The organism is Salipiger sp. PrR002 (assembly GCF_010500775.1).
In the GTDB taxonomy this organism is placed as follows: Bacteria; Pseudomonadota; Alphaproteobacteria; order Rhodobacterales; family Rhodobacteraceae; genus Salipiger.
The window spans coordinates 55,150-110,685 of the sequence record NZ_JAAGOU010000006.1; the positions used below are offsets into that span (position 1 = coordinate 55,150).

Annotated in this window: 53 protein-coding genes and 1 pseudogene (2 of these 54 cut by a window edge); 23 read left to right on the forward strand and 31 right to left on the reverse strand. The window is 64.7% G+C overall.

All coding sequences use genetic code 11. From position 1 onward, the window contains the following. Together G0A00_RS08050 and G0A00_RS08055 are read right to left on the reverse strand one after the other, a co-directional pair. Positions 1-1,310 carry the 5' portion of an MFS transporter gene (locus G0A00_RS08050; RefSeq protein WP_164179580.1) on the reverse strand. It extends 292 nt beyond the left edge of the window, so the window shows 1,310 of its 1,602 coding nt (coding positions 1-1,310); the start codon lies at positions 1,308-1,310; the stop codon falls past the left edge of the window. Between the two features lie 125 nt (positions 1,311-1,435). Continuing rightward, complete coding sequence (locus G0A00_RS08055) at positions 1,436-1,891, reverse strand: MarR family winged helix-turn-helix transcriptional regulator (protein ID WP_164179582.1); 456 nt, start codon at positions 1,889-1,891, stop codon at positions 1,436-1,438. 466 nt (positions 1,892-2,357) lie between these two features. Here G0A00_RS08055 and rpsB point away from each other — a divergent pair, with 466 nt between their 5' ends. Together rpsB and tsf are read left to right on the forward strand one after the other, a co-directional pair. Next, positions 2,358-3,128 carry a 30S ribosomal protein S2 gene (rpsB, locus tag G0A00_RS08060; protein ID WP_066099950.1) on the forward strand — a complete coding sequence of 257 codons (771 nt, stop codon included), beginning with the start codon at positions 2,358-2,360 and terminating at the stop codon, positions 3,126-3,128. A 164-nt stretch (positions 3,129-3,292) separates the two neighbouring features. After that, positions 3,293-4,168 (forward strand): translation elongation factor Ts, encoded by an 876-nt coding sequence (tsf, locus tag G0A00_RS08065; protein ID WP_164179584.1) that lies wholly within the window; start codon positions 3,293-3,295, stop codon positions 4,166-4,168. Between the two features lie 706 nt (positions 4,169-4,874). On the opposite strand, the gene G0A00_RS08070 is transcribed toward tsf, so the two are convergent. From G0A00_RS08070 to G0A00_RS08085, 4 genes are all read right to left on the reverse strand, one after another. Next, positions 4,875-5,636: a LuxR family transcriptional regulator gene (locus G0A00_RS08070; protein ID WP_164179586.1), complete on the reverse strand. Its 762-nt coding sequence runs from the start codon at positions 5,634-5,636 to the stop codon at positions 4,875-4,877. A 7-nt stretch (positions 5,637-5,643) separates the two neighbouring features. Further along, positions 5,644-6,078, reverse strand: coding sequence for a type II 3-dehydroquinate dehydratase (gene aroQ, locus G0A00_RS08075; protein ID WP_164179588.1), 435 nt, complete (start codon positions 6,076-6,078; stop codon positions 5,644-5,646). 64 nt (positions 6,079-6,142) lie between these two features. Next, positions 6,143-6,769 carry a DedA family protein gene (locus G0A00_RS08080; protein WP_164179590.1) on the reverse strand — a complete coding sequence of 209 codons (627 nt, stop codon included), beginning with the start codon at positions 6,767-6,769 and terminating at the stop codon, positions 6,143-6,145. Further along, on the reverse strand, positions 6,766-7,092 hold the full coding sequence (locus tag G0A00_RS08085; protein WP_164179592.1) for a hypothetical protein: 327 nt from the start codon (positions 7,090-7,092) through the stop codon (positions 6,766-6,768). Before G0A00_RS08085 ends, G0A00_RS08080 begins: the two co-directional genes overlap by 4 nt. Positions 7,093-7,272: 180 nt before the next feature. Here G0A00_RS08085 and G0A00_RS08090 point away from each other — a divergent pair. Then, a pseudogene (locus G0A00_RS08090) lies at positions 7,273-8,272 on the forward strand (IS30 family transposase). A 74-nt stretch (positions 8,273-8,346) separates the two neighbouring features. Here G0A00_RS08090 and G0A00_RS08095 read toward each other — a convergent pair. Then, the gene (locus G0A00_RS08095; protein ID WP_164179594.1) at positions 8,347-9,357 is read right to left on the reverse strand and encodes an NADP-dependent oxidoreductase; all 1,011 of its coding nucleotides are present in this window, start codon (positions 9,355-9,357) and stop codon (positions 8,347-8,349) included. A 117-nt stretch (positions 9,358-9,474) separates the two neighbouring features. On the opposite strand from G0A00_RS08095, the gene G0A00_RS08100 reads away from it, so the two are divergent. From G0A00_RS08100 to G0A00_RS08110, 3 genes are all read left to right on the forward strand, one after another. Then, positions 9,475-10,368, forward strand: a complete 894-nt coding sequence (locus G0A00_RS08100; protein WP_164179596.1) for a PfkB family carbohydrate kinase — start codon at positions 9,475-9,477, stop codon at positions 10,366-10,368. Next, the gene (locus G0A00_RS08105) at positions 10,365-11,282 is read left to right on the forward strand and encodes a pseudouridine-5'-phosphate glycosidase (RefSeq protein WP_164179598.1); all 918 of its coding nucleotides are present in this window, start codon (positions 10,365-10,367) and stop codon (positions 11,280-11,282) included. The genes G0A00_RS08100 and G0A00_RS08105 overlap by 4 nt, the downstream gene beginning before the upstream one ends. Positions 11,283-11,362: 80 nt before the next feature. Further along, entirely contained in the window at positions 11,363-12,058 is a 696-nt protein-coding gene (locus G0A00_RS08110) for a DUF502 domain-containing protein (protein WP_164179600.1), read from the forward strand. Between the two features lie 3 nt (positions 12,059-12,061). On the opposite strand, the gene G0A00_RS08115 is transcribed toward G0A00_RS08110, so the two are convergent. The 3 genes from G0A00_RS08115 to G0A00_RS08125 form a co-directional block, all read right to left on the reverse strand. Beyond that, positions 12,062-13,516: a UdgX family uracil-DNA binding protein gene (locus G0A00_RS08115; RefSeq protein WP_164179602.1), complete on the reverse strand. Its 1,455-nt coding sequence runs from the start codon at positions 13,514-13,516 to the stop codon at positions 12,062-12,064. Then, complete coding sequence (locus G0A00_RS08120) at positions 13,516-14,751, reverse strand: putative DNA modification/repair radical SAM protein (protein ID WP_164179604.1); 1,236 nt, start codon at positions 14,749-14,751, stop codon at positions 13,516-13,518. The genes G0A00_RS08115 and G0A00_RS08120 overlap by 1 nt, the downstream gene beginning before the upstream one ends. A gap of 94 nt (positions 14,752-14,845) precedes the next feature. Next, positions 14,846-15,619 (reverse strand): 3-hydroxybutyrate dehydrogenase, encoded by a 774-nt coding sequence (locus tag G0A00_RS08125; RefSeq protein ID WP_164179606.1) that lies wholly within the window; start codon positions 15,617-15,619, stop codon positions 14,846-14,848. A gap of 526 nt (positions 15,620-16,145) precedes the next feature. On the opposite strand from G0A00_RS08125, the gene G0A00_RS08130 reads away from it, so the two are divergent. Further along, complete coding sequence (locus G0A00_RS08130) at positions 16,146-17,981, forward strand: extracellular solute-binding protein (protein WP_164179608.1); 1,836 nt, start codon at positions 16,146-16,148, stop codon at positions 17,979-17,981. Between the two features lie 33 nt (positions 17,982-18,014). Further along, positions 18,015-18,131, forward strand: a complete 117-nt coding sequence (locus tag G0A00_RS08135) for an entericidin EcnA/B family protein (RefSeq protein WP_066099911.1) — start codon at positions 18,015-18,017, stop codon at positions 18,129-18,131. Between the two features lie 92 nt (positions 18,132-18,223). Here the strand turns inward: G0A00_RS08135 and G0A00_RS08140 are convergent, their stop codons facing one another. Beyond that, positions 18,224-18,658, reverse strand: coding sequence for a potassium channel family protein (locus tag G0A00_RS08140; protein WP_164179609.1), 435 nt, complete (start codon positions 18,656-18,658; stop codon positions 18,224-18,226). An 18-nt stretch (positions 18,659-18,676) separates the two neighbouring features. Continuing rightward, a complete protein-coding gene (locus G0A00_RS08145; protein WP_164179611.1) occupies positions 18,677-20,248 on the reverse strand; it encodes a helicase HerA-like domain-containing protein in 1,572 nt (523 codons plus the stop codon). Positions 20,249-20,676: 428 nt separating this feature from the next. On the opposite strand from G0A00_RS08145, the gene G0A00_RS08150 reads away from it, so the two are divergent. Then, positions 20,677-21,336: an invasion associated locus B family protein gene (locus tag G0A00_RS08150; protein WP_164179613.1), complete on the forward strand. Its 660-nt coding sequence runs from the start codon at positions 20,677-20,679 to the stop codon at positions 21,334-21,336. A gap of 85 nt (positions 21,337-21,421) precedes the next feature. Here the strand turns inward: G0A00_RS08150 and lpxB are convergent, their stop codons facing one another. From lpxB to G0A00_RS08210, 13 genes are all read right to left on the reverse strand, one after another. Next, complete coding sequence (gene lpxB, locus G0A00_RS08155; RefSeq protein WP_164179615.1) at positions 21,422-22,582, reverse strand: lipid-A-disaccharide synthase; 1,161 nt, start codon at positions 22,580-22,582, stop codon at positions 21,422-21,424. Beyond that, positions 22,579-23,364: an LpxI family protein gene (locus G0A00_RS08160; RefSeq protein WP_164179617.1), complete on the reverse strand. Its 786-nt coding sequence runs from the start codon at positions 23,362-23,364 to the stop codon at positions 22,579-22,581. The genes lpxB and G0A00_RS08160 overlap by 4 nt, the downstream gene beginning before the upstream one ends. Before the next feature lie 4 nt (positions 23,365-23,368). After that, complete coding sequence (lpxA, locus tag G0A00_RS08165; protein WP_164179619.1) at positions 23,369-24,157, reverse strand: acyl-ACP--UDP-N-acetylglucosamine O-acyltransferase; 789 nt, start codon at positions 24,155-24,157, stop codon at positions 23,369-23,371. Further along, positions 24,154-24,615 carry a 3-hydroxyacyl-ACP dehydratase FabZ gene (gene fabZ / locus G0A00_RS08170; protein WP_164179621.1) on the reverse strand — a complete coding sequence of 154 codons (462 nt, stop codon included), beginning with the start codon at positions 24,613-24,615 and terminating at the stop codon, positions 24,154-24,156. Before fabZ ends, lpxA begins: the two co-directional genes overlap by 4 nt. A 129-nt stretch (positions 24,616-24,744) precedes the next feature. Beyond that, entirely contained in the window at positions 24,745-25,371 is a 627-nt protein-coding gene (locus G0A00_RS08175) for an OmpH family outer membrane protein (protein ID WP_164179623.1), read from the reverse strand. Between the two features lie 4 nt (positions 25,372-25,375). After that, positions 25,376-27,736, reverse strand: coding sequence for an outer membrane protein assembly factor BamA (bamA, locus tag G0A00_RS08180; protein ID WP_164179625.1), 2,361 nt, complete (start codon positions 27,734-27,736; stop codon positions 25,376-25,378). Between the two features lie 81 nt (positions 27,737-27,817). Then, positions 27,818-27,943 carry a hypothetical protein gene (locus G0A00_RS26710; RefSeq protein WP_255455337.1) on the reverse strand — a complete coding sequence of 42 codons (126 nt, stop codon included), beginning with the start codon at positions 27,941-27,943 and terminating at the stop codon, positions 27,818-27,820. Between the two features lie 152 nt (positions 27,944-28,095). Further along, positions 28,096-29,442, reverse strand: a complete 1,347-nt coding sequence (rseP, locus tag G0A00_RS08185; protein ID WP_164179627.1) for an RIP metalloprotease RseP — start codon at positions 29,440-29,442, stop codon at positions 28,096-28,098. A 50-nt stretch (positions 29,443-29,492) separates the two neighbouring features. Then, complete coding sequence (gene dxr, locus G0A00_RS08190) at positions 29,493-30,662, reverse strand: 1-deoxy-D-xylulose-5-phosphate reductoisomerase (RefSeq protein WP_164179629.1); 1,170 nt, start codon at positions 30,660-30,662, stop codon at positions 29,493-29,495. 10 nt (positions 30,663-30,672) lie between these two features. Continuing rightward, positions 30,673-31,464 (reverse strand): phosphatidate cytidylyltransferase, encoded by a 792-nt coding sequence (locus G0A00_RS08195; RefSeq protein WP_164179631.1) that lies wholly within the window; start codon positions 31,462-31,464, stop codon positions 30,673-30,675. Further along, positions 31,461-32,186, reverse strand: coding sequence for an isoprenyl transferase (locus tag G0A00_RS08200; protein WP_066099873.1), 726 nt, complete (start codon positions 32,184-32,186; stop codon positions 31,461-31,463). The genes G0A00_RS08195 and G0A00_RS08200 overlap by 4 nt, the downstream gene beginning before the upstream one ends. 29 nt (positions 32,187-32,215) lie before the next feature. Beyond that, entirely contained in the window at positions 32,216-32,779 is a 564-nt protein-coding gene (gene frr / locus G0A00_RS08205; RefSeq protein WP_066099870.1) for a ribosome recycling factor, read from the reverse strand. Positions 32,780-32,880: 101 nt separating this feature from the next. Continuing rightward, positions 32,881-33,291, reverse strand: coding sequence for a SufE family protein (locus tag G0A00_RS08210; RefSeq protein WP_164179633.1), 411 nt, complete (start codon positions 33,289-33,291; stop codon positions 32,881-32,883). Positions 33,292-33,495: 204 nt separating this feature from the next. Here G0A00_RS08210 and G0A00_RS08215 point away from each other — a divergent pair, with 204 nt between their 5' ends. Further along, the gene (locus tag G0A00_RS08215) at positions 33,496-33,966 is read left to right on the forward strand and encodes a hypothetical protein (protein WP_164179635.1); all 471 of its coding nucleotides are present in this window, start codon (positions 33,496-33,498) and stop codon (positions 33,964-33,966) included. Positions 33,967-34,063: 97 nt separating this feature from the next. Here G0A00_RS08215 and rnd read toward each other — a convergent pair whose 3' ends face one another. Further along, on the reverse strand, positions 34,064-35,221 hold the full coding sequence (rnd, locus tag G0A00_RS08220; protein ID WP_066099860.1) for a ribonuclease D: 1,158 nt from the start codon (positions 35,219-35,221) through the stop codon (positions 34,064-34,066). A gap of 271 nt (positions 35,222-35,492) precedes the next feature. Between rnd and G0A00_RS08225 the strand changes: the two genes are divergently transcribed. Further along, positions 35,493-35,681 carry a hypothetical protein gene (locus G0A00_RS08225; RefSeq protein WP_164179637.1) on the forward strand — a complete coding sequence of 63 codons (189 nt, stop codon included), beginning with the start codon at positions 35,493-35,495 and terminating at the stop codon, positions 35,679-35,681. Here the strand turns inward: G0A00_RS08225 and purN are convergent. Further along, positions 35,678-36,268: a phosphoribosylglycinamide formyltransferase gene (gene purN / locus G0A00_RS08230; protein ID WP_164179638.1), complete on the reverse strand. Its 591-nt coding sequence runs from the start codon at positions 36,266-36,268 to the stop codon at positions 35,678-35,680. The genes G0A00_RS08225 and purN overlap by 4 nt on opposite strands. Beyond that, positions 36,265-37,311: a phosphoribosylformylglycinamidine cyclo-ligase gene (purM, locus tag G0A00_RS08235; protein WP_164179640.1), complete on the reverse strand. Its 1,047-nt coding sequence runs from the start codon at positions 37,309-37,311 to the stop codon at positions 36,265-36,267. The genes purN and purM overlap by 4 nt, the downstream gene beginning before the upstream one ends. A gap of 358 nt (positions 37,312-37,669) precedes the next feature. Here purM and G0A00_RS08240 point away from each other — a divergent pair, with 358 nt between their 5' ends. From G0A00_RS08240 to mmsB, 7 genes are all read left to right on the forward strand, one after another. Then, on the forward strand, positions 37,670-38,719 hold the full coding sequence (locus tag G0A00_RS08240; protein WP_193789497.1) for a TRAP transporter substrate-binding protein: 1,050 nt from the start codon (positions 37,670-37,672) through the stop codon (positions 38,717-38,719). 147 nt (positions 38,720-38,866) lie between these two features. Then, complete coding sequence (locus tag G0A00_RS08245) at positions 38,867-39,655, forward strand: TRAP transporter small permease subunit (protein ID WP_164179642.1); 789 nt, start codon at positions 38,867-38,869, stop codon at positions 39,653-39,655. A 1-nt stretch (position 39,656) separates the two neighbouring features. Next, entirely contained in the window at positions 39,657-41,099 is a 1,443-nt protein-coding gene (locus tag G0A00_RS08250) for a TRAP transporter large permease subunit (RefSeq protein ID WP_164179645.1), read from the forward strand. A 90-nt stretch (positions 41,100-41,189) separates the two neighbouring features. Further along, positions 41,190-42,362 (forward strand): glycosyltransferase, encoded by a 1,173-nt coding sequence (locus tag G0A00_RS08255; RefSeq protein ID WP_164179647.1) that lies wholly within the window; start codon positions 41,190-41,192, stop codon positions 42,360-42,362. A 228-nt stretch (positions 42,363-42,590) separates the two neighbouring features. After that, entirely contained in the window at positions 42,591-43,733 is a 1,143-nt protein-coding gene (locus tag G0A00_RS08260) for an acyl-CoA dehydrogenase family protein (protein WP_164179649.1), read from the forward strand. Beyond that, on the forward strand, positions 43,730-44,791 hold the full coding sequence (locus G0A00_RS08265; RefSeq protein WP_235952935.1) for an enoyl-CoA hydratase/isomerase family protein: 1,062 nt from the start codon (positions 43,730-43,732) through the stop codon (positions 44,789-44,791). Before G0A00_RS08260 ends, G0A00_RS08265 begins: the two co-directional genes overlap by 4 nt. 39 nt (positions 44,792-44,830) lie before the next feature. Beyond that, positions 44,831-45,703, forward strand: a complete 873-nt coding sequence (mmsB, locus tag G0A00_RS08270; RefSeq protein ID WP_164179651.1) for a 3-hydroxyisobutyrate dehydrogenase — start codon at positions 44,831-44,833, stop codon at positions 45,701-45,703. A gap of 222 nt (positions 45,704-45,925) precedes the next feature. Here the strand turns inward: mmsB and G0A00_RS08275 are convergent, their stop codons facing one another. Further along, on the reverse strand, positions 45,926-47,512 hold the full coding sequence (locus G0A00_RS08275; RefSeq protein WP_164179653.1) for an arylsulfatase: 1,587 nt from the start codon (positions 47,510-47,512) through the stop codon (positions 45,926-45,928). A 397-nt stretch (positions 47,513-47,909) separates the two neighbouring features. On the opposite strand from G0A00_RS08275, the gene G0A00_RS08280 reads away from it, so the two are divergent. Then, a complete protein-coding gene (locus G0A00_RS08280; protein WP_164179655.1) occupies positions 47,910-48,542 on the forward strand; it encodes a DsbA family protein in 633 nt (210 codons plus the stop codon). Positions 48,543-48,705: 163 nt separating this feature from the next. Continuing rightward, entirely contained in the window at positions 48,706-49,941 is a 1,236-nt protein-coding gene (locus G0A00_RS08285) for a multidrug effflux MFS transporter (protein WP_164179865.1), read from the forward strand. Here G0A00_RS08285 and G0A00_RS08290 read toward each other — a convergent pair. Both G0A00_RS08290 and G0A00_RS08295 read right to left on the reverse strand, forming a co-directional pair. Continuing rightward, entirely contained in the window at positions 49,910-51,505 is a 1,596-nt protein-coding gene (locus tag G0A00_RS08290; protein ID WP_164179657.1) for a methyl-accepting chemotaxis protein, read from the reverse strand. The two genes, G0A00_RS08285 and G0A00_RS08290, sit on opposite strands and share 32 nt — an antisense overlap. Then, a complete protein-coding gene (locus tag G0A00_RS08295; RefSeq protein ID WP_164179659.1) occupies positions 51,502-51,834 on the reverse strand; it encodes a hypothetical protein in 333 nt (110 codons plus the stop codon). Before G0A00_RS08295 ends, G0A00_RS08290 begins: the two co-directional genes overlap by 4 nt. A 162-nt stretch (positions 51,835-51,996) precedes the next feature. Here G0A00_RS08295 and G0A00_RS08300 point away from each other — a divergent pair, with 162 nt between their 5' ends. The 3 genes from G0A00_RS08300 to G0A00_RS08310 form a co-directional block, all read left to right on the forward strand. Then, positions 51,997-53,214: an NADP-dependent isocitrate dehydrogenase gene (locus G0A00_RS08300; RefSeq protein ID WP_164179661.1), complete on the forward strand. Its 1,218-nt coding sequence runs from the start codon at positions 51,997-51,999 to the stop codon at positions 53,212-53,214. A gap of 143 nt (positions 53,215-53,357) precedes the next feature. Then, positions 53,358-53,975, forward strand: a complete 618-nt coding sequence (locus tag G0A00_RS08305; protein WP_164179663.1) for a YitT family protein — start codon at positions 53,358-53,360, stop codon at positions 53,973-53,975. A 164-nt stretch (positions 53,976-54,139) separates the two neighbouring features. After that, a protein-coding gene (locus tag G0A00_RS08310; protein WP_164179665.1) for a cobyric acid synthase crosses the window boundary here: on the forward strand, positions 54,140-55,536 show its 5' portion. Its footprint extends 49 nt past the window's final position; the window shows 1,397 of its 1,446 coding nt (coding positions 1-1,397); its start codon is at positions 54,140-54,142; the stop codon falls past the right edge of the window.

Here is a 55,536-nt window from a genome sequence, read left to right on the forward strand (position 1 = left end):
TCGGCGCTGGTGAGTTCCTCGCGCAGCACCTGCAGATGGAAGGCCTGCCGCTCATTGATCAGCGAGCGGAAGATGCCCGAGCCGAGGATGCCGCCAACGCTCTGGGTGACCAGAAAGACGATGACGAAAGAAAGCAGATACATCGGCCCCTTGCTCAGCGCCGCGATCAGCCCCTTCATCATCGCGGGCGCCATGAAGAGCATTGACGCGAAGGCGATCAGCGTCTGGCTCACATACATCTGCTCGGGCCGGGTCTGCAGCGTCGAGGCGCTGTCCATCCACGCGCCAAACGCGATGAGCGCCAAAGCGACGAAGTGATAGGCGGGCTCGCGTCCGGGCTTCATCCACCCCACGCAGGCCAGCGCACCCATGGCGGTGCCCGCAAGGATCATGGTGAACAGCCCGGTCATCTGCGCACTGCCCAGCCCCAGGGCCTGAAACAGCGCCGGCGCGCCGGTGCTCTGCTCTGACAGCAGCAGGCGGAACAGGAACAGCGTGAAGGCAAGGTGCAGCATCGCCGGGGTCAGCAGCCAGCGGATGTCGATCAGCGGCGCGTCGCGGTGCAATTCGAGGATCACCGCAAGCGTCAGGCACAGCACAGAGGCCGCCAGCAGCCAGCCGAGCCAGGGCAGGGCGGTCCACCAGTGGATTGGCCCCATGACAAAGCCGGTGACCAGCCCGCCCAGCCCGATCGCGATCAGCCCGAAGCTCAGGAAGTCGGCGCGCTGGATCACCTTGCTGCGCGGCATCGGTGCGATCGGCAGCAGGTAGACCAGCATCAGGCAGACCATCGACAGGCCCAGCGTGGTGAGATGGATGCCCGCCAGCCCGCCATCGCCGATCAGCCACGGCGAGACCACGCGCGCCAGCGTCGGCCCGGAGGTCAGCAGCATCAGCGCGATCGGCAACCCAAGGCGCAGCTTCCACTGTTGCGCCAGCGGCTCGAGGATATAGAGAAAGGCCAGCGTCGAGAGCGGCGCGGCGGCGATGCCCGAGAGGAACTCGATCACCACCGCAGAGCGCAGATCGGTGATCCACAGCGAGATGAAGGCCACCACCACATAGACCGCGATACCGATCTCGGCGAAGCGCCGCAGCCCGTATTGGGTGCGCAGCTTGATCAGCATGATGGTCAGCGAGGCGCGGGGGATCATATAGGCGGCCATGAGCCAGCTGGCCTGCGCCGTGGTGATCCCGAGATCGCCGGCGATCTGCGGCAGGTTGGTCGAGATGAACCCCTGTCCCAGCCCCTGCGTCACACCGATGGTGAGCGAGGCGGCGATATAGGGCAGCGCACGGCGCAGGGGCATGCCCGGCGCGGGCGGCGGCGGTGCGGCCGGTTGTGATGCGGCCGGTTGTGATGCGGCCGGTGTCGGCGTGTCGGACGGGGGCTCCTCCGCGCGCTCCGGCTTCTGGTTTTCTGTGGTTTGGTCGGTCATTCGGAAGTCAGCTTGGTTGCGTTGAGCGCGATGCGTTCCAGCACATCGCAGGCGAGGTCCTGATCTTCGGGGGAAATCCCGTCGAGAAGATCGGCGCGCACGCGCTCGAGAAAACAGGTGATGCGGCTCGATCTGGCCTTGTCGGTCAGATGCAGCGCGCGTTTGCGGGCGTCCCCGTCGAGCGCGCGGCGCTCGATGAAGCCCTGCGCCTCCAGCGCGTCGATCTGGCGCTTGAGCGCCGGGGCCTCGATGCGCAGCACGCAGGCCAGTTCCGCCTGTGTCGCGCCTTCGTGCCGTGCCAGTTCCGACACCACCCGCGCCCGAGAGAAGGTCAGCCCGAGGTCCTGCGCGCTGGCATCATAGTGGGTGCGGATCTCGCGCGTGGCGGCGAGAAGGGCTTCGAGTACGCGTGTAGACTGGGGGGCGTCGGAGGTGTCGGAGGTATCGGACATGAGGTTGGGCCGGGTTGCTGCGGTTGCTTAACAGGATTGGTACTTAACAGGGTAAGTAGTTTCCGCAAGCTGGGCTCACGCAGGCGTGACCCTGCGGCAGGCTTGGGGTGATGGGCTGCAAGAAATGGGGCTCTGCCCCGTCCGCTTGCGCGGACTCCCCGGGATATTTGTTTCTAGACGAAGGGCGCGGGGCGTGGTTCTTCGTCTAGATCAAAATATCCCCGCCGGAGGCAGGCCGGAAAGCGCCGCCAGAAGACTCGGCCAGAAACCACGACCGGGCACCGTGCTGAGAGGAATTTGCGGCTCCAGGGGTTGCGCGCTCACGGGAACGGGAGTATAGGCGCGCCCACGAGAACGCCACAGGCGGGGTCGGGCCTTTGGGGGAGACATCCCCAAGCGTCCACCGGTTGTCCCAAAAGGATGAGCCCCCGCTGAGGATTTATGAAACCGGAAAGGATATACGGACATGGCTCTCCCCGAGTTCACCATGCGCCAGCTGCTTGAAGCAGGCGTGCACTTCGGCCACCAGACGCAGCGTTGGAACCCCCGCATGGGCGAGTTCATCTACGGCGCGCGCAACGGCATCCACATCATGGACCTGACGCAGACCGTCCCGATGCTGGACGCTGCGCTGAACGCGATCCGCGAAACCGTCGCCAAAGGCGGCTCGGTGCTCTTCGTTGGCACCAAGCGTCAGGCAGCTGGCCCGATCGCCGAAGCCGCAGAGAAATGCGCACAGTTCTACATGAACCACCGCTGGCTGGGCGGCACGCTCACCAACTGGCAGACCGTTTCGCAGTCGATCCAGCGTCTGAAGACCATCGACGAGCGCATGGAAACCGGCGCTGAAGGCCTCACCAAGAAAGAGCGCCTCGGCATGGAGCGTGACCAGGCGAAGCTTCAGGCATCGCTCGGCGGCATCCGCGAAATGGGCGGCCTGCCCGACATGCTCTTCGTCATCGACGTGAAAAAAGAAGCGCTGGCCGTGGCCGAAGCCAACAAGCTGGGCATCCCGGTTGTCGCCATCGTCGACACCAACTGCTCGCCCGAAGGCGTGGACTACATCATCCCCGGCAACGATGACGCGGCACGCGCCATCTCGCTCTACTGCGACCTCGTTTCGCGCGCGGCCCTGGACGGCATGACCGGCCAGATGGAAGCGGCAGGCGTTGACCTCGGCGCTCTGGAAGACGCACCGGCAGAAGAGCTGCTCGCCGACGCGAACGCAGGCAAGTAAGCCATCCGCGCCTGCCGCGCCCCATGCGGGGCGGGCGCACCACGCTCTCGCGCGCCCCATGGGTCAGTTCCCTGGGCCTGTCGCGAAAGCGTCACGAATTCATGACAGGAGCGGGTGGCCCGGGGCAGGGCCGCCCCACCGAATTTGAGATGAGGAGAGCCGAGATGGCGATCACTGCTGCACAGGTTAAAGAACTGCGCGAGATGACCGGCGCAGGCATGATGGATGCCAAAAAAGCGCTGACCGAGACCGATGGCGACATGGAAGCCGCGGTTGACTGGCTGCGCACCAAGGGCCTCGCGAAAGCTGCGAAGAAGTCCGGCCGCACCGCGGCAGAGGGCCTCGTGGCCGTTGAGGTCGAAGGTGGCGTGGGCGTTGCCGTCGAGGTGAACGCCGAGACCGACTTCGTTGCCAAGAACGCCGAATTCCAGGGCATGGTCCGCGACATCGCCGGCGCCGCTCTGAAAGTCGACAGCGTGGAAGCGCTGGCCGACGCGGAAGTCGACGGCAAGAAGGTCTCCGAGCTGGTCACCGACAAGATTGCCAAAATCGGCGAGAACATGACCCTTCGCCGGATGGCCAAGATCGAAGGCGAAATCGTCGCCACCTACGTGCACAACGCAGCAGCGCCCGGCCTCGGCCAGATCGGCGTGCTGGTTGCCATGACCGGCGGCAGCGAAGAGTTCGGCAAGCAGGTCGCGATGCACATCGCAGCTGCCAACCCGGCCTCGCTGAACGAAGCTGAGCTCGATCCGGCGGTTGTCGAAAAAGAGCGTCAGGTTCAGATCGACATCGCCAAGGAATCCGGCAAGCCGGACGCCGTCATCGAGAAGATGATCGTTGGCCGCATGAAGAAGTTCCTCGCCGAAGTGACCCTGCTGGGTCAGCAGTTCGTGGTGAACCCCGACGTGACCGTCGAGCAGGCCGCGAAAGAAGCTGGTGCCGAGATCACCGGTTTCATCCGCCTGCAGGTCGGCGAAGGCATCGAGAAAGTCGAAGAAGACTTCGCGGCAGAAGTGGCCAAGGCCGCTCAGGGCTAAGCCCATTGCTGGGCCATCTTAGCCCCGCTGCCGAAAGAGATCGAGAGGCGTCCCGTCCGGGGCGCCTCTTTTGCTTTGGTTCATTGTGCCGTGCAGCGGGGCGCGCCGGGCCGGGGGTTGGTCTATGCCAGAGGTCCATGCAGGCATGGGGGAGCCGGGGCAGGGGCAATAGGCAGGGGCAGGAGGGGCAATGGGCCAGAACGTACGGCCCTCTGCGCGTGCTTTGTACGACGGCAAGTTTGACGGCCTAAAGAGCGCCCCTAAACAAGAACGGAGCCGCTCCTTGGAGCGACTCCGCAACCTGTGTTTCTCGGCACCCCAATACATTTGGGGATGAGGCCGGAGTGCCAAGACAGGCGTGCCAAGCCGAGCCCAAGCGGAAATTGCGAGGGACCGATCTGGCTCCGGTATAAACCGGGAGGCTGGCAGAGCCCCGAAATTGCGGGGAGTGACAGTCTCGGGTTCCTATGGCCAAAGCCACCACTCACGGAACATGAGTGAGTGTGCAACGGACTGACGCTAAGTAAAAGAGGGGTGATGGGGCCCAGGGCGTTTTAGAGCATATTCTGGGGCTTTTCCGATCTTAGTTTCCGGATTTTGAAAACTCTCTATAAGTAAACTCAAAAAGTGCAGTACGAACTGCATGCTGTGGAGGCATTGTTTCTGTGTCCGATTCGAATCTGACACTCTGTTAATTCAGATAAGCTTATATATCCAAAATGAACATTTGGTTTAGAAATGTCGCCTTTGCGACAGCTTGCGCGCTGGTTTCCACATTGAGTGTGTCTCTGGCGCGACGCAAATGCTTTTCCACGGTGGCCTGCGTAAGACCCATAATTTGTGCAATGTCCTGCGTGGTCTTTCCGTCGCCGACCCATTCCAGCGCCTCGCGCTGGCGCGGCGTCAAAGTCTGATCAGGCGGGATGTAGGGCAGGGTGAGCACGCGCAGGTGCAGAACATTGTTGCACAGCAAAATGGTCTCGCCATGGGCAGACCAGATCCGCTCGACGTCCTCCTGCGTCATGCCGGGCCGCGCGGTCAGCGCGATGGCACCCTTGGCGCGATGCGAGAGCGATTTGAAACCGATGGTGTAGCCCGCGGTGACCTGTTTGGACGCGTTGAACGCCACAACCCGCCGCGCATCTTCCGACAGCTCGCCACGCTCGAGCGCCGCGGCTGTCCGGCTCCAAGAGCGCGGGCCTTCGTTCTCCAGCGCCCAGCGGACCATGGGAGAATGACGATAGAGCCCGTTTCCGATGAACTCGCGCGTGTAATCGGGCCGATGGTTGGTCAGAACAAGGAAATCATTGGGATCGCCCAGCGAGGTCGGCGTGCGATAGCGGGTGAACCCGTAGAGCAGACGATCGAACCCATATCCGGCCATTTTCGCCACATGCATGGACCATGCGGTCTCGATGCTGGAGGCATTGGTGAGTGCCAGAAGATGGGCCCGATCATCCGGGGTCATGAGCGTGTCACTCCAAGTGGGACACCAGCGCATCCATGGCCAGCGTGTAGCCGCGCGCGCCGAAGCCGCAGATCACGCCAAGCGCGACCTTGGCGATATAGCTGGTGTGGCGAAAGCTTTCGCGGGCATGAACATTCGACAGGTGCAATTCGATCGTCGGGACTTCTGCCGAGCTGATCGCATCCATCAGAGCGACCGAAGTATGCGTGTAAGCGCCGGCGTTGAGAATGATACCATCTTTGGTGCCGCGCGCCGCATGGATCGCGTCGATCAGCGCGCCTTCGTGGTTGCTCTGTGCGAAATCCACGGTGACGCCGATCTTTTCGGCATGGGCCCGGCACATGGCCTCGACGTCGGCCAGCGTGGTGCGGCCATAGACTTCGGGCTGGCGCTGGCCAAGCAGATTGAGGTTCGGGCCGTTCAGAATGAGCAGCGAGTGCATGGGCAAGTCTCCGGTAATTCCCGCCCAGATAGCGCGCGCGTGATCGGCTTGTCCAGAAATCCCGCTAGCGGGGTCTGTCGTGCCGGTGGTGCCGGTGGCGGCGCAGCAGCAGTCCGGCGGCCAGCGCGACGGCGAGCGCGGCGAGCAGCGTGGTGACATCGCTCGACAGCTGGGCGATCTGCGGGATGAACGGTGCGAAGGCCGCGCCGAGACCCATATAGGCGCTGACCCAGACCAGTTCTCCGGCGAGATCGGCGAGCGCGAAGCGCAGCCATGGCAAGCCGCCAGCACCAGCCACAAGGTTCATCGCCGGACCGAGCGGCGCGATCAGCCAGCGCGTCAGAAACACCGCCATGGCGCCGCGCTCGGACAACAGCGCCAGCGCGCGCTCCAGCGTCGGCCCTTGGCGTGCGGCCAGCCGACCGCCAAGCAGCCGCGTGCCCAGCAGACGCCCAAGCCAGTATCCCAGCTGATCGCCAAGCAAAGCCGCGCAGAGCGCGGTGAGCGCGGTGGCGACAATGGGCAGCTCACCAGCGGCGGCCAGCGTGCCCGCAACCAGAACCATCAGCGAGCCCGGCGCCATCGGCAGTCCGAGAGAGGCCAGCATGATGGTTCCGCCAAGCACCGGCAGACCCAGCTCGGGCAGCAGCGCGAGGATCGTATCGCTGAGGCTGCCCGTGACATCGCTCATCGCTTCTCGGCCTCGATCACGGCGCCGACCTCGGCGAGAAGCTGCGCCAGTGGCTCGTTGCGCGTCGCGGCGATCTCCTCAAGGCTCAGCGGCTCGCCAGGCTGCGGCGAGAGCCCAAGCGCCGGGCCGAGGCTGTGGTGCGGCAACTGATGCGAACGCTCGAGATAGCCAAGCGTCATCCAGCCCTCGGGCGTGACATTGCGATGCGCCGGATCGGCCCAATAGAGCGCGTGGCGCACGGTACGGACGCCAACAACGACCGCTGCGGCAAGGGCAAGGGCGATAATCGCGATGAGGATGGGACGTGCAGGATTTCGGCGCATACTGGCAGAATGCGGAGATTTTCGCGCCGCGTCAAAGGGCTATATGGTCTTTCTCAGCGCCACGCATCTGCACTTTAGATACATAATACTAATTATGAGAATTACTGTAGTGGGAAAGGCACATTCTAAGCTGGCTTGCGACAAATCCCCTATCTTGCTGGAAAGCAAGGAGAACGGACAATGGCGCACAAAGAGTTGGACCTGCGTGAGCGGCGCAGGATCGAAGACCTGCTGAACGCAAAGCTGCCGGTCAACACGATTGCCGCAGAGATCGGTCGGCATCGTTCGACGGTCTACCGCGAGATCAAGCGCAATGCCTTTGCCGCAGACACTGACGAGGTCGCTTACCTCGATGGCTACTACGGCATGGTCGCGCAGCGCAAAGCCTCCGACCGTCGGGCCCGGAGGCGCAAGCTGATCCGGCTTGTGGATTTGCGCGAAGCCGTTATCGACCGTCTCAAGGCTGGCTGGTCGCCGGAGCAGATCGCCGGCCGGATGCGCTTCGAAGGTTTGCCCGTGACCGTCAGCCACGAGACCATCTACGCCCATATCTATGGCCCAGAGGGTCGTGCCGAAGAGTTGGCGCGACACCTGCCCAGCCGGCGCAAGAAACGCAGGCCCCGGTATGCGCGGCGGTCCCGCAGCCAGGTCTTTCCGCCTGAACGGTCGATCCATCAGCGCCCAGAATACGTTAAGACGCGGGAAAAATTCGGAGAATGGGAAGGCGATCTGATGATCTTCGAGCGCGCGCAAGGCTCGATGAACGTCGCAACGCTGGTCGAGAGAAAGACCCGCTTCGCGGTCCTGTTCCGCAACAACGATCGCAGCTCCACGCACTTCATGAACAGCTTGATGAACGTGATGACGCCACTGCCCCAGGCGGCACGCAAGTCGATCACCTTCGACCGTGGGTTCGAGTTTCGCGACTGGCGAAAGCTCGAGGCCGGCATCGGGACAACCGCCTGGTTCTGCGACCCACAGGCACCCTGGCAGAAAGGCTCGGTGGAAAACCTGAACGGAGGGGGCCCGCCGCGTCCTGCCCCGCGATACGTCTCTCGCATCGCTTTCGAGGCCCCAGATGAAGGCGATCAGCGAGAGACTGAATGCGACACCGCGGAAGTGCCTCGGATGGCGCACGCCAACGGAAGCCTTCAGAGAAGAAATGGTGAAACTGAGATAGCGGACCCTGTCGCAACGCCCCTTGAGTTCACAAAATCGAGGTGGGAATTTTGGTATCCCCACCTCGGATTTTGCTCAGACGCGCACCAGTTGCTTCCCCAGATTGGCGCCGCTCATCATGCGCAGGAATGCTTCGGGCATGCGCTCGAACCCCTCCAGAACGTCCTCACGGTAGCGGATATGCCCCGCAGCCTGCCATTTGCGCAGATGCCGAAACGCCTCATCGCGCTTGTGCCACCAGTCGAAGACCACCAAGCCCTCGACCCGCGCGCGCGTCACGATCAGCCGCGCGCTGGCCCTGAGGCCGATGTCCTCGCTCGCGGGCTTGTCGACCACCGCGATGCGACCGCAGATCACCACGCGCGCCCGCGTCGCCAGTTGCGCCAGCACGATGTCATGGATGGTGCCGCCGGTGTTGTCCCAGAAAACATCGACGCCCTCCGGGCACGCGTCTGCCAGCGCCTCGGCGAGCTTTGGGTCGCGGTGCGAGATCGCAACGTCGAAGCCCAACTCACGGCAATAGTTCAGTTTTTCCTCGCTGCCTGCGATCGCCACGACACGCGCACCCATCAGCTTTGCGATCTGGCCGACCAACTGTCCCACAGCGCCCGAGGCTGCCGAGACGACCACGGTTTCACCCGGCACCGGCCGCCCGATCTCGGTGAGCCCGACATAGGCGGTCAGCCCCGGCATGCCGAGCCACGACAGCGCCGCCTGCGCCGGAACCCCCTCGGGCACCCGGTTCGTGGCCTGAGCGCCCGGCAGATCCGGGCTCAGCACCGCATGGGTCTGCCAGCCAAACCCCATGCTCTCGGCCATGTCGCCGACATTCCAGCCCGGATGCGCCGAAGCGATCACCTCACCGACACCGCCGCCCTGCATCAGACCGCCGGGCGCGACACCGGCAGTGTAATTGGCCCCCGGAGCGATCCGCCCGCGCATGTAAGGATCAAGTGAAAGCCACTGGGTTTTCACAAGAATTTGGCCTGGCTCAAGCTCTGGGATTGGCGCGTCTTCGAGCCGCCAGACATCCTCGGTCGCCGCGCCCTGCGGATAGTGATCAAGCACCCATCGGCGGTTCATCATGGCTCTATTCCTCCCAAATCCAACGCTTTCACGCGTGTTTCCGCCGAAGCGCTAGCAGCCGCGCACCCGCGCATCAATGCTCTTGCCCCGGCGCGCACGCTCGGTCACAAGGACAGAATGAACAGCGCCCCCGATATCCTTTGCATCGGCTCCGTCCTGTGGGATGTGATTGGCCGATCCGCCAGCCATATGCGTCAGGGCTCGGACGTGCCCGGGCGTATCACCCGCCTGCCCGGCGGCGTCGCGATGAACATCGCGATGACCCTGACGCGCTTTGGTCTGAAGCCCGGACTGCTCAGCGCGGTCGGTCAGGACCCCAATGGGCACGAGCTTGTCGATGCCTGTGAGCGGCTTGGGTGTATCACGGAATTTCTGTATCGTTCCGAAGACTTGCCGACCGACATTTACATGGCGGTTGAAGGTGCGAACGGGCTGATCGCGGCGATTGCCGACGCGCATTCGCTGGAACAGGCCGGTGCGCGTATCCTTGCGCCGCTGATCGACGGTCCGCTTGGCCAGACCGATGCGCCTTGGAGCGGGCCGGTGGCGCTCGACGGCAATCTCACCGAGGCGCTGCTGGAGGAAATCGTCCGCCTGCCCGCCTTCCGCGCCGCCGATCTGCGCATCGCCCCGGCGAGCCCCGGCAAGGCCGAGCGTCTGACGCCCTTCCTGCGTGCGGGACGCGGCGTGCTTTATGTGAACCTCGAAGAAGCCGGCCTTCTGTGCATGCAGAGCTTTGACGATGCCAAGACCGCGGCGGCGGCGCTGATCGAGCGCGGTGCGGCGCGCGCGCTGGTCACCGATGGCGGCAAGCCCGCCGCCGATGCCACCGCCGAGGGTGTCGTGTCCGAATGTCCGCCCGAGGTGCTGGTGACCCGTGTCACCGGCGCGGGCGACACTTTCATGGCGGCGCATATCGCCGCCGAACTGCGCGGCGCTGACCGTGCCACCGCGCTGCATGAAGCGCTGGAGGCCGCCGCAACCTACGTATCCGGAGATATCGCTTCATGAGCCTCGTGCATCTGTCCACCCCCGTTGCCGACGCGCTGGAAAACGGCGCGCCCGTGGTGGCGCTGGAATCCACCATCATCACCCACGGTATGCCCTGGCCGCAGAACCTCGAGATGGCGCGCAAGGTAGAGCAGACCATCCGCGACGGCGGTGCAACCCCTGCGACCATCGCCGTGCTCGACGGCAAGCTCTGCGTCGGGCTCGACGATGCGCAGCTTGAGAAGCTGGCGCAGACCAAGCACGCGGCGAAGCTCTCGCGCGCCGATATGGCGGTTTGCATGGCGCGCGGCGGCACCGGGGCTACCACTGTTGCGGCGACGATGATCGCGGCGCGGCTCGCCGGGATCGAGGTTTTTGCCACCGGCGGCATCGGCGGCGTGCATCGCGGCGCTGAGCAGAGCTTTGACATCTCGGCCGACCTGCAGGAACTGGCGCAGACCCCGGTGACCGTGATCGCGGCCGGCGCAAAGGCGATCCTCGATCTTTCAAAGACGCTGGAAGTGCTTGAAACTCTTGGTGTTCCGGTGATCGCCTTTGGTCAGGACCAACTGCCCGCCTTCTGGTCGCGGGAGGCTGGTCTGGCGGCGCCGCTGCGGCTCGATACCCCCAAGCAGATCGCCGAGGCGATGCGGATGCGCGCGGCCTTGGGGCTTCCGGGTGGCCAGCTTATCGCCAATCCGATCCCGCCCGCGGCGGAAATCCCGCGCGACACCATGATGCCGATCATCCAGCGCGCCATGGAAGATGCCACAACGCACGGCATCCACGGCAAAGCTGTGACGCCCTATCTGCTGCAGCGCATCTTCGAGCTGACCGAGGGCCGCTCGCTGGAGAGCAACATCGAGCTGGTTCTCAACAACGCCAAGCTGGGCGCTGCGATCGCTTCGGAACTGAGCGCCCTGCCCCGAAGCTGACATCACAGGCTCGCGCGCCCATTGTGAAGCGGCGCGCGAGTGCCTAGGTTGGTGCGGTAACTTCTTTTTCCGGACCACGAATGAACACCCCCTTCGACGAAAAGCCGCGCCGTCCCGGCATCTTTGCGAGCCTCCGGGCCAGCTTCCTCACCGGGCTGGTGGTGATCGCGCCGGTCGGCCTGACGGTCTGGCTGATCTGGACCCTGTTTGGCTGGGTCGATGGCTTTGTGCTGCCGCTGGTGCCGCAGCGGTTCAATCCCGAGGAATACATCGGGATCAACCTGCGCGGCGTCGGGGTGATCTTCTTCCTTGTCTTCACCATCGTGGTGGGCTGGGTCGCCAAGGGCCTCATCGGTCGCTCGATGATCCGCTTTGCCGAAACGCTGGTGGACCGGACCCCGGTGGTCCGCTCGATCTATTCCGGCATCAAGCAGATCGCCGAAACGGTGTTTGCCCAAACCGAGCGCAGCTTTGAGAAGGCCTGCCTTGTGCAATACCCGCGCAAGGGCATCTGGGCGATCGGCTTCATCTCGACGCAGGCCAAGGGTGAGGTGCTGGAGAAATCCGACGTCACCGGAGAGCTTGTGTCGGTCTTCGTCCCGACCACGCCGAACCCCACCTCGGGCTTCTTGCTCTACTTCCCGGTCGAGGATGTGGTGGAACTGGACATGAGCCTCGAAGACGCCGCGAAACTGGTGATCTCCGCCGGGCTCGTCTATCCGCCCGATAAACCCGGCGGCAAACCCAAGGTCGAGCCGGTGCGCCGCGCGAGCTGAGGCTCAGCGCAACTCGGCGACCATCTCCGCCGCCAGCCGCAGGTCCTGCTCGAACAGGGCCTCGGCTGCCGGTCTGTCCGCCTCGGGCAGACGCAGCAGGTAGGATGGATGCAGGGTGATCAGCACCGGCGTTCCGTCTTCGGTATGCTCCACCTGTCCCCGCCGCGCCATCAGCCCCGCGCGACTTCCGGTGAGGCTCTCGGCGGCTGTGGCGCCCATGGCGAGGATCAGCTTCGGCTTCACCTGCGCGCGCTCGATGTCGAGCCACCAGCGGCAATGCATCACCTCGCCCCGGTTCGGCGCCTGATGGATCCGGCGCTTGCCACGCGGGGTGAATTTGAAATGCTTCACCGCGTTGGTCAGATAAGCCTGCGCCCGGTCGAGCCCGGCCCGCGCCGCCGCCTTGTCGAATAGCTGCCCTGCCGGGCCAACAAAGGGTCGCCCTTCGAGGTCTTCGCGATCTCCGGGCTGCTCGCCCACCACCATCAGCGCCGCATCCTTCGGCCCCTCGCCCGGTACCGGCTGCGTGGCGTCCTGCCAGAGCGGGCAGCGGCGGCAGCCCTGTAGCGCCTGCGCCAGATCGCCGGGCATCTCGGGCGCTGTTTCCGGCTCCGCGCGCAGCCGTGCGGTGATCTTCCCGGCACGCGCCGGGGCCAGCGTCGGTGCGGCCTCGGCCATCTCCTGCGCCCGCGCCTGCGCGCTGGCCAGCAGTTCGGGGATCAACTGGGTTTCGGGCATATTGTGCCAGTATTTCTTTGGCATCTCCGCCTGCATCGCCTTGGGCTTCAGCCGCGCGGGATTGAAGATATTGCGGAAATAGGTGCGCCAGAGGTCTTCTGTGGCATCCTCGGGCAGATCGGGGCGCGCGGCCCCGGCGGCGAAGCGCAGATCGCCGCCCTCGAAATGCGCCGAGATATCGGGCGTGAGAATACACCAGTCCATGTCGCCGAAACGGCTGACGAAGAAGGGCGCGGTCAGCTCGACAATATGGTGCGTCGGCTCGAACCACGCGGCAAAGCTGCGGCGGTTGGCGCCGGGTGTGCCGATCTCGCGGAAACGGACGAAGGCGGTCATCTTGTGGCGGTCGCGGCGGACCTCTTTGGCCATCCGTTCGAGCCGGTCGATGCGCGGATCGGCGCGGTCGCTCAGCAGGCGCTTGTCCGAGCGCAGCGCCCACAGCAGCGCATAGAGCCGGGCGAACCGCTCGGGATCGCTGTGGCAGATCGCCAGCCGCGCAAGATCGACAAAGCCGCGCGGCACAGAGAGCGGCACAGAGAGCGGCGCGCTGGCGGCAGGTGGCGGAGCTTCGGCGCCGGGGCCATTGGAAAAGAGGTCAGCGGCACCCTGCCCGCGCTGCCACAGCACCTCTCCGGGCGGCACCGACGCGCCGAGCAGCGCGCGCGCCTCGTCGCGCCACGCCTCGAATGTGCCGATCTCTGGCAGGCTGACGCTGTGCATCAGATCAGCTGCAACTGCTCGGGCGGCGGCGCGAAACGGGCCCGCAGGTCGGCGGCATCGCTCAGCGCGCGCGGTCGCCAGTCGAGCAGCGTGATGAAGGGTTTGGCCTGTTTGAGGTTCGCCCCCATCCGCCGCAGATCGTCATAGCGCAGCGTGCGGTGGCGCCGTGTGGCAAGGATGCGCCCGACGCTCTTGGTGCCCAGTCCCGGCACCCGCAGCAGCATCTCGCGCTCGGCGCGGTTCACATCGACCGGAAACAGATGGCGGTTGGCCAGCGCCCAGGCGAGCTTTGGGTCGATCTCTAGATCGAGAAGCCCGCCCTTGCTGGAGGCGGCGATCTCGTCGACGTCGAAGCCATAAAAGCGCAGCAGCCAGTCCGCCTGATAAAGCCGATGCTCGCGCATCAGCGGCGGCTTGATCAGCGGCAGCGCGGCGGAACTGTCGGGGATCGGCGAGAAGGCCGAGTAATAGACGCGCTTGAGCCCGTAGCTGGAGTAAAGCCGGGTCGAGCTGCGCAGAATGGTGGTGTCATCCGCCCCATCGGCGCCAACGATCATCTGCGTCGACTGCCCCGCGGGCGCAAAGCGCGGCGGACGCTTGCCGGTAAAGCTGCGCTCTTTGCGGGCCTCGCGCTTCAGCCGCACGTCGGCCATGGCGCGACGGATCTGCGCGGGATCCTTTTCCGGAGCGTAATCCTTCACCGCGCGGTCGGTCGGCAGTTCCACATTGATCGACAAACGGTCGGCATAAAGCCCCGCTTCCTCGATCAGTTCGGGCGCGGCATCGGGGATGGTCTTGAGGTGGATGTAGCCGCGGAAGTGATGATCGAGCCGCAGCATCCGCGCGATGCGCACCATGTCGGACATGGTCTCATCGGGGCTGCGGATGATGCCGGACGAGAGGAACAGCCCCTCGATGTAATTGCGCCGGTAGAACTCCAGCGTCAGCGTCACCACCTCCTCGGGCGAGAACCGGGCCCGGGTGACGTTGGAACTGACGCGGTTCACGCAATAGGCGCAGTCATAGATGCAGAAGTTCGTCATCAGGATCTTCAGCAGGCTGATGCAGCGCCCGTCGGGCGTATAGGCGTGGCAGATGCCAGAGCCGGTGGTCGAGCCGAGGCCCTTACCATCGCGCGAATTGCGCTTTTGCCCCCCGCTGGAGGCGCAGGAGGCATCGTATTTTGCCGCGTCGGAAAGAATCGCGAGCTTCTGATCGAGGGTCATTCTTGCCATGTGTTCATGATATGTTCACATGAACGCCCGATCAACGGGGGAAGTTGCGGGGACACCGCGGCTCACGCCGAAGTGTCCCCGAAGCCGTGCCGGATCAGAGTGCGGTCCAGCCGCCGTCGACAGAGATCGTCGTGCCGGTGATCTGCTCGGCTGCGTCCGAGCACAGGAAGACCGCCGTGCCGCCGATCTGCGCGGTGGTGGCGAATTCTTTCGAGGGCTGACGCTCGAGGATCACCTTCTCGATCACCTCTTCCTCGGACATGTTGTACTTGGCCGCGGTGTCGGGGATCTGTGCCTCAACCAGCGGGGTCTTCACATAGCCCGGGCAGATGGCGTTGCAGGTGATCGGCTCTTTCGCGGTTTCCAGCGCCACGGTCTTGGTCATGCCGACGATGCCGTGCTTGGCCGAGACATAGGCCGATTTGAACGGCGAGGCGGTGAGCCCATGCGCCGAGGCGATGTTCACCACCCGGCCCCAGCCCGCCTTGCGCATCATCGGCAGCGCCGCGGCGGTGGTGTGGAACACCGAGGTGAGGTTGATGGCGATGATCGCGTCCCATTTCTCGATCGGGAACTCGTCGATCGGCGCCACATGCTGAATGCCGGCGTTGTTGACCAGGATGTCGCAGGCGCCCGCCTGTTCGATCAGCGCGCGGCATTCGTCGCCCTTGGACATATCGGCCTTGATGTAGCGCACCGGCACGCCGAACTCTTTGGACATGTCGGCGGCGAGCTGATGATCCTCGTCACGGTCGGTGAAGGAATTGAGCACCACCGACGCGCCGGCCTGCGCCAATTCGCGCGCGACGCCGAGGCCGATGCCCGAGTTCGACCCGGTGACGATGGCTGTTTTGCCCTTGAGAGACATGCGAAAACTCCTCGATTGCTGCGGCGCCAAAATTGCACGCCTCACTGGGACCAAGGGACAACCCATCCTCCCGGTTCCCTGTCCGCCCCATTGCTCTGCTATCCAAGCGGAAGCTGCAAGCCCGGGATCGCAACGTCATCACGGATAAGTAGGCCCTGTGGATGAATGCCCCCCTAGGCAAGCGGGGCCTTGGCCTGTATGGCTCCGGGATCGCTGCCCGTCATGCCGCGCTGCCGCATTTGCAGGCAGAAGGCGCGCGTCGCAGCCCCTCTTCGACTCGTCCTTCTGGGCGGCGAAAACGGGCCGCGCCTCTTCGGAAAAGTGTTGCGAGACATAAAAAAAACGCCGGCACGAAGCCGGCGTTCAGTCATTGAGGCAGGTTTCATACAGGCAAGAAACCTATCGAGCAGTGACTTCTTTATACGCGCTTTGCCGCCGGAGTCCAACCTAAAAGTTTGAAAAGACGTAAAAGCCCCGGTAGGCTCTGAAGCCAAGAAAACAAGGGCAGAGCAGGACGGTTTCCAAGATGACCGCGAATTTTTTCAAATTCCCCTCGCTGGGAAACAGCACATTGACCGCGCTGGCGATCTGCGCCGGATTCGGCGCTGCGGCAGAGCCCATGCACGGCATCGCCATGTATGGCGCGCCCGCCCTTCCCGCCGATTTCGACCACCTTCCCTACGTCAATCCCGATGCCCCCAAGGGCGGTCGCATCGTCACCGGCGAAGTGGGCAGTTTCGACAGTCTCAACCCGCATATCCTAAAGGGTTCCGTGCCGTGGCAGCTGCGGTTTCTGGCCTATGAATCCCTCATGGGCCGCAGCTGGGACGAGCCCTTCACACTCTATTGTCTGATCTGCGAAACGGTCGACACCTCGCCCGAGCGCGACTGGGTCGAGTTCACCCTGCGCCCCGAGGCCAAGTTCTCGGACGGCACGCCGGTGACGGTCGAGGACGTGATCTGGAGCTTCGACACGCTCGGCACCGTCGGCCATCCGCGCTATCAGGGCACGTACAACCGGATCGAGAGCATCGAAAAGACCGGCGAGCGCAGCCTGCGCTTTACCTTCAACACCCCCGATCGCGAGCTGGCGCTGATCGTCGGCATGCGTCCGATCCTCAAAAAGGCGCAATGGGAGGGCAAGGATTTCGCCGAGTCCGGCCTCGACGTGATCCCGATCACCACCGCGCCTTATGTCATCGACGATTTCGAGGCGGGCCGCTACGTCTCGCTCAAGCGCAATCCTGATTACTGGGGCAAGGATGTGCCCTTCATGAAGGGTCAGGCCAACCTCGACGAGGTGCGCATGGAGTTCTTCGGCGATGGCACCGCGATGTTCGAGGCGTTCAAGGCCGGGCTGCTCAACTCCAACCGCGAGTTCAACTCGGAGAAATGGGAAAGCCAGTATGGTTTCCCGGCGATCGAAAGCGGCGAGGTGGTCAAATCGGTGATCCCGCACGGGCGCCCCTCGGGGATGACCGGCTTTGTGATGAACACGCGCCAACCGGCCTTTGCCGACTGGCGGGTGCGCGAGGCGATGATCCAGCTGTTCAACTTCGAGTACATCAACGAGACGCTGACCGGTGGCCGCCAGCCGCGCATCACCTCCTATTTCTCAAACTCCGAACTGGCGATGAAGCATGGTCCCGCCGGTGGCCGGGTGAAGGAATTGCTCGCACCTTTCGCGGACAGCCTGCCGCCGGGGGCGCTCGAGGGCTACAGCCTGCCTCAGGGCGATGGCTCGGCGCGCAACCGCGCCGGTCTGCGCAAGGCGATGGGCCTTCTGGAAGAGGCTGGCTACACGGTGCAGAACGGCGTGATGACCGGCCCCGACGGCCAGCCCTTCGGCTTCGACATCCTGCTGCCGCAGGGCGAGACCGAGGCGGGATCGATGATCGACATCTATGTGCAGGCGCTGCAACGCTTGGGGATCGAGGTGCGCGTCGATACGGTGGATTCCGCCCAGTATAATTCGCGCACCGCCTCCTTCGATTTCGACGTCACATGGTTCCGCCGCGGTCTGTCGCTGTCGCCGGGCAATGAGCAGCGCCTCTACTGGGGCAGTGCCGCCGCCGATCAGGAGGGCTCGCGCAACCTCATGGGGATGAAGAGCCCCGCCGCCGATGCGATGATCGAAGAGCTTCTGACCGCCACCTCGCGCGACGATTTCCTCGCTGCCACGCGGGCGCTCGACCGGGTGCTCACCGCGGGGCGCTACGTCATCCCCACCTACCAGTGGAACCAGAGCTGGATTGCCCACGCCAAAGAGCTAAAATATGCCGAGCCCACCCCGGTCTACGGCGATTGGATCGACTGGCAGCCCAATGCCTGGTGGTGGGAAGACGAGACGACCAAACAATAAGACCGACACGACAACGAGAAACGAGCAGACAGTATGAAACGCCTTATCCTCATCGCCCTTCTGGCCGCCCCGCTTGCCGCTTGCGGCACCGTCGATGGCTTTGGACAGGACGTCTCGCGCGCCTCGCGCACGGTCGACAGCTGGTTCTGATCCCGGCCCCTTCCTCTTGGCAAAAATATCCCGGGGGTACGGGGGCAGAGCCCCCGTGGTCTATCCTGCGTACCCTAAACCCGGCCCCCGCGTCACGGCTCGCCCAGCATCGGGCGCAGCCGGGTCAGCACCGCCAGCAAAAACGCCGTGCTGACGCCGAAGGTCAGTAGCCCGGTGATCGCCGCGAAGCTGCCGAAGATGCGCATCCCCTCGCCCAGCGTGATGTCGCCATAGCCCAGCGTGGTGTAGCTGACGACGGCGAAATAGAACGCCTCGTTCAGCGTCTCGAAGGCCCCGAGGCGGCGAAAGCTCGCAGCCCAGATCCAGACCTGAATCGTATGCGCCAGTACCATGGCGCCGAAGGCCGCGCAGATCAGCACAAACAGCTTCAAACGGCTGGCCTGCAACTCGGGCCGCGCGGCGTGGTGAATCAGCCGCGGACCCACCAGCGATACCAGCCAGATCTGCACCAGAGCGCAGAGAAACAGCAGCCCGGTGCCCAGAAGGATCTGTAGTCCCATCCCCATCACGCGGCGCCTCCTCGCTCAGCGCGCCTTGAACAGGCTGCCGAGAATGCCGCGCACCAGCCTTTTGCCGGTGGTGCCCGAAAGCTCTTTCAGCACTGCCTGCCCCAGCGCCTCACCGATGCTGTCGGGGGCGGTGTAGCGGGTGCTGCGGCTCTTGCTGCTGCTGGAGCGAGCCCCGGCGCGCGGCGTCGGATCGTAGCGGCGCGCACGGTTATAATCGCGCACCTCGGCCTCGAGCGTTTGCTGCGCCGTGCTGGTGGTCTCGGCGGCCTCCGCCTCGCGCGCCGCGGCCTCGGCGCGAGCCTTGAGCATCTCATGCGCCGAGTTTCGATCCACCGGCGTGTCGTATTTGCCCTTGAGCGCCGAGGCGTCCATCAGCTGCGTGCGCTCGGCGTCGGTGATTGGGCCGAGCTGCGAGCTGGGCGGGCGCACCAGCGTGCGTTGCACGATGCCCGGCACGCCCTTCTTTTGCAGAAACGAGGTGACCGCCTCGCCGGTGCCGACCTCGCGAATGGTGGTTTCGGTGTCGAAGGCGGGGTTCGGGCGGTAGGTTTCGGCGGCTTGCTTGAGCGCCTTCTTGTCGCGCGCGGTGAAGGCGCGCAGCGCGTGCTGCACGCGGTTGCCAAGCTGGCCGAGGATGTCTTCGGGGATGTCATCGGGGTTCTGGGTGACGAAATAGACGCCGACCCCTTTCGAGCGGATCAGCCGCGCCACCTGCTCGACCTTGTCAACCAGCGCCTTGGGCGCATCGTCGAACAGCAGATGCGCCTCGTCAAAGAAAAACACCAGCTTGGGCTTGTCGGGATCGCCCACCTCGGGCAGTTCCTCGAAGAGCTCCGACAGCAGCCACAAAAGGAAGGTGGCGTAGAGCCGGGGCGCGCCCATCAGCGCGTCGGCGGCGAGGATGTTGATATGCCCGCGCCCGTCCGGGGCGCAGCGCATCAGATCCGCCAGATCCAGCGCCGGCTCGCCAAACAGCCGGGTGCCGCCTTGGTTCTCGAGCACCAGAAGACGCCGCTGGATCGCCCCGACCGAGGCGGTGGAGATATTGCCATACCGCAGGCTGAGGTCCTTGGCGTTCTGCCCGACCCAGACCAGCAGCGATTGCAGGTCCTTGAGATCGAGCAGCGGCAACCCCTGCTCGTCCGACAGGCGGAAGGCGATGTTGAGAATGCCCTCCTGCGCCTCGGTAAGTTCCAAAAGCCGCGCCAGCAGCAGCGGACCCATCTCGGCCACGGTGGTGCGCACCGGGTGGCCCTTGGTGCCGAAGAGATCCCAGAAGACCGCAGGGAACGCCTGATAGGTGAACTCGTCAAAGCCGATGGTGGCATTGCGCTCGGTAAACGGTCCATGCAGCGGCGCGCTTTCCGACCCGGCCAGCGCGAGCCCCGAAAGATCGCCCTTCACGTCCGACAGGAAGACCGGCACGCCCGCTGCGGAAAAGCCTTCTGCGAGGATCTGCAGCGTGACGGTCTTGCCGGTGCCGGTCGCCCCGGCGATGAGCCCGTGGCGATTGCCGTACTTCAGGCCAAGGTATTGTTTTTCGGAGTAGCCTTCGCCGCCACCGCCTACAAAAACGTCACTTTCCATGACCCGCCTCCGATGTCGCTTTGCTCTGCCAAATCCGGCCCGCCCCCGAGCATACAATCTTAACTCTTTGGTGCCAGTATGAAATTCGTCCGGGGCAACATGTCCTCTCCTGCCTCGGGCGAACTTCCTCCCTGTCTGACTTGCCGCGTCCGTGTTTCGGGCGCGGCCTTTTGCACAAAAGTGTAGCCCTGACCTTGCAAAGCCTGTTGACCGGTGCCGAAGAGTTTCGTAGCGTCCCGTCAATGACAAAGTCGGCCGGTCCGACAGGGAGCAAGGGAAAGGGGACCGCACGGTCCCTTTTCTCTTTTTTTTGAATTAGTTTCGCGCTTTTTTGCCGCTCTCGTGATCGCGAGGAATTCCCGACTGACACCGTCTGACGTGCATGCTAAGCGGTCAGTGAGGCAAGAATGAACGTTCAGGGGGAAACCATGACCACACCGCTTCACATTCTGCGCGTGCTGCCGCTGGCCGCTGCGCTCGTCGCGCTGCCCGCCTATGCGCAGGACACCGCCGAGACCGAAGACGCGCCCGCTGCAGCGGCAGAAGGGTCTGTCGCGCCGGGCGGCCTGTCGCTGGGCGAAGACACCGGCGCTGGCGCTGCAGCCGCACCGGAAGGCGGCCAGAAACAGCCCGAAACCTACGTCAAAGCCACCCATGGCTCGTGGGAACTTCAGTGTCTGCGCGCCCCCGAGGGCAGCGAGGCCGAAGATCCGTGCCAGATGTACCAGCTCCTGCAGGACAAAGACGGCAATAACGTTGCAGAGGTCAGCCTGTTCCGCGTCGCCAATGGTGGCCAGGTCGCGGCTGGCGGCACGTTTGTCGTGCCGCTCGAGACGCTGCTGACGCAGAAGATGACCATCGCCGTCGATGGCGGTCAGGCGAAACGCTATGATTTCTCGTTCTGCACCCCGGTGGGCTGCTACGCCCGCGTTGGCTTCACCGAAGAAGACGTGAACCGCTTCAAGGGCGGCGCAAGCGCCAAGATCACCATCGTTCCTGCGCTCGCGCCGGATCAGAAGGTCGAGCTGGACATGTCGCTGTCGGGCTTCACCGCTGGCTATGAAGAGACCAGCGCGCTGCGCCAGTAAGCGCGGCTAAGGCCCAGAAAACAAAGCCCCGGCATCGCGAGGATGTCGGGGCTTTTTTGTATTTCGGCGTTTCCCGAAACTGGGGTCATCCGGCTTGCCGGATGCCGTCGAGTACTGCGTCGGCGGCGCGCTGGCCGGGGGGCGGTCCGCCCTTGCCCAGTTGCTCCATCGTGTCGCGCATCGCGGCGATCTGCTCTTGCGGGGCGTCGAGAACCCGCAGCACCGCATCGGCGATCGGTCCCGGCCTGCAGGCATCGCCCACATATTCCGGCACGCTGCGGCTGCCGGTGACGAGGTTCACAAGGTTCACCGAGTCCACCAGCATCAGCCGCGAGATGATCTGCCGCGACAGCCAGCCCATGTCATAAGCCACCACCATGGGCGTGCTGGCGGCGGCAAGCTCCAGCGCCACGGTGCCCGAGGCGGCAAGCGCCACATCGGCAGCGGCAAAGGCGGCGCGTTTCTCGGCCTTGCCCGCTTCGCCCTGCGCGCGCGGATCGAGCAGGATCGGATCCACCGGCCAGTCCGCCACGGTTTCGCGCACCAGATCGGCCACCGGCCCCGCCATGGGCAGCACGTAGCGCAATTCGGGCCGCGCATCGCTCAGCTGTTCCAGCGCCTCGCCGAAGACCGGGCCAAGGCGGCTGATCTCGGAGCGGCGCGAGCCCGGCAGGATCAGGCACAGCGGCGCATCGCCGATCCCGTGGCGCAGGCGAAACTCGGCCTCCTCGCTATGGCTCGCCTGCGGATCGGTCACCACCGGATGGCCGACGAAATCGCAGCGCATGCCAGCAGCCTCCATATAGGGCGGCTCAAACGGCAGCAGCGCAAGCACCTGATCGATGTGTTTGGCCATCTTGGCGGCGCGCCCCGGACGCCACGCCCAGACCGTCGGGGCGACATAATGCACCGTGCGGATGTCCGAGCGTTCCTTGACCAGCTTGGCGACGCGCAGGGAGAACTCGGGCAGGTCGACGGTGATCAGCACGTCGGGCTTGGCGGCGACAATGGCATCGGCGGTCTGGCGGATACGGGCCTTCAGCGCGCCGTAGTGGCGCAGGATCTCGGTGATGCCCATGATCGAGATCTCATCCATGGGAAAGAGGCTCTGCAGCCCCTCCTCGAGCATCCGCTCGCCACCGATCCCCTCGAAGGAGACATCGGGCACGCGGGCCTTCAGCCCATGCATCAGAGCGCCGCCCAGACGATCGCCCGAGGGCTCGCCCGCAATGATGAAAACCTTCATGCGTCCCGCTCCCGTACCCACAGGAAGAGCCCTGCGGCATCCAGCATTTCGATCACCGCCGCGCGGTCGAGCATCATCACGCCGCCCGCTTCGATCACGATCCCCGACAGCCCCGCGCGGATCGCGCCGACGGCGGTGTTGGGACCAATGACCGGCAGGTCGGCGCGGCGCTCTTGGCCCGGCTTCGGCGCTTTGTAGAACAACCCGCCGGGCACCGGGGGCAATTCGCCAAGCATGGCGTCGGTGCCGCGCGCGTCCTCTTGCGCGACCACCTGATCGCCCGAGATGACGCAGCACTGTCCTAGATCCTGAAGCCCCTGTCGGTGGCTCACCTGATCGGCCAGTGCCGCCATGGCGGCGGCACCGTCGCCCGGCTGTGCGGCGGTCAGAACACCGGCCTCGGGCAGCAGCGCGGGCGCAGCCTCATGCGCGCCGATCACCTGAAAGCCGCTGTCCTCGAGCATCCCGATGACGATCCGAAGCGCGCCATCGTCGCCCCGCTTCAGCGCGCGCAGCACGCGCGGCAACAGCATCAGCGTCGGCAGGTCGAGCTTGGAGAGCTTGACGTCGGGCCGACCGACCGCGCCGCACATGCACACGCGGGTGACGCCGCGCGCCTTCAGCCAGCGAAAGAAACTGCCCAATTGCTCGACACGGAACAGGTGATCGGGCGTGATCCTGTCGGGCGGCGAGCTTTCCATGGCGCAGATCAGCGCCGGTTCGGGCAGCGCGTCCACCACCGCCCGTGGCAGATCGCCCTGCCCTGCGATCAGCGCCAGCATGCGCTCAGCCCGGCGTCAGGAAGTGACGATCGCTGTCGCCGAGGATGAAGGCGACGATCTCGCGCACATACTCGCTCTGGGTTTCATCGCCGAGGCGCTTGGCGCGGTCGGCAAAGGCCCCCTCGCCCTGCGCCAGCATCTGGAAGGCCGCCCGCAGCGCGGTGATGTCGGCACGGCTGACGCCGCGACGCTTGAGCCCTACGAGGTTGAGGCCATCGAGCTTGCCGCGCGGGGCCTGCACGAGGCCGTAGGGGATCACGTCGTTGGTCACCATGGTGACCGCGCCGATGATCGCGCCGCGCCCGATGCGCACCCATTGGTGCACGCCCGAGAGCCCGCCGACGATCACGTCGTCTTCGATGACGCAGTGCCCTGCAAGCGCCGAGTTGTTCACCAAGATCACCCGGTCGCCCACCTGCGCATCATGCGCCACGTGGCAGCCCGCCATGAACAGACCGTCGTCGCCCACACGGGTGACCCCGCCGCCGCCATCGGTGCCGGCGTTCATCGTCACATGCTCGCGGATGCGGTTGCGCTTGCCGATGACCAGCGCGGTCTTTTCGCCGCGGAACTTCAGGTCCTGCGGGATCTCGCCGATCACCGCGAAGGGGAAGATCACCGTGTCTTCGCCGATCTCGGTGCGGCCGGTGACGACCACATGGCTCTTCAGCTCGACATTCTCGGCCAGCACCACATCGGGGCCGATATGGCAGAACGGGCCGATCTTGCAGCCCGCGCCGATCTGTGCGCCCGGCTCGACGTAGGCGCTGGGGTGGATCACGGTCTCGGTCACGCCGGCAGGTCCATCATCGCGGTGAATTCGGCTTCGCAGGCCAGCTCGCCATCGACCTCGGCCACGCCCTCGAACTTCCAGACTTTGCCGCCCGGCTTGCCGCGCAGGGTGCGGACCTTCATCTTCAGCACATCGCCCGGCACCACCTTGCGGCGGAATTTGCACTTGTCGATGCCCATGAAGTAGACCTTCAGGTCCTTGTCCGCGAGGTCAAGCGCGACGCCCACCATCACGGCGGTGGTCTGCGCCATGGCCTCGACGATGGTCACGCCCGGCATGATCGGCAGGCCGGGGAAATGGCCCTGAAAATGCGGCTCGTTCATCGTGACGTTCTTGATGCCCACGGCCGAGCCGGTGCCGTCGATCTCTTCGACCTTATCGACGAGCAGGAACGGGTAGCGATGCGGCAGGATGCGCTGGATCAGCTGGATGTCAGCGCTGAGAAGCGTCTCGGTCATCGTGGGCCTTTCAAAAGGAAAAAGTCGCCCTTCCCCTAGCAATCCCTGCGGCGCGGGGCAAGCGGCGCGGCACGTCAGCGCGCGCGCAACCGTAACGCTTTGAAACAAGGCGGCCGCGACAACGCCCTGTCAGGGCTTTTGCGGACCTGCCTGCGTGACCGGTTGATCAGCGCTTTCGTCATCGCCGGAAAAGTCGGGCAGCGGCTCTGGATCGTCCAGCACGTCGTTGAGCCGTTCGATGGCCGCATCGGTGATGTCGATCGCGCCTGCCGACAGGAAAACAGAGCGTTGGTCGAGAATGGCCAAGGCCCCGGCCTCGCGCATCAGCTGCGCCAGAATGGGTTCGGCCATAGAGATGAACTCGCGCCGCCGCTCTTCCGAGACATTGCCCAGTTTGCGCGCCTTGCTGTCCTGCGCCTTGCGCAGATCCTGCACCTTGATGTCGAAGGCATCGGCGAGCTTGCGGAATGCCGCCGGGTCCATCGAGCGCCGCCTTTCCGTAAGGGATTTTTCCTCGGCGGTCAGTTCGGCTTCGATGCGGCGGTTCTCGGTGGCAATGGTCGCGCCCGCGGCGTCGAGCGCGGCAGAGGTCTTCTGCCCGAAGTCGCTCGAGGCATAGAGACGGTCGACCTCTATGGTGACGATGGGGCTTTGCACGATGCCCTGGCGCATATTGTCCTGCGCCAGAGCCGGTGCCGCCCCACCGATTGCCAAAGCCAGCCCGAAAGCGGCGGCGCGCAGGGTGCTGCGCGCCATCCGATCAGAACGTGCTGGAGAGCGAGAGGCTGAAGTTCTGCTCGTTGTCATGCTCTTCCTTCGACACCGGGGTCGAGAAGTTCAGGCGCAGCGGCCCCAGCACCGAGTCCCAGAGGATCGACACACCGATCGACGAGCGCGCGGTGAAATCCTCATAGAGAACGTCGTTGCCATCCGCCTTGGCGATCGTGTCATCCGAAAGGCCCCAGACCGAGCCGACGTCGTAGAACACACCGCCGGTGATGCCATATTCTTCGGGCAGGCCAAGCGGGAACTCTGCATCGAGCCGCAGCGAGGCGTAGTAGTTGCCGCCCAGCGGGGAGTCGATGTCATCGGCCTCATTGTACTCGCGCGGACCGATGCCCGCGTATTCGAAGCCGCGCAGCATGCTTTCGGTCAGCATGTAGCGGTCGGTCACACGGCTGTCGCCCTCGAAGTAGTTGAGCGCACCACCCTGCAGCGTGGCCCGCAGCGTCACCTCGTCGTTCCAAACCATGGTCTGGGCGATGGCGCGAACATCGGTTTGAACGAATTGCGTGTCACCGCCTGCGCCAAAGTCCTGACCGAACTCCAGCAGGATGCCGCGGTCAGTCTCCAGCCCGCTGCGACGGGTGTCATAGCTCAGCGTATAGCCGACCATGTTGTCCCAGCGTGCGTCTTCCTGCGCTTCGGCGGTCACGATGTTTCCGACCTCATCATCCTCGTCGATGATGTCGGTGTAACGCGCGGTATAGCGCACGCCGAGGCGGCCGTTTTCCGAGATCGGGAAGGTCAGGCTGGGCCGGAAAATCCCGGTCGCCGTGTCGTAGTCGGCGCTGTCGTAAGAGGTTTCCTTGTAGCTCAGCGCAAGGCCGAAGGCGACGTCGCGGCCAAGGAACGCGGGCTCCACGAAGTTGAACGTATAGCTCTGGGTGCTCGACGCGGTGTTGATGCCGAACGACAGACGCTGGCCACGGCCAAGGAAGTTCTGCTCGGCAAAAGAGATCGACGCGCCGAAGCCGTCGGTCGTCGAATAAGAGCCGCCGAAGCCGATCGAGCCGGTGGGCTGCTCGGTGACGTTCACATCAACGATGACCTGCTGCGGGGTCGAGCCTTCGCGGGCCTCGACCTGCGCGTCCGAGAAATAGCCAAGCGCGCGGATGCGCTCTGCCGCCTCGCGGATGGCGCGCGGGTTGAACGGATCGCCCTCGGCGGTGTCGAACTGCTGACGCACGACGCGGTCAAGCGTGGTGGTGTTGCCTTCGATGTCGATGCGCTCGACGAAAATGCGCGGCCCGCGGATCAGGTTGAAGGTCACATCCAGCGTCAGATCACGCTCGTTGCGCGTCACCTGCGGCTCGATGCGCACGAAGTTCAGCCCCTGCTTGGTGGCCAGACGCTCGAGACGGATGATCTCTTTGTCGACCTCTGCGGGGGAATAGGCGCGGCCCGACTTGAGGCTCAGCGCGTTGCGGAAGCTCTCGACGTTCACTTCCGGCAGATCGCTGGCAACGCCGATGCGGCCAAAGTCGAACTGCTGGCCCTCTTCGACGTTGAAGGTCAGGAAGTAGCTGTCGCGCTCTTCGGAAAGCTCGGCGTTGACGCCGGTCACGCGGAAATCGACGTAGCCGCGCGAGGCGTAGAAATCCTGCAGCAGCTGGCGGTCAAAGGCGACACGGTCTTCGATGTAGGTGTCGCTGCGGATCACCGCGCGCAGAAGACCGGCCTGTTTGGTCTCGATCACGCGGCGCAGGCGACCGTCGGAATAGGCTTGGTTGCCGACAAAGCCGATGCGCTCGACCTCGGTGACGCCACCTTCGAAGATCTCGAACACCAGATCGACGCGGTTGCTGGCGCGGCGGATCAGCTTCGGCGTGACCTGCGCGGCGATACGGCCTTGCTGGACGTAGGCCTGTGCGATTTGCTCGGCATCGGCCTCGGCCTGACGCGGGCTGTAGACGCGGCGCGACTGGGTTTTCACGATCGCGGCAAGATCTTCGTCCTTGAGGCGGCGGTTGCCCTCAAAGGCGATCTGGTTGACCGTCGGAAACTCGGTGACCTCGATCACCAGCGTGTTGCCGCGCGGGGTGATCTCGACGCTCTCGAAGAGGCCCGATTCAACGATCCGCTGATAGGCGGCGTTGAGTTCTCCGGCATCTACAGTCTGGCCGCGGGCGATGCCCGCATAGCTCAGGATGGTGCCGGCCTCGATCCGCTCGTTGCCTTCGATCTGAACCTGATTGAACGAATAGGACTGCGCAAAAACCGCTTCGGGAAGTGCCGTGAAGGTCACTGCCGCCGCAAGCGAAAGCGCCAGCGCCGAAACGCCAGCGCGGTGCGCGTAAGTCCTGATGCGGGGGCTGCCCGTCTTCTGCCCGATGCTCATGCTCGCTGTCCACTCCGCCGTGTTTTTTTTAAGTGAGTAGCGGGTGGAAGTGGTCTTGTCAAAAGACGAAACAGCGATGTCTCAAAGAGTTCCGAGGAAGGCGCCAAAATACAACGCGGCAACGATCACCGCCGGGAAGAACATCCGTTCCCAGTTGATCGACAGCAGCAGGCCGAGCCCACGATAACCATTCTGAAGGGTCTGCATCTTATCCCCCGATGCGTTATACCTGAGGCTCGGGAAATATCGGTGTATTATGGCTGATTTACGGCGGGAATATGTGCCGCTTAAGAATTTTTGCAGGTGGCGGGCGAGCCCAATGGCCCGCCCTGCCCGCGCTTAACCTGTTCTCTCCGCGATCAGGGGCAGAAGAGGTCGTTGGTCAGCGCAAAGACCATCAGGCTCAGGATCAGCACGAGGCCAACCGACATCAGCATCCGCAGCGCTTTGTCCGACGGCGGTTTGCCGGCCACGGCCTCATAGGCGTAGAACACCAGATGCCCGCCATCCAGCACCGGCACCGGGAAGAGGTTCAGCAGGCCAACGGCGGTCGACAGCACCGCGATGAAGGTCAGGAAACTCTGCCCGCCCTGCGAGGCCATGGCGCCCGAGGTCTCGGCGATGCCGATGGGCCCCGACAGGTTGCACGACGAGATATTGCCCGCGATCACGTGCCACAGCCCCGACAGCGAGCCCGCCGCGATGTCATAGGTGCGCAGCACCGCGCCCTGCACCGCCTCGACCGGCCCGGCGGCTTCGGTGGCAGGCTCGAACACCATGCCGCCGACGATGCCGATGCGATAGACCGCCTGAAAGCCACCATCGGGAAGCGGCTCATCGGTCCGCTTCGGGGTCAGCGCAAGATCGAGGATCTCGCCGTTGCGCCACACCTCCAGCCCCAGCGTCTCGCCATCCGAGCTTTCGACCCGCTGCTTGAGCTGGTCGAAGGCAAAGATCGGCACCCCGTCGATCGACATGATGACGTCGCCCGCCTCCATGCCTGCGTCGATGGCCGCCGAGCGCGGCACCACCTGCGAGACGACCGGCGGATAGACATAGGGGCCGGTGACCTCCATCCGCGCGCCATCGCGCTCGACGTCGTAGGTGAGCGTGTTCTGCTGCGGCAGACCTTCGAGGAACGCCTCGAAGCCTTCGGCATCGTCAAAGGACGGCGTGGGCGTGCCCTCGATCCCAAGCAGCACGTCGCCGACCTGCAGCTCCTGCACGCTGGGTGTGGCACGCAGCTCGCCTACGGTGAGCGGCTCGGCCACCTTGCCTTGGAACATGAAGATGCCGGTGAAAAGCAGAATGGTCAGCGCGAAGTTGAACAGAGGCCCTGCCGCGACGGTGGCCGCGCGGGCCCAGAGCGGCGCGCCGGTCATGGTCTGGCGGCGCTCTTCGGCGGTCATCTGGCGCATCACCTCTTCGTCAGAGGTGCCGCTGGCGGCGTTGGAGTCGCCCTTGAACTTCACATAGCCGCCAAAGGGCAGCGCCGCGAGTTGCCAGCGCGTGCCGCGTTTGTCGACGCGGCTCAGCAGCACCGGCCCGAAGCCAAGCGAGAAGACATCGGCATGGATCCCAGACCAGCGCCCGACGATGTAATGGCCGTATTCATGGATCGCGACGATCACCGAAAGTGCGATGACAAACGCCAGAAGCGTCCAGATGAGGCCTCCGAATTCCGGAAGCAACTGGGTGATCTCCAAAAGCTCGGCCCTTTCAAATCAGTTCACTCACCCCGCCGAGGCGGCGAGGCTCAATGGTGCTGCAGCATCAGCGCGCGCGCGGTCTCCCGAGCGAGATGGTCAGCGCCGCGCACGTTATCAAGGGTGATGGCGGCGCTGGCCAGATCACTCTCGGCCAAAACATGTTCAAGTGTTTGTTCAACGACCTTCGCCATGTCCTGAAAACCGATGCGCTTTTCGATGAAGGCATCCAGCGCCTGTTCCTTAGCGGCGTTGAAAACCGCCCCGGCCAGCCCCCCGGTCTGCATCACTTCGCGCGCCAGCCGCAGCGCCGGCCAGCGGGTCTCGCAGGCGGGGCGGAAGGTCAGCTGCGAGAGCTTCACCAGATCGAGCCGCTCCACGGGAAGCTCTGCGCGCGATGGGTGGTTGAGGGCAAAGCCGATGGCATGGCGCATGTCCGGCGGGCCCAAGTGCGCCATCAGCGCCCCATCGCAAAAGCCGACCAGCGCATGGATCATGCTCTCGGGGTGGACGACCACCTCGATCTTTGCCGGATCAAGGTCAAAAAACTCTTTGGTCTCGATGACTTCCAGGGCTTTGTTGAACATGGATGCGGAATCGATGGTGATCCGCTGCCCCATGGCCCAATTGGGGTGCGTCGCCGCCTGTTCGGGGGTGGCGCTGGCGAGTTTCTCCAGCGGCCAGTCGCGGAAAGCCCCGCCCGAAGCGGTGATGATCACCCGCTCGACGCGGCTCATTTCCTCGCCGATCAGGGCCTGAAACACCGCCGAATGCTCGCTGTCCACCGGCAGCACGCGGCCACCATGGGCCTGTGCGGTGTGCAGCACCAGCGGACCGGCGCAGACCATGCTTTCCTTGTTGGCGAGCGCCAGCGTGGCGCCCTGTTCCAAAGCCTTCAGACCCGGCGCAAGACCGGCGGCGCCAACGATGGCCGACATCACCCAATCCGCCGGACGGCTCGCCGCCTCGCAGATCGCCTCCGGCCCGGCAGCGGCCTCGACATTGGAGCCCGCCAGCCGCGCGCGCAGTTCGGGCAGCAGCGCAGGGTCAGCGGTCACGGCGATCTCGGCGCCGAATTTCCGAGCGTCTTTCGCAAGTTGCGCGACGTTCTTGCCGCCGGTCAGCGCGACGACATGGTAGCTTTCGGGGTCGCGGGCGATCAGGTCGAGCGTGTTCTGACCGATCGAGCCGGTCGCGCCGAAAATGGAAATGCGCCTCATGTCGACGGTCTCACTCAACACCCGGCGGGAAGTCGACGATCTGTCCCGCGATCAGCAGGAAGAGCGCGGCGCCCAGCATGCCGTCGAAGCGGTCGAGAAGCCCACCATGGCCCGGCAGCAGGTTCGAGCTGTCCTTGACCCCGGCGCGGCGCTTGATGGTGCTTTCGGCCATATCGCCGATCTGGCTCGCCATGGAGATGGCGATGGACACGCCGATCAGACCAAAGCCCGCCTCGCGCGAGATCATTGCGAAGATCGCGCCAACGATGGCGGCACCGATCCAGCCTGCGGCGCTGCCCGACCATGTCTTCTTGGGGCTCACGCGCGGCCACAGCTTTGGCCCGCCGATGGCGCGGCCCGCGAAATAGCCCGCCACATCGGTGACGACCACCACGGTGACCATCCACAGCATCCACGTCAGGCCGAAATCCGAGCGCAGCGCCATGATGCCATAGCCCGCCAGCATGATCATCGCGGTGAACACGGCGTAGGTCACGCCGCCGCGCTGCATCTGGCCAAAGCCCGCCATGGACGGCAGCAGCAGCAGCGGCAACGCGAAGGCGGGCGGCAGGTAGATCGCGGCCAGCGCGCAGGCCCCCGCGACCGCGGCGAGGATCTTGGCCGAGCGATGGCGGTTTGTGTCCACCATGTTGACCAGTTCCCAGACCATGCCGCCGCAGGCCAGCGCGATGGCGGCGCGCCACCAGATGCCGCCAAGCCAGACGCAGACCAGCGCAACGACGATAAGCACCGCCGCCGAGGCCATGCGCGGCCCCAGATCGCTCCAACGTGTGCTGTTCATGCCTTCACCCCGCCATAGCGCCGGTCCCGCGCGCCATAGCCGCCGATCAATGTAGAAAATTCCTCGGCCGAGAAGTCCGGCCAGAGCGTGTCGACGAACTCATATTCCGCATAGGCCGACTGCCACAGCAGGAAGTTCGAAATGCGCGCCTCGCCCGAGGTGCGGATCACCAGATCGGGATCGGGCAGCACGCAGGTGTCGAGATAGCGCGGCAGGGTCTCTTCGTTGACCTCTTCGGGGTCGAGCCGCCCGGCGGCCACATCCTGCGCCAGTCGCTTGGTGGCGCGGGCCACCTCGTCGCGTCCGCCGTAGTTGATCGCGATGGTGAGGTTCACCCCCGTGCAGCCCTCGGTCATCACCTCAAGCTCATCCATCAGCGTGATCAGCTTCTTGTCGAGCTTGACCCGGTCGCCGATGAAGCGCACCCGCACGTTTTCGGCGTGCAGCGCGCGCGCCTCTTTCTGGATGTAGCGGCGGAACAGGCTCATGAGCCCGGCCACCTCGGTCTGCGTGCGCTTCCAGTTCTCGGTCGAGAAGGCAAAGATCGTCAGATATTGCACCCCGGCATCGGGGCAGGCCTCGACAATCTCGCGGACCCGCTTTGCGCCTGCGTGGTGGCCAAACAGCCGCGGGCGTCCCCTTTGGGTCGCCCAGCGGCCATTGCCGTCCATGATGATGGCCACGTGGCGCGGGCCATTGCCGTCTCGGATCGGTTTGGGCATCTGCCCTCCTCGCTTCGGGCGTTTCCGCCTCAGACCTGCATGATCTCTTCTTGCTTAGTCTCCAGCGCGGCGTCGACCTTTTTGATGTAGGTGTCGGTCAGTTCCTGCACCTCGGTTTCCCAGAACTTCTGGTCATCCTCGGACATGCCGTCTGCCTTGGCCTTCTTGATCTGGTCCATGCCGTCGCGGCGGACGTTGCGAACCGCGACGCGGGCGTGTTCGGCATATTGACCGGCCACTTTGGTCAGATCGCGGCGGCGCTCCTCGTTGAGCTCGGGGATCGGCAGCATGATGATCGTGCCGTTGAGCTGCGGGTTGATGCCGAGGCCGCTTTCGCGGATCGCCTTTTCCACTTTGCCCACAAGGCCCTTGTCCCAGACGTTGATGGTGACCATGCGCGGCTCGGGCACGTTGACGGTGCCGACCTGATTGATCGGCGTCATAGAGCCATAGGCTTCGACCTGCACCGGCTCGAGCATCGAGGCCGAGGCGCGGCCGGTCCGCAGCGAGGCGAATTCGGTGCGGAGGTTCGCCATGGCGCCGTCCATGCGGCGCTGCAGGTCAGCGGTGTCGAGTTCGAAGTCTTCAGACATGTTGGTTCTGCCCGTTCAAGTCATTCCTGTTAAAAGGCGTTCTAAGCCACAGGCGCCCGGATGTATAGCGGTTTGCGGCCACTTCAGGCGCCGCAGAAGCCTCACGCTACGGCGGCTGCCTGCTCGCGAATGCGCTCTACCATGGCACGAAGCCCGTTCGAGCGCTGCGCGGAAAGATGCTCGTTCAGACCCAGCCGCCCCAATTCGGCGCGGGCGTCGATCTTCAGCACCTCGGGCGCCGCCAGCCCGTCGTAAAGCCGGTGCAGCACGGCGATCAGGCCGCGCACGATCATCGCGTCGCTCTCGCCCTCGAACTGCAGCTTGCCCGCATCCCACGTCAGATGCAGCCAGACCTGACTGGCGCAGCCCTCGACCTTGGTGGCGGGCACCTTCAGCGCCTCGGGCAGCGGCTCCATCGCCTTGCCCAGTTCGATCACCGTGCGGTAGCGGTCTTCCCAATCCTCGAGGAATTCGAAATCCTCGACCAGTTCCTCGAAACCTGCCTGTGCCATCTGCGCTCCTGCTGCCTGCGTCCATTGCGTCCATAGGTGCATGGGCCCGGAGCGGATCCCCTTGCCCATCTCATTGCACCAGCACGATCGGTGCCAAGAGGTAGGCGGCGGCGCGGCAAAGGTCCAGCCCCGGCAAACCGCGCTTTTCAAGCCCGCCGCGATGCGCTAACCCCGGAGGCAAGACAGGCAAAGGGCAGTTGCACCATGTTCAAAACCGTATCGGTCGTGATGATTTCGGCGCTGGCTTTGGCCGGTTGTGGTGGCCAGAGCGAGGCGCCGAGCGTGAGCGCCGAGACCGGGGTGAACAACCCGCTGATCCCGCAGCGCAGCGCGGTGAGCTTCTTTACCAAGAAAGATGAGGTCTATCCCGGCCAGCCGGTCGGCGCGATCACCGAGCTGCTGCTGGAGCGGCGTCCGGGCGGCGCGATCCTGCGCGTCACCGGTGTGGCCGACTACCCCGGCCCCTTCGATGTGCGGCTGGTGCCGGTTGAAGGCTCGGAAGACACTGGCACGCTGACCTTCCGCCTGCTGGCGCTGCAACTGGCCGGGCCGCGCACCGGCGGCCAGTTGGCCCGCACGGTAACCGCAGGCCTGTGGCTCAGCGACAAAGCCCTCGCGCCCTACCGCGCGCTGCGCGTCGAAGGGCTGCGCAACGCGCAGAGCATCAGCCGCTAAGAGTGTTTTGGGGGGGGCAAAAGCCTTCGAAGGCTTTTGCGCCTCTCTGCGAAGAGAGATGGGGCGCGCAGGCCTGAGCCGCGCGCCCTTTTTGTTTTTAGATCTCGATGACCTGAACCGTCTTGCCCTTTGCAGCAAGGCCGATCTCGCCCGCGCAGAGCCGCAGCGCATCGGCGCCGAACACCTCGTGCCGCCAGCCACTGAGCGCCTTCACGTCGCGCTGGCCTGCGGCAATCGCGTCAAGCTCGGCAGCCGGGGCGATCAGCTTCGAGGCGACGCCGGAGGTCTCGGTCTTGGCCTTCAGCAGCACGCGCAGCAGATCCGCCAGCGCCGGGTTGACCTGCAGCTGATCGCGGCTGGCATCGACCTGCGGCAGGCTTTCCTTGGGCGCGTCGGTTCCGGCCTTCACCGCGGCGAGGATGCCCTCGGCGATTGCACCCTTGCGCGCCTCGCGCAGCAGCAGGCGCGAGCGTCCGAGGTCTTCCATGGTCACCGGCTTGGTCGAGGCAAGCTCGGCCAGCGCGTCATCTTTGAACACGCGGTTGCGCGGGATGTTGCGGGTCTGCGCGTAATTCTCGCGGAAGGCGGCAAGCTCGCGCACGATGGCCAGAAACCGCGGGCTCGACGAGCGGGTGCGCACGCGCAGCCATGCCTCTTCGGGGCGGGTGATATAAGTCTCGGGATCGGTGAGCGTCGCCAGTTCTTCGGCCACCCAATGCGCGCGCCCGGTCTCTTCGAGCTTGGCGGCGAGAAACTCGTAGATCACCCGCAGATGCGTCACATCGGCCAGCGCGTATTTCTTCTGCGCCTCGGTCAGCGGGCGGCGCGACCAGTCGGTGAAGCGCGAGCTTTTGTCGAGCTGCTGCTTGGCGATGCGCTTGACCAGCGTCTCATAGCCCACCTGCTCGCCGAAACCGCAGACCATCGCGGCGACCTGCGTGTCGAAGAGCGGCTGCGGGATCACGCCGTTGTCGATGAAGAAAATCTCGAGATCCTGCCGCGCGGCGTGGAAGACCTTGACCACATCGGTGTTGCGGAACAGCTCCATGAGCGGATCGAGCGACAGACCCTCGACCAGCGGATCGACCAGAACGGCATTCTCTTCGCCAGTGCCCGGGATCGCCAGCTGGATCAGGCAGAGCTTGGAGTAATAGGTGCGCTCGCGCAGGAACTCGGTGTCCACGGTCACGTAAGGCGCTTTGGCGGCTTCGGCGCAGAACTCCGCAAGCTCGTCCGTCTTGGTCAATGTCTTCATTCAGGCACCGGCTGGTTCTTGTTTCTCTTGGTTATCGCGCCTCCTACACCTTCGCGCGAGGAAGTTCAAAGCGGCGATGCAAGAAAGCCTCAGAGCGCCGCCTTTTGGCATCAAGCACGGCCCGAGGAAGGTGTTGGGCGCCAAGGGCTTGGCGGATTCATCACGCTGCGTGATGGCGGGGGCGACAAGCATTCGTTTTTGCGAAGGGTCGCTGGAGCCTATGTTGCGGGTACTTCGAAATCACATCGCAACCCCAAGAGGAGTTCCTCCCATGACTTCGCTCGACCTTGCCTATAGCTACACCGCCCGCCCCGCCCCGAACGGCGGCGTCACCGCTGGCCTCGCGGCGCTTGCCTTGCTGCTGCTGATCGGCCTTCCCGCCCTGCTTGCGCCCGCCCCGGAGCCCGGCGCGGCGCAGCAGCTTGACTGGCATGGCAATTCGGCCGCGCTGGCGCCTTAAGGCAGCAGCAACGGCGTCTTGTCGTCCGCGGCAAAGCGGCGGAGCACGGCGGGATAGAGCTTGTGCTCCATCTCCAGCACGCGCGCGGCCAGCGTATCGGGCGTGTCGCCCGCCAGCACCGGCACCCGCGCCTGACCCAGCAGCGGGCCGTCGTCCAGCTCGGGCGTGACCTCATGCACGGTGCAGCCGTGCTCGGCATCGCCCGCCTCCAGCGCCCGCGCATGGGTGTGCAGCCCGCGATACTTCGGTAAGAGCGAGGGGTGGATGTTCAGCATCCGCCCCTTCCATGGCTCGACGAAGCCCGCGGTCAGCACGCGCATGAAGCCTGCCAGACACAGAATGTCGGGCTGCGCCTTGTCGAGTTCCGCCTGCAGCGCCGCCTCGAAGCCGGGGCGGTCACCCTTGAACGGGCGGTGATCGACCACAGCGGTGGGAATGCCCATCGCCTCGGCCTTCTTCAGCCCGCCGGCATCGGCGTTGTTCGAAAGTACCAGAACCGGGCGGGCCGGGTGATCTCCGGTCATGCTCTCGGCCAGCGTCACCATGTTGGAGCCGCCGCCCGAGATGAAGATCGCGACGCGTTTCACTTGAGGCTGCCCTCGTAGGAGACGCCCTGCCCCTCGGTCACGGTGCCGAGCGTGTAGACCGTCTCGCCCTCGGCCTCGAGCAGCGCCTTCAGCGCCTCGGCGTGGTCCGCCGAAACCGACAGGATCATGCCGACGCCGCAGTTGAAGGTCTTGAGCATCTCGGCCTCGGAGATGCCGCCCACCTCGGCCATCCAGCCGAAGATCGCCGGAAGCTCCCAGGAACCCAGGTCGATGTGCGCGCCGCAGCCCTCGGGCAGCACGCGCGGCAGGTTTTCGGTGAGGCCGCCGCCGGTGATATGCGCCAGCGCATGCACGCCGCCCGCGCGGACCGCCGCCAGCGCCTGTTTAACGTAAAGCCGGGTCGGGGTCAGCAGCACTTCGCCAAGCGAACCTTCGGCCCAGGGGCAATCTGCGTCCCAGCCAAGGCCCGAGACCTCGACCAGCTTGCGCACCAGCGAATAGCCGTTCGAATGCACGCCATCCGAGGCCAGACCCAGCAGCACGTCGCCCGCGACCACGTCTTTCGGCAGATCGGTGCCGCGCTCCATGGCGCCCACGGCAAAGCCCGCAAGGTCAAAATCGCCCGCCGGATACATGCCCGGCATCTCGGCGGTCTCGCCGCCGATGAGCGCGCAGCCCGAGCGCACGCAGCCCTCGGCGATGCCCTCGATGACGCGCGCGGCGCTGTCGGTGTCGAGCTTGCCGGTGGCGAAATAATCGAGGAAAAACAGCGGCTCTGCGCCCTGACAGACCAGATCGTTGACGCACATGGCGACAAGGTCGATGCCCACGCCATCCACATGGCCGGTGTCGATCGCGATGCGCAGCTTGGTGCCCACGCCGTCGGTCGCCGCCACGAGGATCGGATCCTCATAGCCCGCGCCTTTCAGGTCAAAAAGCGCGCCGAAGCCGCCCAGACCCGACATCGTGCCGCTGCGGCTGGTGCGTTTGGCCGCGGGTTTGATCCGCTCGACCAGCGCGTTGCCCGCATCGATATCCACGCCTGCATCCGCATAGGTGATGCCGTTCTTACCTTCGGTCATGCCAACCTCCGAGACCCCGTTTCGCGCGGGAATAGCGCAGGCGGAGGGCGATGAAAAGCGCCCTTGCCCGACGTTCGGTCAGCGCGGGCGGTACGAAGCGTATTTGGGGAACAATGAAAGGCAAGGCGAAGGCCGGGCGGCGGCGGGTTTTGAGTATTTTTGGAAAGATGAAAGGGCCGCGGCGGCACGGGGCGCGCGGGGTGGAAAGTTCCGGGATTTCCGCAGCGTAAGTAACTTTCTTGCGGGCGCATACGTACTACTGGGTATTCACAGCCGCGTGAGGCTTGGCTAGCTTTCGCGGCAGGCACAAATGCCTGTGGCGTCCTTGGGAGGGGATGCTGCTTCAGGGAGGAAAGACATGATCAACAAGACCTTCACGGCCGTTTCGGCCGCCGCTTTTGCTTTTGCAGGGGCAGCCTCGGCGCAGGAACTGCTCGAGATGACCTCGGGCTATTCCAAGAACCTGCCGATCCTCGGCACCGCGGCGGTCAATTTCGTCGACAAGATCAACAACATCTCGGAAAGCGTCGAGTTCGAGCATTTCGATCCGGGCGAACTGGTGCCGTCGCTGGAGATGCTCGACGCGGTGTCGAACGGCTCGGTGGATGCGGCCTATTCGACCTCGGGCTACTGGCAGGGCAAGATGCCCGCCGCGGGCCTTTTCGCCGCCGTGCCTTTCGGCCCCGAACCGGGCGAGATGCTGGCGTGGATGCTCTATGATGACGGCATGACGCTGTTCCAAGAGATGTATGACACCAATGGCTACAACGTGCATGTGGTGCTCTGCGGCTCCTACGCGCCCGAAACCTCGGGCTGGTTCAAGGAAGAGATCACCTCGCTTGAGGACCTCAAGGGCCTGAACATGCGCTTCTTCGGCCTTGGTGCCGAGGTGATGCAGAAGATGGGCGTGTCGACCTCGCTCTTGGGCGCAGGCGATATCTTCCCAGCGCTGGAGCGCGGCGCGATCGACGCCACCGAGTTCTCGATGCCGCTGGTGGACGCGAACCTTGGCTTCTACAACATCGCCAAGTTCAACTACTTCCCCGGCTGGCACCAGCCCGCCACCATGTTCGAACTGCTGATCAACAAGGATCGCTGGGAAGATCTGGACGAGAAGAGCCAGAAGCAGATCGAGATCGCCTGCATGGCCAACCTCACCGACAACTTCGCCGAAGGCGAGGCCAAGAACTTCCCGGCCATGGTCGAGAACGTCGAAGAGCATGGCGTGACGATCAAGAACTGGACGCCCGAGCAGCTGAAGGAATTCGAAGCGGCGTGGCTTGAGGTGGTGGAAGAGCTGAAGGCCGAGGACGAGATGTTCGCCAAGACCTGGGCCGACCTCAGCGAGTTCCGCGAGGGCTACTCCACCTGGTACAACAACATCTACCTGCCGCGTCCCTGGAAATAACAGCGAGCGGCTGAGCGCCGGGCCTTCGGGTCCGGCCCTTCCCGGCGCGCCCCGGTCTCACGCTGGCGCGCCGTTTTCGCGTCGTAACGCCCGCGCGGGCGCGGCGCGCATCCCCGACCAAGGCAGGCAAAGCAAAGGACAAGGCCCGTGGAGGATTTCAAGGTCGCCATCTCCGACCCCGGAGAGATCGGACGCAAGGACCAGAACCGGGGCGACAGGCTCATCGTGCATCTGTCCAACATCGTCGCCTGGCTGTTTCCCATCCTGATGATCGCCATCTGCGCGCAGGTCCTGCTGCGCGGCGCGGGGCACAACCAGGCCTGGCTCGATGACCTGCAGTGGTGGCTCTACGGCGTCGCCGTGCTGATCGGCATCGCCTATGCGGTGACCACCGGCAGCCACGTGCGGGTCGACATCTTCTACGACAATTTCGCCAAGCGGAAACGGCTGATCATCGACATCATTGCGCTGGTCTGGCTGTTCTTCCCCTTCGTGCTGCTGTGCTGGGATGTGACGCTGGATTACGCGCTGACCTCCATCGCCTCGGACGAAGGCTCGTCGAGCCCCAACGGGCTGCACAACCTGTGGATCCTCAAGACGCTGATGAACCTCAGCTTCATCGTGATCATGGTGGCGATCTGGTCGGCCTATGTGCGCCACCTGTCGCAGCTGACGCGCCCGGCGCTGTGGAAGCAGCTGCTCTTTGCCCTGCCCTCCACCATCTTCGGTATCCAGCTGATCATCTGGTACGCCTGCGTCGGCTGGCTGATGGCCACCGACCCCGAGATCGACAGCATGCGCAAGGCGACGCGCGCGCCGATCTTCGAAGACCTCGCCTTCGGGCCGTGGGAAATGAAAAAGACCATCGCTTTGGCGCTTGTCGCCTCGGCGGTCGTGATTGTTGTGGCGCGTCTCTTCGCGCGTAAGGAGCGCTGAGATGCTGCAGTTCCTCGGCCAATTCCTGACGCTGAACGAGATCGCCGTCGCGGCGATGTTCCTGACCTTCATCTACATGCTGTTCCGCGGCATTCCCGTGGCCATGGCGCTGGTGGGCGTGAGCCTGATCTTCGTCATCCTGTCGCAGATCCTGCTCGACCCGTTCCGCGCCGACTTCAAGGACGTGATCGAGTTCGACCGCATCGGGCTGGAATACAACCGCCTGCTGGCACTCTCGGGGCGCCTGTTTGGCAATATCGTCAACAACCCGGTGCTCGTGGCGCTGCCGATGTTCATCTACATGGGGCTGATGCTCGACCAGTCGGGCGTGGCGCAGCGGATGATGCACGCCATGCAGAAGCTTTTCGGCTCGCTGCGCGGCGGCCTGTCGCTGACCGTGCTGCTGATCGGCATCATCCTTGCGGCCTCCACCGGCGTGATCGGTGCCTCGGTCACGCTGCTGGGGGTGATGGCGCTGCCCGCAATGATGGCGCAGAATTACTCCAAACCCATCGCCACCGGCACCATCGCCTCGGCGGGGACGCTGGGGATCCTGATCCCGCCGTCGATCATGCTGGTGATCATGTCGGACCAGCTGGCGATCTCGCTCGGCGATCTCTTCATGGGGGCGCTGTTTCCGGGGCTGATCCTTGGGGCGCTGTATATCGTCTTCATCGTGGTCTACGGCTTCCTCTCGCCCGACAGCATGCCCGCACCGGAGAAATCCGAACATGTGGGCATGGCCGAGGTGAAGGAAGTGCTGCTGGCCGTGGTGCCGCCGATGTTCCTGATCCTGCTGGTGCTGGGCTCGATCTTCGTGGGCGTCGCGACCCCGACCGAAGCCTCTGGCCTTGGCGCGCTTGGGGCCACGATCCTCGCGCTGGTCAACCGCAAACTCAACTGGAAGGTGTTCCGCGAGGTGGCGCGCTCGACGCTCAACACCGCCGGTTACATCACCGGCATCTTCCTTGCGGCGAACTTCTTTGCCTTCGTGCTGCGGCGCTACGGCGGCGATGAGATCGTGCAGCACCTCGTGCTCTCGGCCTTCGACAACCCCTACCTGACGATCGCCTTTATCCTGTTCATCGTCTTCTGCCTCGGCTTCCTGCTCGACTGGATCGAGATCACCATCATCATCATGCCGCTGATGTTGCCGATCATCCAAGGGCTGGACCTGGCGGTGCCGGGCTTTGATCAGGTGCGCGACCCGCAGGTGGTCTGGTTCGCCATCCTCGTCGCCGTGACCCTGCAGACCTCTTTCCTGACGCCACCCGTGGGCTTTGCGCTCTTCTATCTCAAGGGCGTCTGCCCGCCGGGTGTCACGCTGGCGCATATCTACAAGGGCATCATCCCCTTCGTGCTGCTGCAGCTCTTGGGCCTGTTCATCGTCTTCGAGTTCCCGGCGCTGACCACATGGCTGCCCGCGATGGCCTACGGGGAATGACCCTGAGCTGAGACCGGACCCCGCCGCCCTTGCGCGGCGGGGTCTTCGAGGGCATGTAGGCGCGGCACGAAGACCCCCGGGAGATCCCGCATGAGCCGCCTTGAAAAGCCCTTGTACAAAACCTGCATCGTCACCTCCGATTACCATGTGCCGGGCGAGACCTTCATCAATCGCCATATCGAGCACATCTTCGGCGGCGACACGGTGGTGCTCTGCGGCAGGTTCAACGGCAAGAACCCCTACGACAAACCGCTGTTCGAGCGCCGCGCGAAACTCTCGCTCTCCGACAAGGTGCTGGCACCGCTCGCCATGGGGTGGAACGCGCTGACCGAGGGCACGGGCCGCCTGCCCTTCGGCAACAACAAATCCCGTCTCAAGCAATGGCTGCACGATCAGGGAGTCGAGGTGATCCTCGCCGAGTTCGGCACGCAGGCGCTGGTGGTGGCCAAGCTCGCCAATGAGATGAACCTGCCGGTCTTCACCTATTTCCGCGGCACCGATGCCTCGCGTGCGCTGACCTCGGCGCAGCGGGTCAAAAGCTACCGCAAGATGATGCCGCGGCTCGACGGGGTGTTCTCGGTCTCGCAGTTCCTGCTCGACAATCTGGCCAAGCACGGCGTCACCCATCCCAATTCCCATGTGGTGCCCTCGGGCGTTGACGTGCGCCGCTTCGTGCCGGGCGAGAAAGTGCCGGGAAGCTGCCTCGCCGTGGGCCGGATGGTTGACAAGAAAGCGCCGCAGGTCACGCTGCGCGCCTTCGCCGCCGCCGCCAAGGGGCGCGAGGCGCATCTCACCTTCATCGGCGATGGCCCGCTGCTTGAGCCCTCCAAGGCTCTCGCGGCCGAGCTTGGCGTCGCAGAGCAAGTCACCTTCACCGGCGCGCTGCCGCACGAGGAGGTCCGCAAGCAGTTGCTCACCACCGAGACCTTCCTGCAGCATTCGATCACCGACAAGAACGGCAACACCGAAGGGTTGCCCACGGCCATTCAAGAGGCGCTGGCTGCGGGATGCATCACCGTCTCGACCCAACACGCAGGGATTCCCGAAGCGGTGACCGAGGGTGAGACCGGCTTTCTGGTGCCCGAATGGGACGAGGCCGGGTTTGCCGGGGCGATCTCGAAAGTGCTCGACCTGCCCGATCGCGCCGCCATGTCCCGCGCCGCGCGCGCCACCGCCGAGGAGAAATTCGACAACGCTATCCTGCTGGGCAAGGTCGAAGACGAGATCCGCCGCGTCGTCGCCCTGCGTGAATGCGCGGCCTGAGCCCTTCATTGTTCCGCAAATACGCAATCGGCGGCTGAGCACGTGCCAGCCCTTGATAAAGGGGCGCTGCCCCCTCGGCGCTGCGCGCCTCACCCCCGGGATATTTGTGCCAAGAGGAAGCTGCCGTCGGTGCGCGGCTTGCATCGCCGGGCGATTCCGGCCATGTTCTGAACAAGTGTTCATTTCCGGGGTTGGGAGGCCCCGGAGCCATCGGGAAAGGGAGGCCCCATGGAGTTTGCACCGAGCGAGGAGCAGCAGGCGATCTTCGACATGGCAAAGGCGTTCGGGCAGGAGCATATCGCGCCCTTCGCCCGCGACTGGGAGGCCGAGGGCACCATCCCCCGCGATCTCTGGCCGAAGCTGGCGGAACTTGGGTTCGGCGGGCTTCATGTCACCGAAGAGAGCGGCGGCTCGGGGCTGACACGGCTTGATGCCACGCTGGTCTTTGAGGCGCTCAGCATGGCCTGCCCCTCGGTGGCGGCCTTCCTGTCGATCCACAATATGTGCGCCAAGATGATCGACGCCTATGGCTCGGAGGAGATGAAGGCACGGGTGCTGCCCGGCGCGCTGAGCATGGAAACGGTGCTGTCTTACTGTCTCACCGAGCCGGGCTCGGGCTCGGACGCCGCCGCGCTGCGCACCAAGGCCGAGAAGAGCAACGACAGCTACCGGCTCACCGGCAGCAAGGCGTTCATCTCCGGCGGCGGATATTCCGACGCCTATGTCGTCATGTGCCGCACCGGCGCTGAGGGGCCCAAGGGCATCTCGGCGCTGCTGGTCGAGGATGGCACCGAAGGGCTGAGCTTTGGCGGGCTCGAGCAGAAGATGGGCTGGAAGAGCCAGCCGACCCGGCAGGTGCAGTTCGACGGCTGCGAGGTGCCGCTGGGCAATCTGCTGGGCGAGGAAGGCAAGGGCTTTCGCTACGCCATGGCGGGGCTCGACGGCGGGCGGCTCAATATCTCGGCCTGCTCGCTCGGGGCCGCTCAGGCGGCGCTGGATGCGACGCTGGATTATATGGCCGAACGCCGCGCCTTCGGTCAGAGCATCGACCAGTTTCAGGCGCTGCAGTTCCGCCTTGCCGATATGGAGATCGAACTGCAGGCCGCCCGCGTCTTTCTGCGGCAGGCGGCGTGGAAGCTCGACACTGGTGCGCCCGATGCCACGAAATTCTGCGCCATGGCCAAGAAGTTCGTGACCGAGGCGGGATCGAAGGTGGTCGACCAATGTCTGCAATTGCACGGTGGCTATGGCTATCTTGCGGACTACGGTATCGAGAAGCTGGTGCGCGACCTGCGCGTGCATCAGATCCTCGAAGGGACCAATGAAATCATGCGCATGATCACCGCGCGCAGCCTGATTGGAAGCCGATGACCGAGATGTCCACGCTGGAAAACCCGACGACAGAGGTCGAGACCCGCAAGAGCGGCCGTGCTGGCCATATCACCCTGACCCGCCCGAAGGCGCTGAACGCGCTCAGTTGGGAGATGTGCCTTGCGATCGAAAAGGCGCTCGATGCTTGGGCGGACGATCCCGAGGTGGCGCTGATCATCCTCGACGCCGAGGGCGAGCGGGCCTTTTGCGCCGGGGGCGATATTGCCGAGATGTACCGCCGCGGCCTGAAGGGCGATGTGGATTTCGGCCGCCGCTTCTGGGCGGATGAGTACCGGATGAATGCCAAGCTTGCCGCCTACCCCAAGCCCATCGTCGCCTTCATGCATGGCTTCATCATGGGCGGCGGGGTTGGTCTTGGCGGGCATTGTTCGCACCGGATCGTCGGCGAGAGCGCGCAGGTGGCGATGCCCGAATGCGGCATCGGTTTTGTGCCCGACGTCGGTGGCTCCTACTTGCTGGCCCGCGCGCCGGGGCGGCTCGGCGCGCATCTGGCGCTGACCGCCGCGCGTATGGGCCCCGGCGACGCGCTGCACGCGGGATTTGCCGATCACTTTGTGCCCGAGGGGGACTGGCCTCTGCTCAAAGAGCGCCTGACCGACAGCGGCGAGACCTCGGCGCTGGAAGAGGTGGCGCGCCCTGCCCCGGAGAGCCCCATGGCCGCGGCGCAGGCAGAGATCGACGCGGCCTATGCATCGGATCGCCTGCCCAAGATTGCCGAGAGCCTAGAGGCCGAGAGCGCGGATTGGGCCGCGGCCGCGCTCAAGCAGATCCGCCGCAACTCGCCGCTGTCGATGGCCACCACGCTGGAGATGCTCGCCCGGCTCGGTCCGGCGCCAAGCGATATCGACGCCGCGCTGGCGCAGGAATTCCGCGTCGCCTACCGCATCATGCAGGAAGGCGATTTCCTCGAAGGGGTGCGCGCGCAGCTGATCGACAAGGACCGCAACCCGCATTGGGGCATGACGCTGGACGCGGTGCCGCCAGAGCGCGTCGCCGCGCTGCTCGCCCCGCTGGGGGCGCAGGAACTGGTGCTCTGACGGGGCGGATGCAGCAAGGTTAAGGGGGAGGAGATAGAGATGAAGATCGGATTTATCGGGCTTGGCAATATGGGCGGGCCGATGGCGGCCAACCTTATCGCTGCGGGCCATGACGTCACCGGGTTCGACGTGGCGGGCGTGTCCGTCGAAGGGGCTTCGCAGGCGTCCAGCGCGGCTGCGGCCGCCACCGGCGCAGAGGTGGTGATCACCATGCTGCCCAATGGTGCGATCCTGCGCAGCGTGGCCGAAGAGATCATCCCGGCGATGACGCCGGGTGCGGTGCTGCTCGATTGCTCCACCGTCGATGTGGAAAGCGCGCGGGCGGTGGCCGAGGCGGCGCAGGCCGCAGGTCTGGGCGCGCTGGATGCGCCGGTGTCGGGCGGCATCGGCGGCGCGGCGGGCGGCACGCTCACCTTCATGGTCGGCGGCAGCGCAGAGGCCTTTGCCATCGCGGGGCCGCTCTTTGACATCATGGGTCAGAAAGCGGTGCACTGCGGGCCTTCGGGCAATGGGCAGGCGGCGAAAATCTGCAACAATATGATCCTTGGCGTCACCATGATCGCCACCTGCGAGGCTTTTGCACTGGCCGACAAGCTGGGGCTGTCGCGCGAGGCGATGTTCGATGTGGTCTCCACCTCTTCGGGCTACAGCTGGTCAATGAACGCCTATTGTCCCGCGCCCGGCGTCGGGCCGCAGTCGCCCGCCGACAATGACTATAAGCCCGGCTTCGCGGCCGAGTTGATGCTCAAGGATCTGGGGTTGTCGCAGCAGGCCGCCGAAGCCGCAGACGCCGACACACCCATGGGCGCGCGGGCGTTGGAGCTCTACCGCAGTTTCGTCGAAGAGGAAGACGGTCGGGGCCGGGATTTTTCGGCCATGTTGCCGCGCTTCGAAGGGCGTGGGCGCGGCTGAGCTAAGGCGGCAAGAGGCGTCGGCGCTTGGTCAGTACGTCGCGCGGCAGCGTTTGCGCACGGACGAGGTACAGCGCCTTTGTCCCCCGCTGTGATGCTCTTCCAATCGCCGGGGTCTAAGGGGCCCTGACCATCTTAGGCAGGGCAATCTTGGACTGGGCAAAACTAGACTGGGCAAAAATGACGGGACGCGGCCCATAGACATTGGGCCGCGTCGGTTGTCTTACTGCATCGCGTTGTCGAGGAAGTCCGCGACCACATTCGACATGTCGAAGGAGGCGCCGCCCTGCACCGGCGGATATTCCGCCAGCGTCTGCAGGTGCTGGCCCATCAGCACGCTCATCGGCTGCATCAGCCACGAGACCTTCTGCATCAGGTGACCATAGGCATCGGTGCTGCTGTAGCTCTCGAACGGGTCCATCCGGATGTTGAAGACCAGCGGCGCGGTGCGCGCTTCGAGGCTGTCGTAATAGTCTTCCTTGGTGGAGAAGTGGAACTTCCACGGTCCCATCCGCACGGCGGTCAGCTTGCTTTCGTAGTAGTGGAAGATGCTGTTGCGCGCCGACTGGTCCTGCTCGCCCATCCAGTACGGCAGGTTGTTCACACCGTCGATATACTGCTGCTTTTCTTCCATGACCTCGGCGGCCACATCCTCGATCCCGGCGGCGGCGGCCAGAGAGGTGAACATGTCCTGATGGCCCTGAATGCCGTTGAGGATCTTGCCCTCGTCGAAATGGCCCGGCCAGCGGATCATCGAGGGCACGCGCACGCCGCCTTCGTAGGTGGTCATCTTCTCGCCGCGGAACGGCGAGGTGCCACCATGCGGCCACGAATTGTGCTCGGGGCCGTTGTCGGTCGAGTACCAGACGATGGTGTTGTCCGCGAGGCCCTGCTCGTCGAGCCAGTCGAGCACCATGCCGATGTCATGGTCGTGCTGCAGCATGCCCGAGCCGTAGAAATCGGCCTCGGAGGTATATTGCTCGGCGGCATAGCGCCACTCGTCACTGAGACGGGTGTAGAGGTGCATCCGGCTGGTGTTGAGCCAGACGAAGAAGGGCTCGCCCGCTTCCTTGGCGGCGGACATGAAGTCGATCGCCAGCGGCAGCACCTCTTCCTCGTCGAACATCTTCATCCGCTCTTGGGTGAGCGGGCCGGTGTCCTCGATGGTCTGCATGCCGATCTTGCCAAAGCGCGGCTGCTCGGTGGGATCGTCGGTCTCGGAGGCGAAGGAGTGGATCACACCGCGCGTGCCGAACTGCGCCTCATAGTCTTCCAGAGAGCCCGAGAAGGCCTTGCCGAAGTTCTGATAGTCGCGCTGCTCGGCCTCTTCTTGGGTGTTGAGGTGATAGAGATTGCCGAAGAACTCGTCGAAGCCGTGCACCGTCGGCAGGTGCTCGTTGCGGTCGCCAAGGTGGTTCTTGCCGAAATGGCCGGTGCGGTAGCCGATCTGCTTCAGTTCTTCTGCAAGCGTGGGCGAGGCGGCCTGCAGGCCAAGCGCCGAGCCCGGCTGGCCCACCGTCGTCATGCCCGATCGGATCGGGTATTGCCCGGTGATGAAGGCGGCGCGGCCTGCGGTACAGCTTGGCTGCGCGTAGTGATCGGTGAAGCGGATGCCCTCCATCGCGATGCGGTCGATATTGGGCGTGGTGTAGCCCATGGTGCCCATCCCGTAGGACGACAGGTTCGACCAGCCAATGTCATCGCCCCAGATCACCAGGATATTGGGTTTCTCGGGCTGGTCCTGCGCGACGACCGGGCCCGCAAGGCCCAGCACCGCCAGCGGCACCGCCAGAAGATATGATCGAGACATCACTTTTCTCCAATTTTTTAATCGCTTAGAATCAAACTCGCGTGATGACCTTAGCACAATTTTTGCGTGTGTCGCTTGAAGTTATCGGGTCAGAGAGAGTTTTGGCAGCTGCGTCCGACGCGTGTTCCAACCCATCCGCCCCTCTCTGGATCGGCACCGCCGCTGCCTTCGCCAAATCTTGCGCTGGCGCTCCAAATCGTGCGGTTTCAGGGGGCGCTGCCCCCTCGGCCTTCGGCCTCACCCCCGGCGTATTTTTGAAGAGAAGAAGCCGGGGCAGCGATTGGATCCGTTGCAGGGGTGGCCGTTTCGGAATTTTCCGAAATAGGCAGCTGGGGGGCTGCTGTGCCTCGCCAATCGTCCGCGCGGCTGTTATGAGGCCGCAAAGGATGGATGACCGATGACCACGCTTGATATTTTCTCCGACCCGATCTGCCCCTGGTGCTACATCGGTAAAGGCCTTCTGGATCGTGCGCTTGCGGCGCATCACGACCACCCGTTCACCATCCGCTGGCGCCCCTTCATGCTCAATCCCGAGATGCCCGCGGGCGGCATGGACCGCCGCACTTACCTCGAGGCGAAATTCGGCGGCAAGGACGGCGCGGTCGAGGCCTATCTTCCGGTGGCCGAGAAGGCCGCGGAAGCCGGGCTGGAGATCAACCTCGACAAGATCGCCACCACGCCGTCGACGCTGGATGCGCATCGGCTGATCCATTGGGCCGGGATCGAAGGCGTGCAAACCGCTGTGGTGTCCTCGCTCTTCCGCGCGTATTTCGTGGATGGCCGAAACATCGGGGACGCCGAAGTGCTGGGCGATATCGCCGACAGCTGCGGCATGGATGCCGCTGTGGTGATGCGGTTGCTGGACTCGGAGTCTGATCGTAAGGAAATCGCCGAGATGGACCAAGCGGCGCGCGGCATGGGCGTGCAGGCGGTGCCGACCTTTGTCGTGGCCGGGCAGCATGCGGTGCCGGGTGCGCAGGCGACCGAGCTTTGGGAGCGGGTCATCGAAGAGGTCAAGGCGCAGGCCTAAGGGGGGCGACTGTGCGTGAGGCGTGGGCGCTCTGTGCGCCAATGGAGTCCCGGCGGCCTTTCGTTACGTGACGTTTCGAGATAGCCCTGCGGCATCTCCCTACCCTGCCCCCCCCCTGCGTTCATCGTGCCCGCGGGGTTTTCCCGCCGAGGCCGAAATGACCATGACTTCCTCTCAGACCCCGGGCGCGGCTGCCGCGTCCAAGGGACCGAGCCGTTTCGAACTGATCGCGCTGCTGGCGTCGATGTTCGCGACAATCGCCTTTTCCATCGACGCCATGCTGCCCGCGCTGCCGCAAATCGGGCAGGAGTTGACGCCCGATGACATTAACCGCGCGCAGCTGGTGGTCACCAGTTTTGTGCTCGGGATGGGGGTTGGCACGCTGTTCACGGGGCCGCTGTCGGACACCTTTGGACGCAAACCTGTGATCCTTGGCGGGATCGCCGTCTACATCTGCGCCGCTCTGCTGGCGGCGAATGCCGAAACGCTCGAATGGGTGCTAGCCGCGCGCATGCTGCAGGGGCTCGGCGCCGCTGGGCCGCGGGTGGTGGCGCTGGCCATTGTGCGTGACGTCTACGCCGGGCGCGGCATGGCACAGATCATGTCCTTTGTGATGATGGTCTTCACCCTGTTCCCGGCGCTGGCCCCGAGCATCGGCACGCTGATCATCGGGCTTTCGGGCTGGCGCGGCGTGTTTCTGGCCTTCGTCGCGTTTGCTTCGGTGATCGCGATCTGGTTGAGCATCCGCCTGCCCGAAACCCTGCCGCGCGAGCGTCGGCGCCCGTTCCGCGCGGGTCCGCTTTGGGCGGCGGTGAAGGAGCTTTTGGCGCATCCCGTTGTCCGCGTCTCGATCGGCGTGCAGGCGCTGTGTCAGGCGACGATGTTCTCGATGATCTCGTCGGTGCAGCAGATCTATGACGTGAGCTTCAATCAGGGGACCTATTTCCCGATCTGGTTTGGGGCTGCGGCGGTTTTTGCCGCCTCTGCGAGCTTTGTGAACGCGCGGCTTGTAGGACGGCTTGGAATGCGGCGGATCGTGACCGCGGTGCTGGCCGCGCAGATCCTCTTCTCGGGCATCGCCATCGTGGCGTTTGCCAGCGGGATTTCCGGAACCGCAGGCTTTGCCGTCTTCTACCTTTGGCAGATCACCGTGTTCTTTCAGATGGGAATGACCATGGGCAATGTGAACGCCATCGCAATGGAGCCGGTTGGGCATATCGCCGGGATGGCCTCTTCGCTTATCGGTGCGATTTCCACCGTGCTTGCGGTGCTGATGGCGGTGCCGGTTGGGCTGATGTTCGACGGCACGCCGCTGCCGCTCGCCTGTGGTGTCTTTGTCGAGGTGATTGTCGCGACGCTTCTGATGCTCAAGCTGAAGAAGCTCGAGTCGGCGGGGTAAGGGCAACCTCCGGTCCCGTTCGGGGGGTGCCCAGCCGGAAGATCGCCATCTCTTGCGTGAGATCGCGCGCGTGGCCGCGCAGCCGGAGACCCATCGCGGCCATTTCCTCGCTCAGCGCCGCGCTCTCTTGTGTCTGGCTGTCGAGCCGCGAGACGGCATCGGAGAGCGTGGAGAGCCGTTCGGATTGGCCGCGCGCATCATCGCGTATCTCGGCGATCATATTGCTGACGGTGCTCACCGCGTCGACGATGCTGGAGAGCCTGCCCCCCGCCTCATTGACCAGCTTGGCGCCTTCCGAGACTTGATCCTCGCTGTCGAGGATCAGTTTCTTTACCCCGGCGGCGGCCTCGGAGGTGCGCTGCGCAAGCTGTCGCACCTCAGAGGCGACCACGGCAAAGCCCTTGCCACTTTCACCGGCGCGGGCGGCCTCGACCCCGGCATTGAGGGCAAGAAGGTTGGTCTGGAAGGAAATATCATCGATCAGGTCGATGATCTTGCCGACCTCCGAGGAGCTTTCTTCGATCAGTTGCATCGCCTCCATGGCGCGATGGGTGACCGTGCCGCCTTCCTCGGCGCTGGTGCGCGCGAGCCGCGCCTGATCGGCAAGCTCCCCGGCGCGCTGCGCGGTGCCGCGCAACGCCGATGTTACCTCGGCCATGCCGCTTGCCGCCCCGCTGAGTTCCTGCGGTTGCCGCTCGCTTCGGGTCGAGAGATCGCCGGTCACTTGCTCCAGCGCCGCAGCCTCTTCGTCGACGCCATCGGCGGTGCGGCGCGAACTGCCCAAAGCCCCCTGCAACTGGCCGAGCGCGCGGTTGAAATCGCGCCGGAGATCTTCGAAGGCGCCGTCCATCGGCGTCTCGACCGCGCAATCAAGGTTGCGCTCGGCAAGGTCGTGCAGATGCCGCGAGAACCGTGCGGCCATGTCCTCGGTCTGGCGTGCGGCCTGCTCGGCGCGTTGCTTGGCCTCAGCCGCCCGGTGACTTTCGTCGGCGAGCCGTTCGGCGCTTTCCGCAAGATGGCGCTGCGCGGCGTTGCGCTGCATGATCGCCATGGTGAGGATCAGCCCCTCCATCAGGACGATGCCGCCATGCAGGAGCACGCGCATCAGATTTTCCACCAGATCGGTCGAGGGAAAGACCAGCGCCGGCATGATGAACACCAAAGCGAGGTGCTGAACCGCGACGAGCGCGCAGCCGAACATCAGCACGCTCACCCGTCCGAGGATCGAGATACCGGCCAGCATGACGAAATACAGCATATGAGTATCAAGCTGCCACGGGTGCAGGCGATAGGCCGCCGTGAGTTCGACGACTTCGGCGATGACCACGGCGGCGAGCACATAGTCGGTCAACCGGCTGCGCAGGCGCGTCGCGGCACCGGCGACCAGCAAGAGCGTGACCGAGATCAGCGTTCCGGCCATGCCGGTACGCCCAAGGTAGAGATCGGTGGCCATATGCACCGGCAGCAGCATGACGCCCAGCAGCAGAAGCAGCGTCTGCGCCGACATCGCCTGCACGCGCGCCTGCAGGGCGCGTAGGCCGAGGATATTTGATACGCTGCTCATGGCTGTCCCCCGCAGTAGGCCGCCAGAACCGATGCATCGCGCACGCCCCACGCGCCAAGCGCGCGCAGCCGAGCCACCGGGACCGGTCCCTCGAAACTCGCCAAGGCGCCAAACGGCGCGCTCACCGGGCCGACCATCCGCCCGCCAGCACCACGGATCAGAGCCGCGGCCCCCGGTCCCCATGGCGGCGCGATGACCAGCACGGGGCCCGGCGCAGCCCCATTCGCCGGAGAGTCCCCAAACAGCGCCACGCCCCCTGCCGCGAGGGAGACGCTCAGAACAAATCCCAAAAGCAGCACGGTCATGAAATCCTCAATCTTCTGATCCATGACGCCTGCATAAGTGGCGAAGGTTTTCTATTTCGCTAATTCCACCGCGCTCATCATGGAAAAATGACGACGTTACGGTATACGACTGCATACCATCCTTCCCTCCCGCAGGGAAACGCGCTACATGCCACTCAGCCGACTCAGCCATCGAAAGGGACACCCATGTCGAAGATCAAGGTCGAGAACCCCATCGTCGAAATGGACGGGGACGAGATGACCCGGATCATCTGGGACTTCATCAAGAAGAAACTCATCCTGCCCTATCTGGACGTCGATCTGCTCTATTACGACCTCGGGATCGAAGAGCGTGACCGCACCGAGGACCAGATCACCATCGACGCGGCGGAAAAGACCAAAGAGATCGGTGTCGCGGTGAAATGCGCCACGATCACCCCCGATGAGGCACGGGTCGAGGAATTCGGCCTCAAGAAGATGTGGCGCTCGCCCAACGGCACGATCCGCAACATCCTTGGCGGCGTGGTCTTCCGCCAGCCGATCATCTGCCGCAATGTGCCGCGTCTGGTGCCCGGCTGGACCCGGCCCATCGTCATTGGCCGCCACGCCTTCGGCGATCAGTACAAAGCCACCGATTTCCACTTCCCCGGCGCTGGCACGCTGACGATGAAATTCGTCGGCGAGGACGGCACGGTGATCGAGAAAGAGGTCTACCAGGCGCCCTCCGCTGGCGTCTATCAGGCGATGTATAACCTCGACAGCTCGATCATCGACTTCGCCCGCGCCTCGTTCAACTACGGGCTGATGATGGGCTGGCCGGTGTATCTGTCGACCAAGAACACCATCCTCAAGGCCTATGACGGGCGCTTCAAGGACCTCTTCCAGAAGGTCTTTGAGGAAGAGTTCGAGGCCGAGTTCAAGAAGAAGAAAATCTGGTACGAACACCGGCTGATCGACGACATGGTGGCCTGCGCCATGAAGTGGAACGGCGGCTTCGTCTGGGCCTGTAAGAACTACGATGGCGACGTGCAGTCGGACACCGTGGCGCAGGGCTTCGGCTCGCTCGGCCTGATGACCTCGCAGCTGATGACCCCCGATGGCAAGATCGTCGAGGCCGAAGCGGCACACGGCACGGTCACCCGCCACTACCGCCAGCATCAGGCGGGTCAGGCGACCTCGACCAACTCCATCGCCTCGATCTTTGCATGGACCGGCGGCCTCAAGCACCGCGCCAAGCTCGACGCCAATGCGCAGCTGATGAGTTTCGCCGAGACGCTCGAGAAGGTGGTGGTGCAGACCGTGGAATCGGGCTGGATGACCAAAGACCTCGCGCTGCTCGTTGGGCCGGACCAGAAGTGGCTCACCACCATGGGCTTCCTCGAGAAGGTCGACGAGAACCTCAATAAGGCGCTCGGCGCGGCCTGACGCCAAGCCCCTGAAAACGCGGCCGGTCCCAAGGGGCCGGCCGTTTGCTTTACTGCCTCATTTCTGTGCGTCCCCCGCAGGCTGACGCCGCGCTGCAGCGAACACCCCTTGACCTTGCCGATAAAGGTCAGCATTCCTGCCCCATGCTCCTCCTAGAAAGCCCCCCTCCTGATCGTCATACGCTGTGGGAAGACGTCCACGGCATTCTCGTCGGCACAACTCTGGTTGCGCTCGGCATCCAGTTCCTGCGCGCCTCGGGTCTCTTCACCGGTCAGATCGCCGGTCTCGCGCTCGTGCTGGGCGAGCCCACGGGGCTGCGCTTCGGCCTGCTTTTCTTCCTGCTCAATGCGCCCTTCTACATCCTCGCGGTGAAACAGCTGGGCTGGCGCTTCACCATCAAGAGCTTCATCTCGGTGGCGCTGATGTCGAGCATGGTGGACCTGCTGCCGCTGGCGATGAATATCAAGGTCTCGCCGCCGCTGGCCGCCGCGCTCTTTGGCGTCTGCGCGGGCATCGGCCTGCTGTCGCTTTTCCGCCATGGTGCGACACTGGGCGGTGTCGGCATCGTCGCACTCTGGCTGCAGGACACCCGCGGGATCAAGGCGGGTTGGGTGCAATTGGGCTTTGACCTTTTGGTCTTCGCGCTGGCGGCGCTGCTGTTCGAGCCGATGCAGGTGCTCTGGTCGCTCTTAGGCGCGATCATCCTCAACGCGCTGATCTCGATCAACCACCGCCGCGACCGCTACATCGCCCGCTCCTGAGCGTTTCCGGCTGGCCTCCGGGCGCGCGCAATGGCACTCAGGGGACCAAAGAGCACCCCTGAGAGCCTCGCAATGCCCGCCCTTTCATTGTTCCGCAAATACGCCGGCCCGCCGCCTGCCCCCCAGCGCGCCGCCCCCGATCTCGCCCCCGCCGGAGGCTGCGCATGCCCGCGCTGATGCTGCAGGGCACCGGCTCGAACGTCGGCAAATCGATGCTGGTGGCGGGGCTCTGCCGTGCCGCGCGCCGCCGGGGCTTCAGCGTCGCGCCCTTCAAGCCGCAGAACATGTCGAACAACGCGGCGGTGACGGCGGATGGCGGCGAGATTGGCCGGGCGCAGGCGCTGCAGGCCCGCGCCTGCGGGCTCGAGCCGATCACCGACATGAACCCGGTGCTGCTGAAGCCCGAGAGCGACATCGGCGCGCAGGTGGTGCTGCAGGGCAAGCGCATCGCCACCACGCAGGCGCGCGATTACGCCGGGCTCCGCCCGCGCCTGATGCAGGCCGTTCTGGAGAGCTTCGAGCGGCTCCGCGCGGCGCATGATCTGGTGCTGGTCGAGGGCGCGGGCAGCCCCGCCGAAGTGAACCTGCGCCCGCGCGACATCGCCAATATGGGCTTTGCCCGGGCGGCGAATGTGCCCGTGGTGCTGGCCGGAGACATCGACCGCGGCGGCGTCATCGCGCAGATCGTCGGCACGCAGGCGGTCATGGATGCGGGCGATACCGAGATGGTGCAAGGCTTCCTGATCAACAAGTTCCGGGGCGATCCCACGCTCTTTGACGATGGCTACCAGATGATCGTCGAGCACACCGGCTGGCGCGGCTTCGGCGTGCTGCCGTGGTTCCGCGACGCGCATCTTCTGCCCGCCGAGGATGCGCTCGACCTGCCGCGCCGCTCCCGTGCCGTGGGGCTCAAGGTGGTCTGCCTCGCGCTTTCACGCATTGCCAATTTCGACGATCTCGATCCGCTGGCGCAGGAGCCGGGCGTTTCGCTGTCGATGCTGCCCCCCGGCGAGGCGATCCCCGGCGATACCGATCTGGTGATCCTGCCCGGCAGCAAATCCACCCGCGGCGATCTGGCCTTTCTGCGCGCGCAGGGCTGGGACGTCGACCTCGCCGCGCATGTGCGTCGCGGGGGCCATGTGCTCGGCATCTGCGGCGGCTACCAGATGCTGGGCCGCAGCATCTCGGACCCCGAGGGGATCGAGGGCCCCGCTGGCACGGACGCGGGCCTCGGCCTGCTGGATGTGGAGACGGTGATGACTGCCGAGAAACGCCTGACCCGCGTGCGCGCGACCCATGCCGCCAGCGGCATGCCGCTCGATGGCTATGAGATCCACATCGGCCAGACCGACGGCCCCGATTGCGCCCGGCCCTTCGCGATGGTGGACGGCGCGCCCGATGGGGCGATCTCATTGGGCGGGCGCATCACCGGCAGCTATCTGCACGGGCTGTTTGCCGACGATGCCTTCCGTTCGCACTGGCTCGACGGGCTGGGCGTGTCGCGCAGCGATCTGCGCTATGAGGCCAAGGTCGACAGCGTGCTCGACGCGCTGGCCGATCA

What these genes read in the sequence shown, in the direction of transcription:
- G0A00_RS08160 (WP_164179617.1), bottom strand. Translation starts at nt 23,364, where the DNA reads ATGCTGGCGCTGATCGCAGGGCAGGGCGATCTGCCACGGGCGGTGGTG.
- G0A00_RS08275 (WP_164179653.1), bottom strand. Translation starts at nt 47,512, where the DNA reads ATGTCTCGATCATATCTTCTGGCGGTGCCGCTGGCGGTGCTGGGCCTT.
- G0A00_RS08295 (WP_164179659.1), bottom strand. Translation starts at nt 51,834, where the DNA reads ATGGATCAGAAGATTGAGGATTTCATGACCGTGCTGCTTTTGGGATTT.
- G0A00_RS08130 (WP_164179608.1), top strand. Translation starts at nt 16,146, where the DNA reads ATGACCGCGAATTTTTTCAAATTCCCCTCGCTGGGAAACAGCACATTG.
- G0A00_RS08140 (WP_164179609.1), bottom strand. Translation starts at nt 18,658, where the DNA reads ATGGGGATGGGACTACAGATCCTTCTGGGCACCGGGCTGCTGTTTCTC.
- G0A00_RS26710 (WP_255455337.1), bottom strand. Translation starts at nt 27,943, where the DNA reads ATGCAGACCCTTCAGAATGGTTATCGTGGGCTCGGCCTGCTGCTGTCG.
- rnd (WP_066099860.1), bottom strand. Translation starts at nt 35,221, where the DNA reads ATGAAGACATTGACCAAGACGGACGAGCTTGCGGAGTTCTGCGCCGAA.
- aroQ (WP_164179588.1), bottom strand. Translation starts at nt 6,078, where the DNA reads ATGCACTCGCTGCTCATTCTGAACGGCCCGAACCTCAATCTGCTTGGC.
- G0A00_RS08070 (WP_164179586.1), bottom strand. Translation starts at nt 5,636, where the DNA reads ATGACCCCGGATGATCGGGCCCATCTTCTGGCACTCACCAATGCCTCC.
- G0A00_RS08285 (WP_164179865.1), top strand. Translation starts at nt 48,706, where the DNA reads ATGACTTCCTCTCAGACCCCGGGCGCGGCTGCCGCGTCCAAGGGACCG.
- G0A00_RS08265 (WP_235952935.1), top strand. Translation starts at nt 43,730, where the DNA reads ATGACCGAGATGTCCACGCTGGAAAACCCGACGACAGAGGTCGAGACC.
- G0A00_RS08250 (WP_164179645.1), top strand. Translation starts at nt 39,657, where the DNA reads ATGCTGCAGTTCCTCGGCCAATTCCTGACGCTGAACGAGATCGCCGTC.
- mmsB (WP_164179651.1), top strand. Translation starts at nt 44,831, where the DNA reads ATGAAGATCGGATTTATCGGGCTTGGCAATATGGGCGGGCCGATGGCG.
- rpsB (WP_066099950.1), top strand. Translation starts at nt 2,358, where the DNA reads ATGGCTCTCCCCGAGTTCACCATGCGCCAGCTGCTTGAAGCAGGCGTG.
- G0A00_RS08210 (WP_164179633.1), bottom strand. Translation starts at nt 33,291, where the DNA reads ATGGCACAGGCAGGTTTCGAGGAACTGGTCGAGGATTTCGAATTCCTC.
- dxr (WP_164179629.1), bottom strand. Translation starts at nt 30,662, where the DNA reads ATGAGGCGCATTTCCATTTTCGGCGCGACCGGCTCGATCGGTCAGAAC.
- G0A00_RS08225 (WP_164179637.1), top strand. Translation starts at nt 35,493, where the DNA reads ATGACTTCGCTCGACCTTGCCTATAGCTACACCGCCCGCCCCGCCCCG.
- G0A00_RS08240 (WP_193789497.1), top strand. Translation starts at nt 37,670, where the DNA reads ATGATCAACAAGACCTTCACGGCCGTTTCGGCCGCCGCTTTTGCTTTT.
- G0A00_RS08195 (WP_164179631.1), bottom strand. Translation starts at nt 31,464, where the DNA reads ATGAACAGCACACGTTGGAGCGATCTGGGGCCGCGCATGGCCTCGGCG.
- G0A00_RS08175 (WP_164179623.1), bottom strand. Translation starts at nt 25,371, where the DNA reads ATGGCGCGCAGCACCCTGCGCGCCGCCGCTTTCGGGCTGGCTTTGGCA.
- tsf (WP_164179584.1), top strand. Translation starts at nt 3,293, where the DNA reads ATGGCGATCACTGCTGCACAGGTTAAAGAACTGCGCGAGATGACCGGC.
- G0A00_RS08110 (WP_164179600.1), top strand. Translation starts at nt 11,363, where the DNA reads ATGAACACCCCCTTCGACGAAAAGCCGCGCCGTCCCGGCATCTTTGCG.
- lpxB (WP_164179615.1), bottom strand. Translation starts at nt 22,582, where the DNA reads ATGAAGGTTTTCATCATTGCGGGCGAGCCCTCGGGCGATCGTCTGGGC.
- fabZ (WP_164179621.1), bottom strand. Translation starts at nt 24,615, where the DNA reads ATGACCGAGACGCTTCTCAGCGCTGACATCCAGCTGATCCAGCGCATC.
- G0A00_RS08135 (WP_066099911.1), top strand. Translation starts at nt 18,015, where the DNA reads ATGAAACGCCTTATCCTCATCGCCCTTCTGGCCGCCCCGCTTGCCGCT.
- G0A00_RS08150 (WP_164179613.1), top strand. Translation starts at nt 20,677, where the DNA reads ATGACCACACCGCTTCACATTCTGCGCGTGCTGCCGCTGGCCGCTGCG.
- G0A00_RS08085 (WP_164179592.1), bottom strand. Translation starts at nt 7,092, where the DNA reads ATGCGCCGAAATCCTGCACGTCCCATCCTCATCGCGATTATCGCCCTT.
- purM (WP_164179640.1), bottom strand. Translation starts at nt 37,311, where the DNA reads ATGACCGAAGGTAAGAACGGCATCACCTATGCGGATGCAGGCGTGGAT.
- G0A00_RS08100 (WP_164179596.1), top strand. Translation starts at nt 9,475, where the DNA reads ATGAACAGCGCCCCCGATATCCTTTGCATCGGCTCCGTCCTGTGGGAT.
- bamA (WP_164179625.1), bottom strand. Translation starts at nt 27,736, where the DNA reads ATGAGCATCGGGCAGAAGACGGGCAGCCCCCGCATCAGGACTTACGCG.
- G0A00_RS08105 (WP_164179598.1), top strand. Translation starts at nt 10,365, where the DNA reads ATGAGCCTCGTGCATCTGTCCACCCCCGTTGCCGACGCGCTGGAAAAC.
- G0A00_RS08095 (WP_164179594.1), bottom strand. Translation starts at nt 9,357, where the DNA reads ATGATGAACCGCCGATGGGTGCTTGATCACTATCCGCAGGGCGCGGCG.
- G0A00_RS08125 (WP_164179606.1), bottom strand. Translation starts at nt 15,619, where the DNA reads ATGTCTCTCAAGGGCAAAACAGCCATCGTCACCGGGTCGAACTCGGGC.
- G0A00_RS08255 (WP_164179647.1), top strand. Translation starts at nt 41,190, where the DNA reads ATGAGCCGCCTTGAAAAGCCCTTGTACAAAACCTGCATCGTCACCTCC.
- G0A00_RS08200 (WP_066099873.1), bottom strand. Translation starts at nt 32,186, where the DNA reads ATGCCCAAACCGATCCGAGACGGCAATGGCCCGCGCCACGTGGCCATC.
- G0A00_RS08115 (WP_164179602.1), bottom strand. Translation starts at nt 13,516, where the DNA reads ATGCACAGCGTCAGCCTGCCAGAGATCGGCACATTCGAGGCGTGGCGC.
- G0A00_RS08260 (WP_164179649.1), top strand. Translation starts at nt 42,591, where the DNA reads ATGGAGTTTGCACCGAGCGAGGAGCAGCAGGCGATCTTCGACATGGCA.
- G0A00_RS08055 (WP_164179582.1), bottom strand. Translation starts at nt 1,891, where the DNA reads ATGTCCGATACCTCCGACACCTCCGACGCCCCCCAGTCTACACGCGTA.
- G0A00_RS08145 (WP_164179611.1), bottom strand. Translation starts at nt 20,248, where the DNA reads ATGGAAAGTGACGTTTTTGTAGGCGGTGGCGGCGAAGGCTACTCCGAA.
- G0A00_RS08080 (WP_164179590.1), bottom strand. Translation starts at nt 6,769, where the DNA reads ATGAGCGATGTCACGGGCAGCCTCAGCGATACGATCCTCGCGCTGCTG.
- G0A00_RS08300 (WP_164179661.1), top strand. Translation starts at nt 51,997, where the DNA reads ATGTCGAAGATCAAGGTCGAGAACCCCATCGTCGAAATGGACGGGGAC.
- G0A00_RS08120 (WP_164179604.1), bottom strand. Translation starts at nt 14,751, where the DNA reads ATGGCAAGAATGACCCTCGATCAGAAGCTCGCGATTCTTTCCGACGCG.
- frr (WP_066099870.1), bottom strand. Translation starts at nt 32,779, where the DNA reads ATGTCTGAAGACTTCGAACTCGACACCGCTGACCTGCAGCGCCGCATG.
- G0A00_RS08280 (WP_164179655.1), top strand. Translation starts at nt 47,910, where the DNA reads ATGACCACGCTTGATATTTTCTCCGACCCGATCTGCCCCTGGTGCTAC.
- G0A00_RS08215 (WP_164179635.1), top strand. Translation starts at nt 33,496, where the DNA reads ATGTTCAAAACCGTATCGGTCGTGATGATTTCGGCGCTGGCTTTGGCC.
- G0A00_RS08290 (WP_164179657.1), bottom strand. Translation starts at nt 51,505, where the DNA reads ATGAGCAGCGTATCAAATATCCTCGGCCTACGCGCCCTGCAGGCGCGC.
- G0A00_RS08305 (WP_164179663.1), top strand. Translation starts at nt 53,358, where the DNA reads ATGCTCCTCCTAGAAAGCCCCCCTCCTGATCGTCATACGCTGTGGGAA.